Origin of the sequence: Streptomyces sp. NPDC001604 (assembly GCF_042893475.1) — a bacterium.
Lineage (GTDB): Bacteria > Actinomycetota > Actinomycetes > Streptomycetales > Streptomycetaceae > Streptomyces.
This window is the reverse complement of sequence record NZ_JBIAUY010000016.1, coordinates 111333-167144: the sequence shown is the minus strand read 5'-3', so window position 1 is coordinate 167144 and position 55812 is coordinate 111333. Positions and strand designations below refer to the sequence as shown.

At 70.0% G+C, this 55812-nt stretch carries 55 protein-coding genes (2 of these 55 running past the window's edge); 31 read left to right on the top strand and 24 right to left on the bottom strand.

What is annotated here, in order from left to right; all coding sequences use genetic code 11:
* The 5 genes in view from pgl to tkt are tightly spaced (at most 33 nt apart) and all read right to left on the bottom strand, a layout consistent with a single transcriptional unit that may run on beyond the window.
* On the bottom strand, window positions 1-561 hold the 5' portion of the coding sequence (pgl, locus tag ACFY1E_RS34715) for a 6-phosphogluconolactonase (protein WP_389083169.1). Its footprint begins 222 nt before the window's first position; 561 of the gene's 783 nt are visible here — the first part of the coding sequence; its start codon is at window positions 559-561; its stop codon lies off the left edge, out of view.
* Window positions 558-1631, bottom strand: coding sequence for a glucose-6-phosphate dehydrogenase assembly protein OpcA (gene opcA, locus ACFY1E_RS34710; protein ID WP_389083167.1), 1074 nt, complete (start codon window positions 1629-1631; stop codon window positions 558-560). The genes pgl and opcA overlap by 4 nt, the downstream gene beginning before the upstream one ends.
* Window positions 1628-3166, bottom strand: coding sequence for a glucose-6-phosphate dehydrogenase (gene zwf / locus ACFY1E_RS34705; RefSeq protein ID WP_389083164.1), 1539 nt, complete (start codon window positions 3164-3166; stop codon window positions 1628-1630). The genes opcA and zwf overlap by 4 nt, the downstream gene beginning before the upstream one ends.
* A 4-nt stretch (window positions 3167-3170) precedes the next feature.
* Window positions 3171-4289: a transaldolase gene (tal, locus tag ACFY1E_RS34700; protein WP_389083161.1), complete on the bottom strand. Its 1119-nt coding sequence runs from the start codon at window positions 4287-4289 to the stop codon at window positions 3171-3173.
* 33 nt (window positions 4290-4322) lie between these two features.
* Complete coding sequence (tkt, locus tag ACFY1E_RS34695) at window positions 4323-6410, bottom strand: transketolase (RefSeq protein ID WP_389083159.1); 2088 nt, start codon at window positions 6408-6410, stop codon at window positions 4323-4325.
* Between the two features lie 356 nt (window positions 6411-6766).
* Between tkt and ACFY1E_RS34690 the strand changes: the two genes are divergently transcribed.
* The 3 genes from ACFY1E_RS34690 (at window position 6767) to ACFY1E_RS34680 (ending at window position 9321) form a co-directional block, all read left to right on the top strand.
* The gene (locus ACFY1E_RS34690; protein ID WP_389083156.1) at window positions 6767-7720 is read left to right on the top strand and encodes a heme o synthase; all 954 of its coding nucleotides are present in this window, start codon (window positions 6767-6769) and stop codon (window positions 7718-7720) included.
* Between the two features lie 104 nt (window positions 7721-7824).
* The gene (locus ACFY1E_RS34685) at window positions 7825-8157 is read left to right on the top strand and encodes a hypothetical protein (RefSeq protein WP_181922503.1); all 333 of its coding nucleotides are present in this window, start codon (window positions 7825-7827) and stop codon (window positions 8155-8157) included.
* 57 nt (window positions 8158-8214) lie between these two features.
* Complete coding sequence (locus ACFY1E_RS34680; RefSeq protein ID WP_389083153.1) at window positions 8215-9321, top strand: amidohydrolase family protein; 1107 nt, start codon at window positions 8215-8217, stop codon at window positions 9319-9321.
* Window positions 9322-9355: 34 nt separating this feature from the next.
* Here the strand turns inward: ACFY1E_RS34680 and ACFY1E_RS34675 are convergent, their stop codons facing one another.
* The 4 genes from ACFY1E_RS34675 to ACFY1E_RS34660 form a co-directional block, all read right to left on the bottom strand.
* Complete coding sequence (locus ACFY1E_RS34675; protein ID WP_389083348.1) at window positions 9356-10348, bottom strand: heme A synthase; 993 nt, start codon at window positions 10346-10348, stop codon at window positions 9356-9358.
* Window positions 10349-10434: 86 nt separating this feature from the next.
* Window positions 10435-11151: an ABC transporter permease gene (locus ACFY1E_RS34670; protein WP_389083346.1), complete on the bottom strand. Its 717-nt coding sequence runs from the start codon at window positions 11149-11151 to the stop codon at window positions 10435-10437.
* A gap of 50 nt (window positions 11152-11201) precedes the next feature.
* The gene (locus tag ACFY1E_RS34665; protein WP_389083151.1) at window positions 11202-12125 is read right to left on the bottom strand and encodes an ABC transporter ATP-binding protein; all 924 of its coding nucleotides are present in this window, start codon (window positions 12123-12125) and stop codon (window positions 11202-11204) included.
* Between the two features lie 10 nt (window positions 12126-12135).
* Complete coding sequence (locus tag ACFY1E_RS34660) at window positions 12136-12996, bottom strand: aminoglycoside N(3)-acetyltransferase (RefSeq protein WP_389083149.1); 861 nt, start codon at window positions 12994-12996, stop codon at window positions 12136-12138.
* Window positions 12997-13168: 172 nt separating this feature from the next.
* Here ACFY1E_RS34660 and ACFY1E_RS34655 point away from each other — a divergent pair, with 172 nt between their 5' ends.
* The 8 genes from ACFY1E_RS34655 to ACFY1E_RS34620 are packed head-to-tail and all read left to right on the top strand — an operon-like array spanning window position 13169 to window position 19735.
* Window positions 13169-13921 carry a helix-turn-helix transcriptional regulator gene (locus ACFY1E_RS34655; RefSeq protein WP_389083147.1) on the top strand — a complete coding sequence of 251 codons (753 nt, stop codon included), beginning with the start codon at window positions 13169-13171 and terminating at the stop codon, window positions 13919-13921.
* Entirely contained in the window at window positions 13918-15339 is a 1422-nt protein-coding gene (gene sufB / locus ACFY1E_RS34650) for a Fe-S cluster assembly protein SufB (RefSeq protein ID WP_344403868.1), read from the top strand. Before ACFY1E_RS34655 ends, sufB begins: the two co-directional genes overlap by 4 nt.
* 56 nt (window positions 15340-15395) lie before the next feature.
* Window positions 15396-16577: a Fe-S cluster assembly protein SufD gene (gene sufD, locus ACFY1E_RS34645; protein ID WP_389083144.1), complete on the top strand. Its 1182-nt coding sequence runs from the start codon at window positions 15396-15398 to the stop codon at window positions 16575-16577.
* The gene (locus ACFY1E_RS34640) at window positions 16577-16894 is read left to right on the top strand and encodes a bifunctional 3-phenylpropionate/cinnamic acid dioxygenase ferredoxin subunit (RefSeq protein ID WP_099927980.1); all 318 of its coding nucleotides are present in this window, start codon (window positions 16577-16579) and stop codon (window positions 16892-16894) included. Before sufD ends, ACFY1E_RS34640 begins: the two co-directional genes overlap by 1 nt.
* A gap of 8 nt (window positions 16895-16902) precedes the next feature.
* Window positions 16903-17667 carry a Fe-S cluster assembly ATPase SufC gene (sufC, locus tag ACFY1E_RS34635; protein WP_115908853.1) on the top strand — a complete coding sequence of 255 codons (765 nt, stop codon included), beginning with the start codon at window positions 16903-16905 and terminating at the stop codon, window positions 17665-17667.
* A complete protein-coding gene (locus ACFY1E_RS34630) occupies window positions 17664-18920 on the top strand; it encodes a cysteine desulfurase (protein ID WP_389083141.1) in 1257 nt (418 codons plus the stop codon). The genes sufC and ACFY1E_RS34630 overlap by 4 nt, the downstream gene beginning before the upstream one ends.
* 18 nt (window positions 18921-18938) lie before the next feature.
* Entirely contained in the window at window positions 18939-19406 is a 468-nt protein-coding gene (sufU, locus tag ACFY1E_RS34625; RefSeq protein ID WP_115908855.1) for a Fe-S cluster assembly sulfur transfer protein SufU, read from the top strand.
* On the top strand, window positions 19403-19735 hold the full coding sequence (locus tag ACFY1E_RS34620; protein WP_030403776.1) for a metal-sulfur cluster assembly factor: 333 nt from the start codon (window positions 19403-19405) through the stop codon (window positions 19733-19735). The genes sufU and ACFY1E_RS34620 overlap by 4 nt, the downstream gene beginning before the upstream one ends.
* Before the next feature lie 61 nt (window positions 19736-19796).
* Here the strand turns inward: ACFY1E_RS34620 and ACFY1E_RS34615 are convergent, their stop codons facing one another.
* Window positions 19797-20627, bottom strand: coding sequence for an AbfB domain-containing protein (locus ACFY1E_RS34615; protein ID WP_389083137.1), 831 nt, complete (start codon window positions 20625-20627; stop codon window positions 19797-19799).
* A 224-nt stretch (window positions 20628-20851) separates the two neighbouring features.
* Between ACFY1E_RS34615 and ACFY1E_RS34610 the strand changes: the two genes are divergently transcribed.
* Both ACFY1E_RS34610 and ACFY1E_RS34605 read left to right on the top strand, forming a co-directional pair.
* Window positions 20852-21172 carry a DMT family transporter gene (locus ACFY1E_RS34610; protein WP_389083135.1) on the top strand — a complete coding sequence of 107 codons (321 nt, stop codon included), beginning with the start codon at window positions 20852-20854 and terminating at the stop codon, window positions 21170-21172.
* Window positions 21172-21717, top strand: coding sequence for a TetR/AcrR family transcriptional regulator (locus ACFY1E_RS34605; RefSeq protein WP_389083132.1), 546 nt, complete (start codon window positions 21172-21174; stop codon window positions 21715-21717). The genes ACFY1E_RS34610 and ACFY1E_RS34605 overlap by 1 nt, the downstream gene beginning before the upstream one ends.
* Window positions 21718-21995: 278 nt before the next feature.
* Here ACFY1E_RS34605 and ACFY1E_RS34600 read toward each other — a convergent pair whose 3' ends face one another.
* Window positions 21996-22883, bottom strand: a complete 888-nt coding sequence (locus ACFY1E_RS34600) for a winged helix-turn-helix transcriptional regulator (RefSeq protein ID WP_389083130.1) — start codon at window positions 22881-22883, stop codon at window positions 21996-21998.
* 101 nt (window positions 22884-22984) lie between these two features.
* Between ACFY1E_RS34600 and ACFY1E_RS34595 the strand changes: the two genes are divergently transcribed.
* The 3 genes from ACFY1E_RS34595 (at window position 22985) to ACFY1E_RS34585 (ending at window position 26557) form a co-directional block, all read left to right on the top strand.
* On the top strand, window positions 22985-24262 hold the full coding sequence (locus ACFY1E_RS34595; RefSeq protein WP_389083343.1) for an MFS transporter: 1278 nt from the start codon (window positions 22985-22987) through the stop codon (window positions 24260-24262).
* Between the two features lie 212 nt (window positions 24263-24474).
* Complete coding sequence (locus tag ACFY1E_RS34590) at window positions 24475-25614, top strand: C45 family autoproteolytic acyltransferase/hydolase (RefSeq protein WP_389083128.1); 1140 nt, start codon at window positions 24475-24477, stop codon at window positions 25612-25614.
* Between the two features lie 43 nt (window positions 25615-25657).
* On the top strand, window positions 25658-26557 hold the full coding sequence (locus ACFY1E_RS34585; RefSeq protein ID WP_389083126.1) for a MurR/RpiR family transcriptional regulator: 900 nt from the start codon (window positions 25658-25660) through the stop codon (window positions 26555-26557).
* A gap of 57 nt (window positions 26558-26614) precedes the next feature.
* Here ACFY1E_RS34585 and ACFY1E_RS34580 read toward each other — a convergent pair whose 3' ends face one another.
* The gene (locus tag ACFY1E_RS34580; RefSeq protein WP_389083341.1) at window positions 26615-27859 is read right to left on the bottom strand and encodes a pyridoxal phosphate-dependent aminotransferase; all 1245 of its coding nucleotides are present in this window, start codon (window positions 27857-27859) and stop codon (window positions 26615-26617) included.
* A 257-nt stretch (window positions 27860-28116) separates the two neighbouring features.
* Between ACFY1E_RS34580 and dapD the strand changes: the two genes are divergently transcribed.
* Window positions 28117-29106 (top strand): 2,3,4,5-tetrahydropyridine-2,6-dicarboxylate N-succinyltransferase, encoded by a 990-nt coding sequence (gene dapD / locus ACFY1E_RS34575; protein ID WP_389083123.1) that lies wholly within the window; start codon window positions 28117-28119, stop codon window positions 29104-29106.
* A 54-nt stretch (window positions 29107-29160) separates the two neighbouring features.
* Here dapD and ACFY1E_RS34570 read toward each other — a convergent pair whose 3' ends face one another.
* Window positions 29161-29664, bottom strand: coding sequence for a hypothetical protein (locus ACFY1E_RS34570; protein ID WP_389083121.1), 504 nt, complete (start codon window positions 29662-29664; stop codon window positions 29161-29163).
* A gap of 87 nt (window positions 29665-29751) precedes the next feature.
* A complete protein-coding gene (gene dapA, locus ACFY1E_RS34565) occupies window positions 29752-30642 on the bottom strand; it encodes a 4-hydroxy-tetrahydrodipicolinate synthase (RefSeq protein ID WP_389083119.1) in 891 nt (296 codons plus the stop codon).
* Between the two features lie 159 nt (window positions 30643-30801).
* Between dapA and ACFY1E_RS34560 the strand changes: the two genes are divergently transcribed.
* The 6 genes from ACFY1E_RS34560 to ACFY1E_RS34535 all read left to right on the top strand — a co-directional run bounded on the left by ACFY1E_RS34560 (window position 30802) and on the right by ACFY1E_RS34535 (window position 34073).
* Complete coding sequence (locus ACFY1E_RS34560; RefSeq protein ID WP_389083116.1) at window positions 30802-30936, top strand: hypothetical protein; 135 nt, start codon at window positions 30802-30804, stop codon at window positions 30934-30936.
* Window positions 30933-31625, top strand: coding sequence for a hypothetical protein (locus tag ACFY1E_RS34555; protein ID WP_389083113.1), 693 nt, complete (start codon window positions 30933-30935; stop codon window positions 31623-31625). The genes ACFY1E_RS34560 and ACFY1E_RS34555 overlap by 4 nt, the downstream gene beginning before the upstream one ends.
* Before the next feature lie 72 nt (window positions 31626-31697).
* Complete coding sequence (locus ACFY1E_RS34550) at window positions 31698-32117, top strand: phage holin family protein (protein WP_389083111.1); 420 nt, start codon at window positions 31698-31700, stop codon at window positions 32115-32117.
* Complete coding sequence (locus tag ACFY1E_RS34545; RefSeq protein ID WP_389083108.1) at window positions 32114-32638, top strand: DUF3618 domain-containing protein; 525 nt, start codon at window positions 32114-32116, stop codon at window positions 32636-32638. The genes ACFY1E_RS34550 and ACFY1E_RS34545 overlap by 4 nt, the downstream gene beginning before the upstream one ends.
* Window positions 32639-32727: 89 nt before the next feature.
* Window positions 32728-33324: an ArsR/SmtB family transcription factor gene (locus tag ACFY1E_RS34540; protein ID WP_389083105.1), complete on the top strand. Its 597-nt coding sequence runs from the start codon at window positions 32728-32730 to the stop codon at window positions 33322-33324.
* A 14-nt stretch (window positions 33325-33338) separates the two neighbouring features.
* Window positions 33339-34073: an SRPBCC domain-containing protein gene (locus ACFY1E_RS34535; RefSeq protein ID WP_389083102.1), complete on the top strand. Its 735-nt coding sequence runs from the start codon at window positions 33339-33341 to the stop codon at window positions 34071-34073.
* 14 nt (window positions 34074-34087) lie between these two features.
* On the opposite strand, the gene ACFY1E_RS34530 is transcribed toward ACFY1E_RS34535, so the two are convergent.
* Complete coding sequence (locus ACFY1E_RS34530) at window positions 34088-35914, bottom strand: endonuclease/exonuclease/phosphatase family protein (RefSeq protein WP_389083100.1); 1827 nt, start codon at window positions 35912-35914, stop codon at window positions 34088-34090.
* 277 nt (window positions 35915-36191) lie between these two features.
* Here ACFY1E_RS34530 and ACFY1E_RS34525 point away from each other — a divergent pair, with 277 nt between their 5' ends.
* From ACFY1E_RS34525 to ACFY1E_RS34515, 3 genes are all read left to right on the top strand, one after another.
* Window positions 36192-37640 carry a hypothetical protein gene (locus ACFY1E_RS34525; protein ID WP_389083098.1) on the top strand — a complete coding sequence of 483 codons (1449 nt, stop codon included), beginning with the start codon at window positions 36192-36194 and terminating at the stop codon, window positions 37638-37640.
* A gap of 461 nt (window positions 37641-38101) precedes the next feature.
* The gene (locus tag ACFY1E_RS34520; protein ID WP_389083096.1) at window positions 38102-39544 is read left to right on the top strand and encodes an alkaline phosphatase PhoX; all 1443 of its coding nucleotides are present in this window, start codon (window positions 38102-38104) and stop codon (window positions 39542-39544) included.
* 344 nt (window positions 39545-39888) lie between these two features.
* Entirely contained in the window at window positions 39889-40875 is a 987-nt protein-coding gene (locus ACFY1E_RS34515; RefSeq protein WP_389083094.1) for an LAGLIDADG family homing endonuclease, read from the top strand.
* A 25-nt stretch (window positions 40876-40900) separates the two neighbouring features.
* On the opposite strand, the gene ACFY1E_RS34510 is transcribed toward ACFY1E_RS34515, so the two are convergent.
* Window positions 40901-42106, bottom strand: a complete 1206-nt coding sequence (locus ACFY1E_RS34510; RefSeq protein ID WP_389083092.1) for a hypothetical protein — start codon at window positions 42104-42106, stop codon at window positions 40901-40903.
* 182 nt (window positions 42107-42288) lie between these two features.
* On the opposite strand from ACFY1E_RS34510, the gene ACFY1E_RS34505 reads away from it, so the two are divergent.
* Both ACFY1E_RS34505 and ACFY1E_RS34500 read left to right on the top strand, forming a co-directional pair.
* Window positions 42289-42936 carry a GntR family transcriptional regulator gene (locus ACFY1E_RS34505; RefSeq protein ID WP_389083089.1) on the top strand — a complete coding sequence of 216 codons (648 nt, stop codon included), beginning with the start codon at window positions 42289-42291 and terminating at the stop codon, window positions 42934-42936.
* A 20-nt stretch (window positions 42937-42956) separates the two neighbouring features.
* Complete coding sequence (locus ACFY1E_RS34500; protein WP_389083087.1) at window positions 42957-43973, top strand: 1-aminocyclopropane-1-carboxylate deaminase; 1017 nt, start codon at window positions 42957-42959, stop codon at window positions 43971-43973.
* Here the strand turns inward: ACFY1E_RS34500 and ACFY1E_RS34495 are convergent.
* Window positions 43970-45418, bottom strand: coding sequence for an MFS transporter (locus ACFY1E_RS34495; protein ID WP_389083084.1), 1449 nt, complete (start codon window positions 45416-45418; stop codon window positions 43970-43972). The genes ACFY1E_RS34500 and ACFY1E_RS34495 overlap by 4 nt on opposite strands.
* 159 nt (window positions 45419-45577) lie before the next feature.
* Between ACFY1E_RS34495 and ACFY1E_RS34490 the strand changes: the two genes are divergently transcribed.
* Window positions 45578-46156, top strand: coding sequence for a TetR/AcrR family transcriptional regulator (locus ACFY1E_RS34490; protein WP_389083082.1), 579 nt, complete (start codon window positions 45578-45580; stop codon window positions 46154-46156).
* A 49-nt stretch (window positions 46157-46205) separates the two neighbouring features.
* Here ACFY1E_RS34490 and ACFY1E_RS34485 read toward each other — a convergent pair whose 3' ends face one another.
* The 7 genes from ACFY1E_RS34485 to ACFY1E_RS34455 form a co-directional block, all read right to left on the bottom strand.
* Window positions 46206-47405 carry a TerD family protein gene (locus ACFY1E_RS34485; protein WP_389083080.1) on the bottom strand — a complete coding sequence of 400 codons (1200 nt, stop codon included), beginning with the start codon at window positions 47403-47405 and terminating at the stop codon, window positions 46206-46208.
* 263 nt (window positions 47406-47668) lie between these two features.
* Window positions 47669-48658, bottom strand: a complete 990-nt coding sequence (locus ACFY1E_RS34480) for a zinc-dependent alcohol dehydrogenase family protein (protein WP_389083077.1) — start codon at window positions 48656-48658, stop codon at window positions 47669-47671.
* Entirely contained in the window at window positions 48655-49503 is an 849-nt protein-coding gene (locus tag ACFY1E_RS34475; protein WP_389083075.1) for a carbohydrate ABC transporter permease, read from the bottom strand. The genes ACFY1E_RS34480 and ACFY1E_RS34475 overlap by 4 nt, the downstream gene beginning before the upstream one ends.
* Window positions 49500-50438, bottom strand: a complete 939-nt coding sequence (locus ACFY1E_RS34470; RefSeq protein WP_389083072.1) for a carbohydrate ABC transporter permease — start codon at window positions 50436-50438, stop codon at window positions 49500-49502. Before ACFY1E_RS34470 ends, ACFY1E_RS34475 begins: the two co-directional genes overlap by 4 nt.
* On the bottom strand, window positions 50435-51808 hold the full coding sequence (locus tag ACFY1E_RS34465; protein WP_389083070.1) for an ABC transporter substrate-binding protein: 1374 nt from the start codon (window positions 51806-51808) through the stop codon (window positions 50435-50437). The genes ACFY1E_RS34470 and ACFY1E_RS34465 overlap by 4 nt, the downstream gene beginning before the upstream one ends.
* Before the next feature lie 111 nt (window positions 51809-51919).
* Window positions 51920-52699: a DeoR/GlpR family DNA-binding transcription regulator gene (locus ACFY1E_RS34460; RefSeq protein WP_389083067.1), complete on the bottom strand. Its 780-nt coding sequence runs from the start codon at window positions 52697-52699 to the stop codon at window positions 51920-51922.
* Window positions 52700-52983: 284 nt separating this feature from the next.
* Entirely contained in the window at window positions 52984-53808 is an 825-nt protein-coding gene (locus ACFY1E_RS34455; protein ID WP_389083065.1) for an NAD-dependent epimerase/dehydratase family protein, read from the bottom strand.
* A gap of 233 nt (window positions 53809-54041) precedes the next feature.
* On the opposite strand from ACFY1E_RS34455, the gene ACFY1E_RS34450 reads away from it, so the two are divergent.
* Together ACFY1E_RS34450 and ACFY1E_RS34445 are read left to right on the top strand one after the other, a co-directional pair.
* Window positions 54042-54983 (top strand): 5-dehydro-4-deoxyglucarate dehydratase, encoded by a 942-nt coding sequence (locus tag ACFY1E_RS34450; RefSeq protein ID WP_389083063.1) that lies wholly within the window; start codon window positions 54042-54044, stop codon window positions 54981-54983.
* Window positions 54984-55013: 30 nt separating this feature from the next.
* Window positions 55014-55812, top strand: the 5' portion of a protein-coding gene (locus ACFY1E_RS34445) for a hypothetical protein (protein WP_389083060.1). 365 nt of this gene lie beyond the right edge of the window; 799 of the gene's 1164 nt are visible here — the first part of the coding sequence; the start codon lies at window positions 55014-55016; the stop codon falls past the right edge of the window.

The following is a 55812-nucleotide window of genomic DNA, read 5'->3' as shown; positions in this document are numbered from 1 at the left end:
CGTCGGCGGCGGCTTCGGCGCGCCATGGACGCCCACCACCGTCCGCTCCGTCTCCCGCACCGCGGGCAGCTCCGGGAACAGCGACGCCACATGCGTGTCCGGGCCCACGCCCAGCATCAGGACGTCGAAGGTCGGTACGGCACCGTGGTTCTCGGGGCCGGCCGCCCGGGCCAGCTCCTGCGCGTAGCCCTCCGCCGCCGCCTCGACATCGGTCCCGTACGGACCGTCCGAGGCCGGCATGGCGTGCACCCGCTTCGGATCCAGCGGGACGGAGTCCAGCAGGGCCTCGCGGGCCTGGGTGACATTGCGGTCCGGATCGCCTTCCGGCAGGAACCGCTCGTCGCCCCACCACAGGTCCAGCCGGCCCCAGTCGATCGCGTCCCGGGCCGGCGCGGCGGCGAGGGCGGCCAGCAGGCCGTTGCCGTTGCGGCCGCCGGTGAGGACCACGGACGCATAGCCCCGGGAGGCCTGTGCGTCCACGATCTTCGTGATGAGGCGGGCCGCGGCGGCCTGCGCCATCAGCTCCTTGTCGTGGTGCACGACCAGCTGCGGAGTACTCACTTCGCCGCCGCCTTCTTCGGCTCGTCCTTCACCGGTGCCTCCGCCGCCGCGTCCTGCGCGGGAGCTTTCGCAGCCTCTTCGACAGGGGTTTCGACGGGGGCTTCGGCCGCGATCGGTTCTCCTTTGGCCGGCGGTTCCGGTACCGAAGGGTTCAGCCGGTCCACCCCGAACCGCAGCGCCGACGCATAGGTGTCGTCCGGATCCAGCCGCCGCAGCTCCTCCGCGATCAGCTCCGCCGTCTCACGCCGCTTCAGCGCCACCGCACGGTCCGGCTGGCCCTGGATGGACAGGGTCGCCAGCGAGCCGTCCGCCCGGTCCAGGACTATCTGGCCGGTGTCGGTCGCCATGCGGACCGCCGTCAGACCGGGCCCGTTCGACAGCGACCGCTTCACCGGCACGTCCAGCCGGTCCGCCAGCCACATCGCCAGCAGCTCGCAGCTCGGGTTGAACTCCTCGCCCTCCACCTCGACGGCCTCCACCTCGCAGGTGACCTGGTCGAGCGCGGCGGCCAGCATCGAGCGCCAGGGCGTGATGCGGGTCCAGGACAGGTCGGTGTCGCCGGGGGTGTACGTGTCGGCGCGGGCCGTCAGCTCCCGTACCGGCTGCTCCGCGGCGTACGTGTCCGTCACCCGGCGCTGGGCCAGCGCGCCCAGCGGGTCGTTCGCCGGGTCGAGGGGCGCGTTCACCGGCCACCAGACCACCACCGGGGCGTCCGGCAGCAGCAGGGGCAGGACGACGGACTGGGCGTGGTCCGCGACCTCGCCGTAGAGGCGGAGCACGACCGTCTCACCCGTCCCCGCGTCCGCGCCCACCCGCACCTCGGCGTCCAGCCGGGACTGCGTACGGTCGCGGGGCGAGCGCGAGACGCGCTTGATGACCACGAGGGTGCGCGAGGGGTGCTCGTGCGAGGCGTCGTTCGCGGCCTTCAGCGCGTCGTACGCGTTCTCCTCGTCCGTCACGATGACCAGCGTGAGCACCATGCCGACGGCCGGTGTGCCGATGGCACGGCGGCCCTGCACCAGCGCCTTGTTGATCTTGCTGGCCGTGGTGTCCGTGAGGTCTATCTTCATGGCCGGCGCCAGCTCCGTCCGTCTCGCTCGAGCATTTCGTCCGCCTCGACGGGCCCCCAGGTGCCGGACGGGTACTGGGCGGGCCTGCCGTTCTGGTCCCAGTACTGCTCGATCGGGTCGAGGATCTTCCAGGACAGCTCGACCTCCTCGGTGCGCGGGAAGAGGTTCGAGTCGCCGAGCAGGACGTCCAGGATCAGACGCTCGTACGCCTCCGGGGAGGACTCGGTGAAGGACTCGCCGTAGGCGAAGTCCATTGACACGTCCCGGATCTCCATGGAGGTGCCCGGCACCTTGGAGCCGAAGCGGACCGTCACGCCCTCGTCCGGCTGGACGCGGATGACGATCGCGTTCTTGCCGAGTTCCTCCGTCGCCGTGTGGTCGAAGGGGGAGTGCGGGGCCCGCTGGAAGACGACCGCGATCTCGGTGACCCGGCGGCCCAGCCGCTTGCCGGTGCGCAGGTAGAACGGCACGCCCGCCCAACGGCGGTTGTCCACCTCCAGCTTGATGGCCGCGTACGTGTCCGTCTTCGACTTGGCGTCGATGCCCTCCTCCTGGAGGTACCCGACCGCCTTCTCGCCGCCCTGCCAGCCCGCCGCGTACTGACCGCGCACGGTGTCCCGGCCCAGGTCCTTCGGCAGCCGTACCGCGCCGAGCACCTTGGTCTTCTCGGCGGCCAGCGCGTCCGCGTCGAAGGAGGCGGGCTCCTCCATGGCCGTGAGCGCCATGAGCTGGAGGAGGTGGTTCTGGATGACGTCACGGGCGGCGCCGATGCCGTCGTAGTAGCCGGCGCGGCCGCCGATGCCGATGTCCTCGGCCATCGTGATCTGCACATGGTCCACGAAGGACCGGTTCCAGATCGGCTCGAACATCGTGTTGGCGAAGCGCAGCGCCAGGATGTTCTGGACGGTCTCCTTGCCCAGGTAGTGGTCGATGCGGAAGACCTGGTCCGGGGCGAAGACCTCGTGGACGACCTTGTTGAGCTCCTCGGCCGACTTCAGGTCGTGGCCGAAGGGCTTCTCGATGACCGCGCGGCGCCAGGAGCCGCCGGTCTGGTCGGCCAGGCCGTGCTTCTTCAGCTGCTGGATCACGACCGGGAAGGAGCGCGGCGGCACCGACAGATAGAAGGCGAAGTTGCCGCCCGTGCCCTGAGCCTTGTCCAGCTCCTCGATGGTGCCGCGCAGCCGCTCGAACGCGTCGTCGTCGTCGAAGGTGCCCTGGACGAAGCGCATCCCCTGGATGAGCTGCTGCCAGACCTCCTCACGGAACGGCGTACGGGCGTGCTCCTTGACGGCGTCGTGCACCTCGGCCGCGAAGTCCTCGTGCTGCCACTCGCGGCGCGCGAAGCCGACGAGGGAGAAGCCCGGCGGCAGCAGACCCCTGTTGGCGAGGTCGTACACGGCGGGCATGAGCTTCTTCCGTGACAGATCGCCCGTGACGCCGAAGATGACCAGGCCCGACGGCCCCGCGATACGCGGGAGCCGTCGGTCGGCGGGGTCACGGAGCGGGTTCGCTCCGGAACCGGAAAGAGGAGCCAAGGTTTCAGCCCTCCGCGGGGGCGAGGCGCTCCAGCTCCGCCTCGGTCGACTTGAGCAGGTCGTTCCAGGACGCCTCGAACTTCTCGACGCCCTCGTCCTCGAGGAGCTGCACCACGTCGTCGTACGAGATCCCGAGCTTCTCGACGGCGTCGATGTCGGCGCGGGCCTGCTCGTACGTACCGGCGACGGTGTTGCCGGTGATCGAGCCGCTCTCCTCCGTGGCGTGCAGGGTGGCCTCAGGCATGGTGTTGACCGTGTTCGGCGCCACCAGGTCGTCGACGTAGAGGGTCGGCTTGTACGCCGGGTCCTTCACACCGGTGGAGGCCCACAGCGGACGCTGCTTGCGGGCGCCGGCGTTCTCCAGCTTGCTCCACCGGTCCGAGGAGAAGACCTCCTCGTACGCCTGGTAGGCGAGCCGCGCGTTGGCGACGGCGGCCTTGCCGCGCAGCGCCTTGGCCTCGTCGGTGCCCAGCTCGTCGAGCCGCTTGTCGATCTCGGTGTCCACACGGGACACGAAGAAGGACGCCACGGAACGGATCTGCGAGAGGTCCAGGCCGCGCTCCTTGGCCTTCTCCAGGCCCAAGAGGTAGGCGTCCATGACCTCGCGGTAGCGCTCCAGCGAGAAGATCAGCGTCACGTTGACGCTGATGCCGAGGCCGATGACCTCGGTGATCGCCGGCAGACCCGCCTTGGTGGCCGGGATCTTGATGAGCGTGTTCGGGCGGTCGACGAGCCACGCCAGCTGCTTGGCCTCGGCGACCGTCGCCCTGGTGTTGTGCGCCAGACGCGGGTCGACCTCGATCGACACGCGGCCGTCCTGGCCGTCGGTGGCGTCGAAGACCGGGCGCAGGATGTCGGCGGCGTCCCGGACGTCCGCCGTGGTGATCATGCGGACGGCCTCTTCGACGGTGACCTTGCGGGCGGCGAGGTCCGCGAGCTGCTGCTCGTAACCGTCGCCCGACGAGATCGCCTTCTGGAAGATCGTCGGGTTGGTGGTGACGCCCACGACGTGCTGCTGGTCGACCAGTTCGGCGAGGTTGCCGGACGTGATCCGCTTGCGCGACAGGTCGTCCAGCCAGATCGCGACGCCTTCTTCGGAGAGGCGCTTGAGTGCGTCTGTCATGGAATTACATCTCCTACGTGTCGTATATGGGCGTCAGCGCTGAGCGGCGGTGAGGGATTCCCGGGCCTTGGCGGCCACGTTCTCGGCAGTGAAGCCGAACTCCTGGAAGAGCACCTTGCCGTCGGCGGAAGCACCGAAGTGCTCCAGGGAAACGATGCGACCGGCGTCCCCGACGTACTTGTGCCAGGTGAGACCGATGCCCGCCTCGACCGCGACCCGCGCCTTCACCTGCGGCGGCAGGACGCTGTCCCGGTACCCCTGGTCCTGCTCCTCGAACCACTCCACGGACGGCATGGACACGACCCGCGTCGGCACGCCGTCGGCCTGCAGCTGCTCGCGCGCCTCGACGGCGATGTGCACCTCGGAACCGGTGGCGATCAGGATGACCTGTGCGTCGCCGCCCTCGGCCTCGAACAGGACGTAACCGCCCTTGGCCGCGTCCTCGTTGGGCTCGTACGTCGGCACGCCCTGACGGGTCAGCGCCAGGCCGTGCGGGGCGCCCTTGCCGAACTCCTTGGTGTACCGCTTGAGGATCTCGCGCCAGGCGATGGCGGTCTCGTTGGCGTCGGCCGGGCGGACCACGTTCAGGCCCGGGATGGCCCGCAGGGACGCGAGGTGCTCGATCGGCTGGTGCGTCGGGCCGTCCTCACCGAGACCGATGGAGTCGTGCGTCCACACGTACGTCACCGGCAGGTGCATCAGCGCCGACAGACGCACCGCGTTGCGCATGTAGTCGGAGAAGACCAGGAACGTACCGCCGTAGATACGGGTGTGGCCGTGCAGCGCGATGCCGTTCATCTCCGCGGCCATGGAGTGCTCGCGGATGCCGTAGTGGATCGTGCGGCCGTACGGGTTCGCCTCCGGCAGCGGGTTGTCCGCCGGCAGGAACGAACTGTTCTTGTCGATGGTCGTGTTGTTCGACCCGGCGAGGTCGGCGGAGCCGCCCCACAGCTCGGGGATGACCGCACCCAGTGCCTGCAGCACCTTGCCGGAGGCGGCACGCGTGGCGACACCCTTGCCCGGCTCGAAGACGGGGAGCTTGTCCTCCCAGCCGGCGGGCAGCTCACCCGCGTTGATGCGGTCGAACTCGGCGGCGCGCTCGGGGTTGTTCTGCCGCCACAGCTGGAAGGACTTCTCCCACTCGGCCTTCGCCTCGCGGCCCCGCTCCAGCGCCTGGCGGGTGTGCTTGATGACGTCGTCGGAGACCTCGAAGGACTGCTCCGGGTCGAAGCCGAGGACGCGCTTGGTGGCGGCCACCTCGTCGTCGCCGAGCGCCGAGCCGTGCGCGGCCTCGGTGTTCTGTGCGTTGGGGGCGGGCCAGGCGATGATCGAGCGCATCGCGATGAAGGACGGCTTGTCCGTCACCTGCTTCGCGGCCTCGATCGCGTTGTAGATGGCGTGCGGGTCCAGGTCGCCGTCGGGCTTCGGGGCGATGCGCTGGACGTGCCAGCCGTAGGCCTCGTACCGCTTGACGGTGTCCTCGGAGACGGCCGTCTCGGTGTCGCCCTCGATCGAGATGTGGTTGTCGTCCCACAGCAGGATCAGATTGCCGAGCTTCTGGTGGCCGGCCAGCGAGGACGCCTCGGCGGAGATGCCCTCCTGGAGGCAGCCGTCACCGGCGATCGCGAAGACGAAGTGGTCGAAGGGGGACTCGCCCTGCGGGGCGTCCGGGTCGAACAGACCGCGCTCGTAGCGGGCGGCCATCGCCATGCCCACGGCGTTGGCGACACCCTGGCCCAGCGGGCCGGTCGTCGTCTCGACACCCTTGGTGTGGCCGTACTCGGGGTGGCCCGGGGTCTTCGAGCCCCAGGTGCGGAAGGCCTTGAGGTCGTCCAGCTCCAGGCCGAAGCCGGCCAGGTAGAGCTGCGTGTAGAGGGTCAGGGACGAGTGGCCGGCGGACAGCACGAAGCGGTCGCGGGCAACCCAGTCCGGGTCGGCCGGGTCGTGCCGCATCACCTTCTGGAAGAGGGTGTAGGCGGCGGGCGCCAGGCTCATCGCCGTACCCGGATGGCCGTTGCCGACCTTCTGTACGGCGTCGGCGGCCAGGACGCGGGCGGTGTCCACGGCCCGCTGGTCCAACTCGGTCCACTCGAGGTCTGTGGTGGTCGGCTTGGTGCTCACCCTGAGTCAGGGCTCCTCTCCACATGTCACGCATGTCGAATGCCGGCGCACTGGACGCCCACCGGCCGCTGTCGAGCCTACCCCTGTAAGTACGTGCAATTTTTCGAGTCATTCCAGACTGCCGGGCCTACAGGGGATCCGCCTCCCGACTGGGCAGATCGCATTCGGCAACTGAATACGGAGCGGCTCATCCGAGTGCTCAATCGAGCTCTCGATCGAGCTTGTGTACGGCCCCTCCCAACACGACCCCACCCCCGCGAAGGTCGGGGTATGGGCAACGTCTACAGTGGCGTGGTACGCGCGAGCCTTTACCGGGACTTCACAGGGGTGAGGCTTGCTGGGATGTCTCTGTAGGGGTGTGCGTGACGGCCGTCGAATCCCGTCCAGCGGGTGCGCTGGGGGAGAGCAGGAGCTCGAGTCACCGGCCGTTCGGGGCCCGTGTCAAGGCGTTCGTGGCGCTCACCAAGCCGCGGATCATCGAGCTGCTGCTCATCACCACCGTTCCGGTGATGTTCCTCGCCCAGCAGGGCGTGCCGGACCTGACGCTGGTGCTGCTCACCTGCGTAGGCGGCTACCTGTCGGCGGGCGGCGCCAACGCGCTGAACATGTACATCGACCGCGACATCGACGCCCTCATGGACCGCACCTCGCAGCGCCCGCTGGTCACCGGCATGGTCAGCCCGCGCGAGTGCCTCGCCTTCGGCATCACCCTCGCGGTCGTGTCGACGCTCCTGTTCGGCCTCACCGTCAACTGGCTGAGCGCCTGGCTCTCCCTCGGCGCACTCCTCTTCTACGTCGTCGTCTACACGATGATCCTCAAGCGCCGTACCTCGCAGAACATCGTGTGGGGCGGCATCGCGGGCTGCCTGCCGGTGCTCATCGGCTGGTCGTCCGTCACGAACTCCATGTCGTGGGCGCCGATCATCCTCTTCCTCGTCATGTTCTTCTGGACACCGCCGCACTACTGGCCGCTGTCCATGAAGGTCAAGGAGGACTACGCGCGCGTGGGCGTGCCGATGCTGCCGGTCGTCGCCTCCAACAAGGTGGTCGCCAAGCAGATCGTGATCTACAGCTGGGTGATGGTCGCGGTCTCGCTCCTGCTCACCCCGCTCGGCTACACGGGCTGGTTCTACACGCTCGTGGCGCTGCTGGCCGGCGGCTTCTGGCTCTGGGAGGCGCACGGCCTGCAGAACCGGGCCAAGGCCGAGGTGACGGGCGCGAAGCTGAAGGAGATGCGCCTGTTCCACTGGTCCATCACCTATGTGTCGATCCTCTTCGTGGCGGTCGCGGTGGACCCCTTCCTCCGTTAGTCCTTCTCAGTCTTTCTTTGTACGTCGCTTCGGGCGGGGTGCGTGGTCAAGGCCACGCACCCCGCCCGTCGCCGTTTGATCTACCCGTCGGTAGCATCCTGACCATGGCAGAGACTCAGCAGGTTGACCCGAAGGCCGAGCGCAAGGTGGCGCGGCTCGCCAAGCAGATCAGCGCCTTCTCCAAGGCGCACGGCGGGGCCGAGGGCCAGGTGGCCTACATCGGGGAGCGTGGCGCGCGCATCGTCCTGGTCGGCGAGGACGGCGGCTGGGGCGACCTGGTGGCGCCCTCGTACGAGCTGGCCGAGAAGGCGGTGGAGAAGGCCGGCATCACCGTCCACGAGGACTTCGACGGCGAGTTCGCGGCCAAGGTGAAGACGGGCCGGTACGAGTGGACGCGCATGGCGGGGATCCAGGTGGGCGGTCCCAGCAACACCTAGTGCCGGGTTCACCCGTTAGGCCCTGCGACAGCAGGGGCCAGCACACGGGGAGTCCGGATGATCGAAACGCCGTCCCTCGTGGACCAGTACTGCCACGGCGTACTGAGGACGGAGCTGGGCCTCGGCACCTTCGAGGCCCAGCTGTCCCGCACCGAGGGCCCGCCCGCGCCCGGCACCACCCTCTTCGACACACAGACGGGGTTCGCCGTACGACGCTGGTGCCCTCCGCTGCTCGGCCTGGAACCGCACTGTCCGCCCGCCCGCTATCTCGCCCGCCGTCGTGAACTGGGCGTACTGGAAACGGGCCGCAGGCTGCTGCGCGGCAGCGGCATCACGACGTATCTGGTCGACACGGGCCTGCCCGGCGATCTGACCGGCCCCTCCGAGCTGGCGTCCGCCGGGGCCGCCGAGGCCCGCGAGATCGTCCGCCTCGAGTTACTGGCCGAACAGGTCGCCGACACCTCCGGCACCGTGGAGTCCTTCCTCGCCAACCTCGCCGAGTCGGTGCACGCCGCGGCCGCGACCGCCGTGGCCTTCACGTCGGTCGCGGGCGTAAGGCACGGTCTGGCGCTCGCGCCCGAGCCGCCGGGGCCGGGGGAGGTGCGGGGCGCCGCCGGCCGGTGGCTGGCCGGGCGCAGGGTCGGCGGCGAGCTGACCGATGCCGTGCTCCTGCGGCATCTGCTGTGGATCGCGATCGCCTCGGGCCTCCCGCTCCAGCTCCACGCGGGCCTCGGTGAACCGGGCCAGCGCATCGACCGCACCGACCCGGTGCTGCTCACGGACTTCGTCCGCGCGACGGCGGGTCTGGGCACCGACCTGGTCCTGCTGCACGGCTACCCCTACCATCGCCACGCCGCCCACCTGGCGGGCGTCTTCCCGCACGTCTACGCCGACTCGGGCGCCGCCCTGGTCCGCACCGGCGCCCGCGCCGCAACCGTCCTCGCCGAGATCCTGGAACTGGCCCCCTTCGGCAAGATCCTCTTCTCCAGCGGCGCCCACGGCCTGCCCGAACTGCACGTCGTGGGGGCGCGACTGTTCCGGGAGGCCCTGGGGCGCGTGCTGGGCGGCTGGGTCGCCGAGGGGGCGTGGTCGCTGGCGGACGCGCAGCGCGTGGCGGGCATGGTGGCGGCGGGGAATGCGCGCAGGGTGTACGGACTGGAGTGAGGCGTACTGGAGTGAGGCGTACCGGACCAGAGCCTCAGGCCCGAGTGCCCACCGTCACCTCGGTCGCCGGCCCGGGCAGGTCGGCAACCGCCTCCGGCCGCTCCCGCAGGGCCAGCAGCACCCGCAGCGCCCAGATCCAGATCAGGCAGGAGCCGAACATGTGCAGCCCGACGAGGACCTCGGGCAGGTGCGTGAAGTACTGGACGTAGCCGATGACGCCCTGCGCGAGCAGTACCAGGAACAGCTCCCGGGTGCGCGCCAGCGGGTCCTTGGGGGCGTCGACCGCCTTCAGGACGAACCACAGGGCGAAGGCCAGCGTCACCACGATCCATGCGAGCACCGCGTGCAGCTTGGCGACCGTCTCCCAGTCGATCGGGATGCGCTCGACCTCCTTGGAGTCACCCGCGTGCGGGCCCGCGCCGGTGACCACCGTGCCCACCACGATCAGCAGCACGGTGGCGAGGACCAGGAACCACACCATCTGCTGCACCGGCTTGCCGACCAGCGCGCGGGGCGCCCCGTCGCCCTCGCGGGTGCGCTGCCACATCACGACGGCTACCGCGATCAGCGCGGAGGCGAGCAGGAAGTGGGCGGCGACCGTGTACGGGTTGAGGCCGACCAGGACCACGATGCCGCCGAGCACCGCATTGCTCATGACCAGCCAGAACTGGGCCCAGCCCAGACGGGTCAGGCTGCGCCGGTACGGCTTCTCCGAGCGCGCGGCGACGATCGCCCAGCCGATGGCGGCGCACAGCACATACGTCAGCATGCGGTTGCCGAACTCGATGGCGCTGTGGAAGTTCATCTCGCCCGTCGGCGCGAGCGAGTTCGCGGTGCACTTGGGCCAGGTCGGGCAGCCGAGCCCGGAGCCGGTCAGTCGCACCGCACCGCCGGTGACCACGATGACCACCGACATGACGAGCGCGGAGAGAGCCGACCGCTGGACCGTCCGGGGCTCGGGGGTCCAGCGTCCGGCGATGAAGGAGAGCGGGTTGCGCAGGGCCGCCACGGCGTCGGCGCGGGTCACGTTTGGCACGGGCCCATCGTAGGCGGGCCGCTTGTGCACGCGTTCACGAGGGTCCCGCGAAGCCCCTGTCCCCGTACTGCTGCGGGCTACTCCCAGCGGAAGAACCTGCCGGCCGCCGCGAGCCCCACGACCGCCCAGACGGCCAGAATCCCCAGGTCACCCCACGGCATCCCGGCCCCGTGCTGCAGCACGTCCCGCAACCCGTCGGAGAGGGCGGAGATCGGCAGGAGTCCCAGCACGTCCTGGGCGCCCTGCGGGAACTTGTCCATCGGCACGATCACGCCGCCGCCCACGAGCAGCAGCAGGAAGACCAGGTTGGCGGCGGCCAGGGTCGCCTCCGCCTTCAGCGTGCCCGCCATGAGGAGACCGAGGCCGGAGAAAGCCGCCGTACCGAGGATCAGCAACAGCAGGACGGCGGCCGGGTTGCCGTGCGGCGACCAGCCCAGCGCGAAGGCGATCACGGTCAGGAGGATCACCTGAAGGATCTCCGTGACCAGCACCGACGCCGTCTTCGCGGTCATCAGGCCCCAGCGGGGGAGCGGCGAGGAGGCCAGGCGCTTCAGGACGCCGTAGCGGCGCTCGAAACCCGTGGCGATCGCCTGGCCGGTGAACGCCGTCGACATCACGGCAAGCGCCAGGATGCCGGGAGCGAGGAAGTCGACGGACTTGCCCGCGCCCGTGTCGACGATGTCCACCGAGCTGAACAGGACCAGCAGGAGGGTCGGGATCACGACCGTCAGCAGGAGCTGCTCGCCGTTGCGCAGCAGCATCTTCGTCTCGAGCGCGGCCTGGGCCGCGATCATGCGGGGGAGGGGGGCCGCGCCCGGCTTCGGGGTGTAGAGGCCGGTGGTCGTCACGAACGCAGCTCCTTGCCGGTGAGCTCCAGAAACACGTCTTCGAGGGTGTGCCGCTCGACCGAGATCCTGTCCGGCATCACGCCGTGCTGCGCGCACCAGGACGCCACCGTCGCCAGCAGCTGCGGGTCGACCTTGCCGACGACCCGGTAGGAGCCCGGGGTCAGCTCCGCGGCCGAGCAGTCGGCAGGGAGTGCCTTGAGGAGGGAGCCCACGTCCAGGCCGGGGCGGCCGGTGAAGCGGAGCGTGTTCTCGGCGCCGCCGCGGCACAGCTCCTCCGGGGAGCCCTGAGCGATGACCCGGCCGGCGTCGATGATCGCGACGTCGTCGGCGAGCTGTTCGGCCTCGTCCATGTAGTGCGTGGTGAGGATCACGGAGACGCCGTCGGCGCGCAGGTCGCGGACCAGGTCCCAGGTGGCGTGCCGGGCCTGCGGATCGAGGCCCGCGGTCGGTTCGTCCAGGAACACCAGCTCCGGGCGGCCCACGACGGCCATCGCGAGCGCGAGGCGCTGCTGCTGGCCGCCGGAGAGGCGGCGGTATGTCGTACGGCCGCAGGAACCGAGGCCGAGCCGTTCTATCAGGGCGTCCACGTCCAGCGGGTCGGCGTGCAGCCTGGCCACGTGCCGCAGCATCTCGTCCGCCCGTGCGCCCGAGTAGACGCCGCCGGACTGCAGCATCACGCCGATGCGCGGATGCAGTTGACGTGCCTGCCGCACCGGGTCGAGCCCGAGGACGCGCACCGTGCCCGAGTCCGGTCTGCGGTATCCCTCGCAGGTCTCGACGGTCGTGGTCTTGCCCGCGCCGTTCGGGCCGAGTACGGCGGTCACGCCCGCCTGGGCCACCAGGTCGAGGCCGTCCACAGCGGTTTTGGTGCCGTACCGCTTCACCAAGGCCTGAACCTGGACCACGGGCTCACTTCGCATGGGCCAGAGTCTAGGTACGGGTCCCACGGCCCGGACGGGCGGGTGCAGGATCTCCACTCCCAGGGGGTGCGGGGACCTCGTCCTCACGGGACCGGTGCACCGCCAGCCACCGCTCCGCGTACGCCACCGCACCCGCCACGGTGAACAGCCGGACGTCGGCGGCGCCCACCCTCCCGCGGACGACGGCACGGTCCCGCTCGAAGTCGTACCCCAACTCGTCGAACCGCTCGGAGGTGATCGAGACCTCCGTCACCGTCTCCCAGCCGCCCCCGGGCGCGGGGCGCCCTACCGCGACGAGCGGCGACGGTATCCGGTACTCGGCGAGATGGAAGCAGGTGCACGAGCCGTATCCCGCGCCGAGCAGCAGCACCCGGGCGCCCAGCCGCTCCAGCCGCGCCAGCGGGCTGCGCTCGCCCAGCCGGCAGTCGGTCGCATGGTCGTCGACGATCTCCGCCGCGCGCGGGCCGAGTGCCGCGAAGGACGTCTGCGGATGCGCGCTGCGGAGGGCGCCCGGCCAGGTGCGCACGGTCTCCGGGATCACCCCGACCCCGCGCGAGGGTGTGACCAGCGGGTCGTAGGCGGGCATGGTGGCCCGGATCCGCTCCCACCACTCCTCGGGCACCGGAGGGTTCGCCCACAGCGCCGGGTCCGAGAGGTCGCCGGTCTGGGTCGGGACGACGATCGTGCCCGCACGGCCGACAGCGTCGAGAAGACCTTGCACGACCGCGACGGCACCTCCACACACCCAGCCGAGGCTGCTGAGGGAGGAGTGCACCAGGAGGGTCTCGCCGGTCTCCACGCCCAGCAGGCGCAGCTCTGTGGCGACGGTGTCGCGGGTGACAAGAGGGCCGGTGGGAGGGGGTGTCGGCATGGTTGGGGAGTGTTCCCGAAGGGGCCCCGGGGCGCCACCGAATTGGCCCGGATCTGATCGATCAAAGATCGTTTCCGCAGGTCAGGTTAGGGGTGCCTAAGTGACGCAGGGCACCGTCCAGCGGCCGGGACGTGGCTTGCCCGGTCCTGAGGAATTACGCAACAATGGCGTTGTGAAAAACGTCGGCGAGGCTCTGGAGACCCCCACGGGGTCGCACCAGGAAGAGTACGCGACCGGTGAGCGCTCCACGCGCAACCGCGTCGCGCGGTCGATCCTGGACCACGGGCCGTCGACCGTCACCGAGCTGGCCGGGCGCCTCGGGCTCACCCCCGCGGCCGTACGACGGCATCTGGACGCGCTGGTCGCGGACGACGTCGTGGAGCCGAGGGAGCAGCGGGTGTACGGCGCGCGCACGCGCGGCCGTCCCGCCAAGGTGTTCGCGCTGACCGACTGCGGCCGTGACGCCTTCGACCAGTCCTACGACAAGCTGGCCGCGGACGCCCTGCGCTGGATCGCGGAGCGCTTCGGCGGGGACGAGGCGGTGGTCGCCTTCGCACGCGCGAGGATCGCGGAGCAGGCCGCCGCCTACCGCAAGGCGATCGAGGCCGCCGCCCCCGAACAGCGCACCGAAGCCCTGGCCAAGGCCCTGAGCGCGGACGGGTACGCTGCTACGGCGCGCAGCGCCCCCCTCCCGCAAAAAGGTGAGCAGCTCTGCCAGCACCACTGCCCGGTGGCCCATGTCGCGGAGAAGTTCCCGCAGCTGTGCGAGGCGGAGACCGAGATCTTCTCCCAGCTGCTCGGCACGCACGTCCAGCGGCTGGCGACCATCGCGCACGGCGACGGCGTCTGCACGACGTTCATCCCAAAGATTTCCAAGACCACAGACAACGCAACTGCAAGCACGGCCGGGAGGAACCCCGCATGACTCTCCCCACGGAGACTGCCCACCCTGAGCTCGAGGGTCTGGGCAAGTACGAATACGGCTGGGCCGACTCCGACGAGGCCGGTGCCTCTGCCAAGCGCGGTCTCAGCGAGGACGTCGTCCGGGACATCTCCGCCAAGAAGAACGAGCCGGAGTGGATGACCAAGCTCCGTCTCAAGGGTCTGCGCCTGTTCGAGAAGAAGCCCATGCCGAACTGGGGCTCCGACCTCTCGGGCATCGACTTCGACAACATCAAGTACTTCGTGCGCTCCACGGAGAAGCAGGCGGAGTCCTGGGAGGACCTGCCCGAGGACATCAAGAACACGTACGACAAGCTCGGCATCCCGGAGGCGGAGAAGCAGCGCCTCGTCGCCGGTGTCGCGGCCCAGTACGAGTCCGAGGTCGTCTACCACCAGATCCGTGAGGACCTGGAGGAGCAGGGCGTCATCTTCCTGGACACCGACACCGCCCTGAAGGAGCACCCCGAGCTCTTCAAGGAGTACTTCGGCACGGTCATCCCGGTCGGCGACAACAAGTTCGCGTCGCTGAACACCGCGGTGTGGTCCGGCGGCTCCTTCATCTACGTGCCGAAGGGCGTGCACGTGGAGATCCCGCTCCAGGCCTACTTCCGTATCAACACGGAGAACATGGGCCAGTTCGAGCGGACGCTGATCATCGTCGACGAGGACGCCTACGTCCACTACGTCGAGGGCTGTACGGCGCCGATCTACAAGTCGGACTCCCTGCACTCCGCGGTCGTCGAGATCATCGTCAAGAAGGGCGCCCGCTGCCGCTACACGACCATCCAGAACTGGTCGAACAACGTCTACAACCTGGTCACCAAGCGCGCCGTGGCGTACGAGGGCGCGACCATGGAGTGGATCGACGGCAACATCGGCTCCAAGGTCACCATGAAGTACCCGGCCGTCTACCTGATGGGCGAGCACGCCAAGGGCGAGACCCTGTCCATCGCCTTCGCGGGCGAGGGCCAGCACCAGGACGCCGGCTCCAAGATGGTCCACATGGCGCCGAACACCTCCTCCAACATCGTCTCGAAGTCCGTGGCGCGTGGTGGTGGCCGTACCTCCTACCGCGGTCTGGTCGAGATCGGTGAGGGCGCCGCCGGATCCAAGTCGAACGTGCTGTGCGACGCGCTGCTCGTCGACACCATCTCCCGCTCCGACACGTACCCCTACGTGGACGTCCGCGAGGACGACGTGTCCATGGGCCACGAGGCCACCGTCTCCAAGGTCTCCGAGGATCAGCTCTTCTACCTGATGAGCCGCGGTCTCTCCGAGTTCGAGGCGATGGCGATGATCGTGCGCGGCTTCGTCGAGCCCATCGCGAAGGAGCTGCCCATGGAGTACGCGCTGGAACTCAACCGGCTGATCGAGCTCCAGATGGAAGGCGCGGTCGGCTGACGCCAACTGCCGCCCCATCAAGCCACTTACGTAAGAAAGCGAGCAGACCGACAGCCATGGCTGAGGCTCAGAACATCCCCGTGGGCTCCACCACCGCGGGCCAGATCGCGGTGGCCGCCGAGTCGACCGTCGCCACACGCATGAGCGCGCCCCCGTCCTTCGACGTCGCGGACTTCCCGGTCCCGCACGGCCGCGAGGAGGAGTGGCGGTTCACCCCGCTGGAGCGCCTGCGCGGGCTGCACGACGGCACCGCCGTCGCGACCGGCGAGGGCGTGAAGGTCGAGGTCGAGGCCCCCGAGGGCGTCACCGTCGAGATCGTCGACCGTGACGACGCCCGGATCGGCAAGGCGGGCACCCCGGTGGACCGCATCGCCGCCCAGGCGTACTCGGCGTTCGAGAAGGCCGGCGTGGTCACCGTCCCCAAGGAGACGGTGCTCACCGAGCCGATCCGCATCGCCGTGCACGGCGAGGGCGGGGTCGCCTACGGCCACCAGGTCGTGGAGCTCGGAGCCTTCGCCGAGGCCGTCGTCGTCATCGACCACACCGGTGACGCGGTGCTCGCCGCCAACGTCGACTACATCCTGGGCGACGGTGCCAAGCTGACCGTCGTCTCCGTCCAGGACTGGGACGACAAGGCCGTGCACGTGGCCCAGCACAACGCCCTCATCGGGCGCGACGCCTCGTTCAAGTCGGTCGTGGTGACCTTCGGCGGCGACGTCGTACGGCTGCACCCGCGCGTCTCCTACGCGGGCACCGGCGGCGAGGCCGAGCTGTTCGGGCTGTACTTCACGGACGCCGGCCAGCACCAGGAGCACCGCCTCCTGGTCGACCACAACGTCCCGCACTGCAAGTCCAACGTCGTCTACAAGGGCGCGCTGCAGGGCGAGGGCGCCCACGCGGTGTGGATCGGCGACGTCCTCATCGAGGCCAAGGCCGAGGGCACGGACACGTACGAGATGAACCGGAACCTCGTCCTCACGGACGGCGCCCGGGTCGACTCCGTGCCCAACCTCGAGATCGAGACCGGCGAGATCGTCGGCGCGGGGCACGCGAGCGCCACCGGCCGCTTCGACGACGAGCAGCTCTTCTACCTGATGGCCCGCGGCATCCCGGCCGACGAGGCCCGTCGCCTGGTGGTCCGCGGCTTCTTCGCCGAGCTGGTCCAGCAGATCGGCGTCGACGACATCCAAGAGCGCCTTCTCGTGAAGATCGACGAGGAGCTGGAGGCCACAGTCTGATGGCCTTCGTACGCGCCTGTGCGCTGAGCGAGCTGGAGGAGGACACCCCGAAGCGGGTGGAACTCGACGGCACGCCCATCTCGGTCGTGCAGACCGAGGGCGAAGTGTTCGCGATCCACGACATCTGCTCGCACGCGAACGTCTCGCTCTCCGAGGGCGAGGTGGAGGACTGCCAGATCGAGTGCTGGCTGCACGGCTCCAGCTTCGACCTGCGTACCGGCAAGCCGTCCGGCCTGCCCGCGACGCGCCCCGTCCCCGTATACCCCGTAAAGATCGAAGGGGACGACGTGCTCGTCTCCCTCAACCAGGAGTCCTGAGGCAATCCATGGCAACGCTTGAAATCCGAGACCTGCGCGTCACCGTCGAGGCCGACAACGCCACGAAGGAGATCCTCAAGGGCGTCGACCTGACCGTGAAGCAGGGCGAGACGCACGCCATCATGGGCCCCAACGGCTCCGGCAAGTCGACCCTCGCCTACTCCCTCGCGGGCCACCCCAAGTACACGATCACCGGCGGCACCGTCACCCTCGACGGCGAGGACGTCCTGGAGATGTCCGTCGACGAGCGCGCCCGCGCCGGCCTGTTCCTCGCGATGCAGTACCCGGTCGAGGTTCCCGGCGTCTCCGTGTCGAACTTCCTCCGTACGTCCGCCACGGCCATCCGCGGCGAGGCCCCCAAGCTGCGCACCTGGGTGAAGGAGGTCAAGGAGGCCATGGAGCGCCTCAACATGGACCCCTCCTTCGCCGAGCGCAACGTCAACGAGGGCTTCTCCGGCGGTGAGAAGAAGCGCCACGAGATCCTGCAGCTCGAACTGCTCAAGCCGAAGATCGCGATTCTCGACGAGACCGACTCCGGCCTCGACGTCGACGCGCTCCGGGTCGTCTCCGAGGGCGTCAACCGCGTCCGTGAGACCGGCGAGGTCGGCACCCTGCTGATCACGCACTACACGCGCATCCTGCGCTACATCAAGCCCGACCACGTCCATGTGTTCGCCGGCGGCAAGATCGTCGAGTCCGGCGGTGCCGAGCTCGCCGACAAGCTGGAGAACGAGGGCTACGAGGCATACACGAAGGGTGGCGCATCCGAGTGACCCAGCTGCCGGGCCTCCTCGACACTGAGGCGATCCGCAAGGACTTCCCCATCCTGGACCGTCAGGTCCACGACGGGCAGAAGCTCGTGTACCTGGACAACGCGGCGACCTCGCAGAAGCCGCGCCAGGTGCTGGACGCCCTGAACGAGTACTACGAGCGCTACAACGCCAACGTCCATCGCGGTGTGCATGTGCTCGCCGAGGAGGCCACGGCGCTGTACGAGGGCGCGCGGGACAAGGTCGCGTCGTTCATCAACGCGCCCAGCCGCGACGAGGTGATCTTCACCAAGAACGCCTCCGAGTCGCTCAACCTCGTGGCGAACATGCTGGGCTGGGCCGACGAGCCCTACCGCGTGGACCACGAGACCGAGATCGTCATCACGGAGATGGAGCACCACTCCAACATCGTGCCGTGGCAGCTGCTGTCGCAGCGCACGGGCGCGAAGCTGAAGTGGTTCGGCCTGACCGACGACGGCCGCCTCGACCTGTCCAACATCGACGAGGTCATCACCGAGAAGACGAAGATCGTCTCCTTTGTGCTGGTGTCGAACATCCTCGGCACGGTCAACCCGGTCGAGGCGATAGTCCGCCGCGCCCAGGAGGTCGGTGCGCTGGTCTGCATCGACGCCTCGCAGGCCGCCCCGCACATGCCGCTGGACGTCCAGTCGCTGCAGGCCGACTTCGTGGCCTTCACCGGCCACAAGATGTGCGGCCCGACCGGCATCGGCGTCCTGTGGGGCCGGCAGGAGCTCCTGGAGGACCTGCCGCCGTTCCTCGGCGGCGGCGAGATGATCGAGACCGTGTCCATGCACTCGTCGACGTACGCTCCCGCCCCGCACAAGTTCGAGGCGGGCACCCCGCCGATCGCGCAGGCGGTGGGTCTCGGAGCGGCGATCGACTATCTGCAGTCGATCGGCATGGACAAGATCCTGGCCCACGAGCACGCCCTCACCGAGTACGCGGTGAAGAAGCTGGGCGAGGTCCCGGACCTGCGGATCATCGGCCCGACCACGGCCGAGGACCGCGGCGCGGCGATCTCCTTCACACTCGGCGACATCCACCCGCACGACGTGGGCCAGGTCCTCGACGAGCAGGGCATCGCGGTCCGCGTCGGCCACCACTGCGCACGGCCCGTGTGCCTCCGCTACGGAATTCCTGCGACCACGCGAGCGTCGTTCTATCTGTACTCCACGCCGGCCGAGATCGATGCACTGGTCGAGGGGCTGGAGCACGTACGGAACTTCTTCGGCTGAGGGACGTGAGCTGAGACAGTGAAGCTGGACTCGATGTACCAGGAAGTCATCCTGGACCACTACAAGAACCCGCACGGGCGTGGTCTTCGGGATGGCGACGCCGAGGTGCACCACGTGAACCCGACGTGCGGCGACGAGATCACCCTGCGCGTGAAGTACGACGGCACGAAGATCGAGGACGTCTCCTACGAGGGCCAGGGCTGCTCGATCAGCCAGGCCTCGGCCTCCGTCCTGAACGAACTGCTGGTCGGCAAGGACCTGACGGACGCCCAGAAGATCCAGGAGACCTTCCTGGAGCTGATGCAGTCCAAGGGCCGGATCGAGCCGGACGACGCGATGGAGGAGGTGCTGGAGGACGCGGTCGCGTTCGCCGGTGTCTCCAAGTACCCGGCCCGGGTCAAGTGCGCCCTCCTCAGCTGGATGGCGTGGAAGGACGCGACGGCCCAGGCCCTGGGCGGAGCCGACGCCGAAAGGAAGACCGCATGAGCGAGACCGTGGAGATGAAGCCGGCCTCGGAGGAGGAGCTCCGCGAGGCCCTGATGGACGTCGTCGACCCCGAGCTGGGCATCGACGTCGTCAACCTCGGCCTGATCTACGGCATCCACGTCGACGACGCGAACATCGCGACCGTCGACATGACCCTGACCTCGGCGGCCTGCCCGCTGACGGACGTCATCGAGGACCAGGCCAAGTCCGCCACGGACGGCCTCGTCAGCGAGCTGCGCATCAACTGGGTGTGGATGCCGCCGTGGGGCCCCGACAAGATCACGGACGACGGCCGCGAGCAGCTGCGGGCGCTCGGGTTCAACGTCTGAGGTACCCCCGCTGCTTGAAGGACAACGGCGACGCCCTGAGGGCGTCGCCGTTCTCGTGTCCTCAGGCCAGCCCGGCAACGAACCGGAACGCCGAGTCCGCCCGGTAGACGTCGTCGTACTGGTAGGGATCCAGCTTCAGCTGGAAGTTCTGGTGCCGCAGGAACCGGCCCGGATAGTTCACCGACTCCAGCATGACCGCGCCCGAGTATGCGGAGGCCCGGGGGCAGAACGTGGCGTCCTGCTTGAAGAGGTGGGAGCCGTCGTTCGGTTCGTCGCGGAGCAGGAAGTTGCGGTGGCGCAGGTACTTGCCGTCGTGCGTGGCGAATGAGTAACAGGAGCTGTCCGCCAGGCCCTTGACCACCTTGAAGGTGGAGTCCTGGCGGGACTCCGAGCCGGCCGGCGGGTCGAGCTTCACGTAGTCGCCGCTCACATGCCAGTAGCGGCCGGGGTAGTTCACCGACTGCACGGACCGGTAGGTGGCCGACGGTTTCGAGTGGCTCGGCGAACTCGTATGAGAGGTGGGCGGCTTGGACGGCTTGCTGCCGCCCGCCGCCGAGTCGTGCGGACTGGGCGAGGGGGACGTGCTGGTCCGCGCGGGCGACGGGCCGCTCTTGCCGGCGGGCGTCGTGACGCCGTCCGTGGACGGGGTGGCGAAGGAGATCAGACCCGGGGGCGTTTCGGCGACGGCCGACGACGGGATCCCGGACGCCTGCGTCGGGCGGTCGGAGTCCCTGTCCATCACGGCTATCGCCGTGGCGCAGGCGACGATCGTCGACAGGGCCAGTGCGCCGGCCAGCCAGAGTCTTCGGGTTCCCGGGGCTCGGGAGGTGTCAGGGGTCCAGCCGTTCTCCCAGGGCTGGTTCCGGGGTGGCTGGGGGGTGGTTTCTGGCATGCGCTGTTCCTCCAGCGGCGCCCGAGGCGGCGGCCGGGGATGAGGTGAGGGTGTGGTGAGTGAGCGGTGAAACCTTAGTGGAGTGAAGGGATCGCGGGGAGTCGTTTAAGCGAGCGATTTCCATGAAAGTTGAACCTCCTCATCCGGAATGCAGGGCTACGCATTTCCCGGCGTCGGCATGGCGTTGTGTACGGACGTACGCATCATTGTGTACACTCGTACATATGGCACTCCTGATGCTCCTCGCGGCCATCGCCGCCGAGGTGGGCGGCACCACCGCCATGAAGTTCAGCCACGGCTTCAGCCGGCTGTGGCCCTCCGTGCTGACGCTGGCCGGATACGGCGCCTCCTTCTGGCTGCTCGCCCAGACGCTGAAGACCATCTCGGTCGGCACGGCCTACGCGATCTGGGCCGGCCTCGGCACCGCGGCCATCGTGGCCATCGGCATCCTCTTCCTCGGCGAGGGCATGACCGTCCAGAAGGCCGTGGGGATCGCGCTGATCATCGTGGGGGTCGTGGTGCTCAATCTGGGAGGCGCGCACTGATGGCCCGCCGCTACGACCCCGACCGGAGGCAGCGGATCATCGACGCGGCGATCCGGGTGGTGGGCGAGAAGGGCCTGGCAGGGCTGAGTCACCGCTCCGTCGCCGCCGAGGCCGACGTGCCGCTCGGCTCGACGACGTACCACTTCAAGACCCTCGACGAGCTGATGGTCGCCGCCCTGCGGCAGGCGAGCGAGGGCTTCGCCAAGGTGGTCGCCTCGCGCGGCGGCCTGGAGGATCCGCGGCCCGACCTCGCCGCCGAACTCGCGGGCTGCCTGGGCGAGTGGCTCGCGAGCGACCGTACCGGTGTCGAGCTGGAGTACGAGCTGTATCTCGCCGCCCTGCGCCGCCCCGCCCTGCGCCCGGTGGCCGCCGAATGGGCCGAGGACGTCGCCCGGCAGATCGCCCGGCACACCGACCCGGTGACGGCCCGGGCGCTGGTCGCGCTGATGGACGGCATCTGTCTGCAGGTGCTGCTGACGGGGGTGCCCTACGACGAGGAGTACGCGCGCGAGGTGCTGGCGCGGATGATCCCCCGGGCCCATTGACGGGCGCCGCCTGTGCTCGTCTGCCGGCGCCGGCCTTCCTGGGGACCGTGAACCCTCCGGCGCCCCAGGAACCGGCATCGCTCCACCGGTGCCCTCGCGCTCCCGCCGGGCGGGGAACTCGCCGGCCTCCGGTCGAGACCGCCGCCGGGCGCTCCCGCCCGTCTTGTCCTCGCCGGGCGGGTCATTGCCAGGCGATCACCCAGGCGGCCGGTCGAGGGTGACAAGGTCCTGGTCGGCGGCTTGTTCCGCCTCACGAGGCGAGCGCGGGGCCGCCCGCGTCATTCCTCCGAGGCGAGACGCCGGACCGTGGCCAGTGCGGCCGCCACGCTCCCGGCGATGTCCGTCACCGGATACTGCACCTCTCGTACGACCCGCTCCCGGTCCACGACCAGCGTGAGTCGCTTCAGCCTGCTGGCCCCCGCCGCGCGGAACGTGGGCAGCCGCAGCGCGGCGATGAGGGACAGGCCGGCGTCCGACAGCAGCGGGAAGCGCAGCCCCTCCTTCTCCGCGAACGCCCGCTGCTCGTCCGGGCGTTGGGTGGAGACGCCGTGCACGGCGGCGCCCGCGGCGGTGAACTCGGCCAGCCGGTCGCGGTAGGTGCAGGACTCCAGGGTGCAGCCCGGCGTGCCGGGGATGTCCGTCCAGCCCGGAGGATAGGAGTCGCCGCGGGCGTAGGCGCCGGGGAAGCAGTACAGGACGGTGTACGGGCTGTCGGCGGCGACCGGGTCCAGCAACTCACCGGTGTGGCCCGGGAGTTGGAGCTCGGGGATCCGCTCGCCGACCAGTTCGTGCACCCGCTGGGCCTCCGCGGAGGCCTCCGCCGCCGTGGCCGTCGTGCTTCCGTCGCCCAGCACCCAGGTGTCGCCCCAGTCCTGGAGGGCGATCAGGACGGGGAGCAGGGCACGGCCGCGCGGGGTGAGGCGGTACTCGTGGCGCACGGGGCGCTCCTGGTACGGCACCCGGGACAGCACGTCCGCCTCGACGAGAAGGCGCAACCGCTCGGTCAACACCTTTCTGGACACGCCGAGTTCGGCCTGCAGCGCGTCGAAGCGGTGCACCCCGCGTGCCGCGTCCCGGACGATCAGCAGCGTCCACCAGTCGCCCACCACGTCCAGTGCCTGGGCGATGGCGCAGGTGGCGTCCTCCAGGCTCGTCCTGCGGGCCATGGCTTGCCGTCCCTTCGTGCACAGGTCGTGGTTGACCTGAGGTTGTCATGCCTCCATAGTAAGTTCCTAAAAGGAACTCACTGGGGGGACGAGTGCGAGGTCTGCGAGAAGTGCCGCGGACGGTCTGGCTGCTGGCCTGCGGGACCTTCGTGAACATGGTCGTGAGCGTGAGCTTCGCCTATACGTTCCTGTACCTGACCGGGCCACGGGGGCTCGGGTCGGGCCAGGCGGGCCTGCTCAGCGGTGTCGCGGGGGTCGGGCTGGTCGCGGGGAACTTCACCGGCGGCTGGTACGGGGACCGGTTCGGGCACCGGCGGGTGCTGCTCGCGGGCGCGGCGGTGTCCGGGCTGGTCCTGGCCGCCGTACCGCTGCTGCCGACCTCGCTGCTGTTCGCTGCGCTGCCGCTGTCCCAGTACGCGTCCGGGGTGCAGCGCGCGGCCAACTCCGCGCTCGTCGCGGTCATCGTGCCCGAAGGGGCACGGCGGCAGGCGTTCGCGGTGGTGCGGGCCGCGGCGAACGGGGGGTTCACCTTGGGCCCGCTGCTCGGGGCGCTGGTCGCCACACGCTTCTCGTACGGCTGGCTGTACGTCGCCGAGGGGCTCGGGAGCCTGGGGCTGGCGTGCTGGACGGCGCGGGTGGTGCCGGCGCGGGGGGCTGCCGTGCGGGGGCGGGCGGTGCGGGTGGAGCGGGGCGGGGTGTGGGCGGCGCTTCGGGCTCGGCCCGCGGTGCTGGTGCTGTTGCCGGCGATTTTGGTCATCGACGTCGTCTATCGGCAGCAGTACTCCACGTTTCCGCTCTTTCTCGCGGACCACGGGATGGATGCACGGGTGTACGGGGCGCTGCTCGCGATCAACGGGGGAGTGCTGCTGTGTCTGGAGCTGCCGGTGGCGGTGGTGCTGCGGCGGCGGTCGCCGTTGCGGATCGTGGGGTGTGGGCTGTTGTTGGTCGGTGGGGGATACGGGGTGCTGTTGGTGGGGGCCGGGGTGGGGGCGGCCGTGGTGATGATGGGGCTGTTGACGGTGGGGGAGGTGTTGTACAAGACGACCGCTACGGCTTATGTCGCCGATCAGGCACCGGAGCATGTGCTCGGGCGGTTTCAGTCGCTGTATGCCGGGGTGTCGATCAGCGGGGTGGTGTTGGCTGCGCCGTTGGGTGGGGTGGTGTATGCGGCTGCGCCGGGGGTGTTGTGGCCGGTGTGTGCGGGGTTGGGGGTACTGGCCGGGGGTGCGGTCCTGCTGGCCGGGGGCCGGACTGCCGGCCGCCCCGTGGCCGTCGCCGCAGAAGTTCCTCACCCCCGCCGCCCCCACCCGTCCCGTCCCAGGGGCGCAGCCCCTTCGGCCCCGCTGGGGGCTGCGCCCCCAGACCCCCCTTCGGCCTGAACGGCCTCGTCCTCAAACTCCCCGACCCCCACGACGGGCTGAGCGGGGCGCGCCCGGCTGCCAGGGCCTGACCTTGGGGAAAGGGGCGGGAACCAAGATGTGCAAGTAGAATTGCAAAGTGTACTATCTCTGCAATTGAATTTACGCCACGGGTTGCGGCGAGCGCGTCCCCGGAAGCGGTCGGCGCGGCCCAACCGGCAGGAGGTCGGAAGATGGCGGCAGGCATCCGTGAGCACGAACTCGCCGGGCTGCGGTGGCTGGTCGTCTCCGGGGAGCGGACCGAGGTGTTCCGTGCCCTGGGCCAAGCCGCCCGCGCCGAGGTCCACGCCGTGCAGGACGCCCTGCCCGAACGCTCCGCGCTGCGCCGTTGGGCGGCGACCGAACGGGGGCGGATCCGGGTCGGCCGACTGCTCGACGCCACGCACGCGGCGTGCGGCACGCAACTGGCCGAGCTGCGCGCCCTCGCCGCAGGCGCCGGCGCGGACTTCCACGACCTGTTGCTGGCCAACCTCCGCGGCGACCTCGGGGTCGACGACGGCACCGGCTGCACGGACCTCGGCTGGCGCCGGACGCGTTCGTACGTCGCGCACAACGAGGACGGGGCGCCCGCCCTCGGCGGCCGGCTGATGCTGCTCACCCTGCTCGTCGACGGGGATGCGCCGGTGACGGTCCAGTGGTATCCGGGCTTCCTTCCCGCCAATACCTTCACGGCCACGGGCAACGGTCTGGTCTGGGGCATCAACCACGTCCAGGCCGCGCGTCCGGCCGACGCCCCGGGACGGCACTTCGTCGCCCGCGCCCTGCAGCAGGCCCCGACCCTGGACGCCGCCGTCGACCACCTGCGCACCCGCCCCAGTGCCGGCGGCTTCGCCTACACGATCGGCGACCGTGCCGAGGGCCGAGTCGTCGTCGTGGAGAGCGTCGCCGGACGGACCGCCGTGGTGGAGGCCGACCCGGTCCACCATCCCCTGCACTGGCACACCAACCACCTGCGCCACCTGCCCGACCCGGCGGACGCGCCCAGCGCCGCCGCGACCGCGAACGACGGCGCGCAGGCGGCCCGCAGCCTGGGCCAGTTCGAGGAGAGCGTCGCACGCGGCAAGGTCCTGAGCGCTCTGCCGGTCCCCGCCGACGACCTCGGCGCGCAGTGGTTCCTGGACATCCTCACCTCGGCGCCGCTGCCCCAGGGGGTGCACCGCACGGCCGCGGGCACCGACCCGCTGATGACCCTGTGCTCGGTGGTGGCTGACCTGACCGACGACCGGATCACGGTGCGCGGACCGGCCGGGAAGACCGCCGAGATGGCGCTGTCGGACTTCGCACACGGGCGTGCCGGCGCCGCCACCGGGTGACCCCGCGGCCGCGACACGGCCGCTCCGGGGGAGAATTCCTCGTATGGCCACAGCATCGCGGCGACCTCCGCAGACCTACGACGCGCTCGTCGCCACCCTCCACAACCCGGCGACGCCGCTGACCCGCTCCCAGCGGCTCCTGGCCGACCGCGTCATGGCCGACCCGGAAGGCGTGGCCTTCATGACCATCTCGGAGCTGGCCTCCGCCGTCGGCGTCAACGAGGCCACTGTGGTGCGCTTCGCCACCAGCCTCGGCCTCGAGGGCTACCCCGGGCTGACCAGGCTGTGCCGGGAGCACCTGCGCGAACAGGTGCACCTGCTGCGCCGCTACGACAACCTGGAGCAGCTGGCGGCCGACGGCGGAAACCTGCTCGAACAGGCGGCCGCGGCGGAAGGGGCCAACATCGCCCGCACCTTCGCCCGGATCGACCCCGAAACCTGGGAGGCCGCCGTCAAGGCGCTGGCCGAGGCTCCCCGCGTCCACGTCATGGGCCTGCGCAAGTGCCACGCCCCCGCCTATCTGCTCGGCTACCTGCTGCGGATGCTGCGCGGGGACGTCGAAACCGTCACGCTGGGCACGGGCACGCTCACCGACGACCTGCGCCGGGTCCGCGAGGGCGACTGCTTCGTGACCATCGCGATCCGCCGCTACAGCGCGGAGACGGTGCGGGCCGCGGCCTGGGCCCGATCGCGCGGAGCCCGCTGCGTGGCGCTGACCGACAACCCCTCCTCACCCCTGGCGTCCTCGGCCGAGCAGGTCTTCTTCGTCGATGCCTCCAGTCCGTCGGTGCTGCGCTCGCTGACCGCGTTCACCGCGCTGGTCCAGGCGCTCGCCGCCGGGGTCGCCCAACTGCGCGGGCACCAGGCGCGTTCGACATTGCTGCAGGAAGAGGAACTGCTGACGGAGTTCGGCGCCTACGCCCCGGACACACCTCTGCCGTAGCCCGCCGTCCGCCGGCGCCGCACCACACCCGTGCGGTCCGCCCGGCGGACGCACACCTCAGCCCCGCGCCGTCAGCGCGGCGAGCGCTCCGCGCAGGTGCTCCAGGGAGGCCGCGATCCACGGGAGCCGCAGCGGGTCGTCGCTGCGCAACGCCTCCCAGCGCTCCGCCTCGGACTCCCCGTACAGCAGGCTGGTGGCCACCCGGGCGCGCAGTCCGCCGACCGCGTCCCCGAACGCCTCACCGGCGAGCACACCGACCCCGTGCTCCTCCAGCAGGGCCGCGGCCAGCCCCGCGCCGGTGTCGATGCCCCGGGCGGCGAGGACCGGCCGCACCGGCTCGAAGTCCGGGTAGAGGTAGAAGCCCGCCTCGGGACGGCGGCAGACCGCACCGGCCGCCGTGAACTGCTCGTACACCGCTGCCGCGACCGTCGCATGCAGTCCGCGAGCGGCATCGATGTGGGCCGTCACCTCGGGCGGATCCTGCAGGATGTACGTGGCGGCGGCCTGCATCGGCGCGGCCAGGCTCGACCACACCTCACTGGCCACCCCGACCAGCTCGCCCATCAGCCGCTCGCCCCAGGGACCCGACGGCACCCGGGCGAACCCGATGCGCCAACCGCCCAGAGCCATCGACTTGCTCAACCCGCTGGTGACAACGGTGCGTTCGGGCAGATAGGCGAGGGCGCTCGGTGCCTTGCCGGAGTGGCACACCTCGGCGTAGATCTCGTCGCAGACCACTGCCAGACCATGCCGCTCGGCGATCTCGCAGACCGCACGCAGGTGCTCCTCGCGAGCGATCGTCCCCGTGGGATTGTCCGGCACCGTCACCACCAGGACACCAGGGTTCGCCCCGGCCGCGCGCGCGTCGGCCAGCGCCTGCTCCAGCAGCTCCGGATCCGGAACGCCACCCGCCTCCGCCGGCACCGGCACGCTGATGGTCCTCTTGCCCACCAGCGCCGTCTGGGCCGCGTAGCTGACCCACGCCGGGCACGGCAGCACCACGTCCCCCGGCAGCGCGGCGAGCAGCGCGAACAGCAGCGCCTTGCTGCCGGGTGCGAACAGCACCTGCTCGGCTTCCGTCTCCACTCCACGCCTGCTGAACCACCCGGCAGCGGCCTCGCGGGCCTCCAGCGACCCCACGACGGCCCCATATCCGTTGCGCCCGGCCGCCGCCGACAACACCTGCGCGACCGAATCCGGCACCGGGAGCCCCGCCTCGCCGAACCCCAGGTGCAACACCTTCTCCCCCGCCGCCCGGCGGGCCCGCAGCGTCTCGTTGATGGCCAAGGTCGCCGAATGCATGGTCACGGCGCCCCACTCTCCTCACAGGGATCGGCACGGCAGCGCAATCGCGACTGCACTGATAAGAGTATATGCAAATACGTTTGCATTCGTGGGTCGGGGAAGCCTCGGGGTCCGTCTTCCGGGACCGAGCGCACGGCAGCACCGCCGCGCTCCTGACCCACCACGGCAGGTCGGCCAGAAGGGGGCCGCCCGTTACCTGAGACGGGTGGGTTGTCGGTTGGCCTGGGCAGGGCCCGGGCGGTTAGGTTGCCCTCATGACCGACACGACTGCTCCTCGTACCACCGGCGCCGTGGCCGCGGGCCTCGCCACGATCGCCGCCGACGGCACTGTTCTCGACACCTGGTTCCCCGCGCCCGCGCTGAGCGAAGAGCCCGGTCCGGCCGGCACCGAGCGGCTGTCCGCCGAGAAGGCCGTGGAGCTGCTCGGCGAGGGCGCGGCGAAGGCGATCGGTCCGGACGCGCGCCGGGGCGTCGAGGTGGTCGCGGTCCGCACGGTCATCTCCTCGCTCGACGAGAAGCCGATCGACACGCACGACGCCTACCTGCGGCTGCACCTGCTCTCGCACCGCCTGGTCCAGCCGCACGGCCAGAGCCTCGACGGCATCTTCGGCCTGCTGCCCAACGTCGCCTGGACCTCGCTCGGCCCGGTCGCCGTCGACGAGATCGAGAAGGTGCGGCTCAACGCACGCGCCGAGGGCCTGCACCTCCAGGTGACCTCCGTCGACAAGTTCCCGCGCATGACGGACTACGTCGCCCCCAAGGGCGTCCGCATCGCCGACGCCGACCGGGTGCGGCTCGGTGCCCACCTCGCCGCGGGCACCACCGTCATGCACGAGGGCTTCGTCAACTTCAACGCCGGCACGCTCGGCACGTCGATGGTCGAGGGCCGTATCTCCGCGGGTGTCGTGATCGGCGACGGCTCGGACATCGGCGGCGGCGCCTCCACCATGGGCACGCTCTCCGGCGGCGGCAACGTCCGCATCACCATCGGCGAGCGCTGCCTGATCGGCGCCGAGGCGGGCGTCGGCATCGCGCTCGGCGACGAGTGCGTCGTCGAGGCCGGGCTGTACGTCACCGCGGGCACCCGCGTCACCATGCCCGACGGGCAGATCGTCAAGGCCCGTGAACTCTCCGGCGCCTCCAACATCCTCTTCCGCCGCAACTCGGTCACCGGCACGGTCGAGGCCCGCCCGAACAACGCGGTCTGGGGCGGTCTGAACGAGATCCTGCACAGCCACAACTGACGCCGCCCGGCGTCCCGGTGAGCGCTCTTCCGCCCCGCGCGGGAGGGCGCTCGCTCATGTTCCGGGCCGCGCCGCGAACTCCGCCAGCGCCGCGAAGTCGTCCTCCCGCAGGCCGAGCCGCGGGTTGACGTGGTGCAGGAGCGCGCGGCCGGGGTGGTGGGCTCGCACGTACTCCTCGTCCGCCTGGCTCTGCTCGTCGTCGACCCAGGCGAAGGGTCGGCCCTCGGCGTACGCCACGATCGCCTCCGTCTTCCAGTGCACCCCGTCGGGCCGGAGCGCGAACAGGCCCGCGCCGAAGTCGACGTACGGCAGCTCGGGCAGGCCGACGACCGGGGCGATCCAGCGGTTGGCGGCGTCCATCCACGTCGTGGCCCAGCAGAGGTCATAGTCGAGGGAGAGCAGTGCCGGGCCGTGGGACGGGTTCAGCCAGACCCGCAGCGCCCGGCCCGGGTGCAGGGCCACCTGGATCGTCGTATAGCCCTCCGGGCGGCGTTCGGGCTGTGCGGCCCACGGGTTGAGCGGGCCGTCGACGTCGAGGAACAGCAGGGGGCGGCTCACGGCAACAACGTACGGCACGAGGGCTGTACGGCTGCCGGAAAGCCTCTCGGCGGGACGGACACCCGGTATTCGCCCGGCCCTGACCGGTCACTCGGCCGTGAGCTCCTCGTAGGCCGCCAGCAGCCCGGCGACCGTCTCGCGGCCGGCGGGCCGCAGCGGGGCACGGACGGTTCCCGCCGGCAGACCGAGCTCGTTGAGGAGCGCCTTCGCGGTGACGGTGCCGGGCAGACCGGCCGACATCATCAACTCGATGAGTGGCGTGGCGCGTTGCTGGAGGCGGGTGGACATGGCGGTGTCGCCCGCCTCGAACGCGTCCAGCACGGCGCGGAGTTCGGACGGTACGACGTTCGCGACGGTGCTGATGTATCCGGCGCCGCCCACCGCGTACAGCGCGAGATTGTGTTCGTCGCAGCCCGCGTAGTACGCCAACTCCGTACGGGAGAGCACCTTCTGGGCCGCGAGGAAGTCGTAGGAGCAGTCCTTGACCGCCACGATCCGGGGGTGCTCGGCGAGCCGGATCATCGTGTCTGACTGGATACGGGTGCCGGTGCGGCCCGGGATGTCGTACAGCACGACCGGCAGTCCGGAGGCGTCCGCGACCGTCCGGAAGTGCTCCTCCAGCGCGTCCTGCGGCGGCCTGCTGTAGTACGGGCTGACCACCAGCACGCCGTCCGCGCCCGCCTTCTCGGCCTCCCGGGTGAGTTCTACGGTGTGCCGGGTGTCGAAGGTGCCTACGCCCGCCACGACCGACGCCCGGCCGCCCACCGCCTCCCGCACCGCCTCGACCAGTGCCGCCTTCTCGGCATCCGTGGTGGTCGGCGACTCGCCCGTCGTACCGGAGAGCACCAGACCGTCGCACCCCCGCGAGACCAGGTGGTCGGCGAGCCGCTGCGCCCCGTCGAGATCGAGCGCGCCCTCCTCGGTGAAGGGGGTGATCATCGCGCAGAGGGCACGGCCGAAGGGGGCGGTAGTCGTCATGCCCTCAGTCTCGGCGGGCCGACAGTGAAGCTCCACTTAATTCTTCTACGAGATATTGATAAGCGTTGCTGTGGTGCGGCCGGTCAGGCCCTATGTCCATTTCGCCCGCCATGGGTCAGCATGGTCGTGACGGTCATCGGCTCGGCCCATGGAGGCGTCATGAAGCTCGGCAAGGCACTGGCCACCGGAGTCGCGGAGGAACAGCCGCAGACCCGTGAGGAAGAGCTCGAACTGCCCGAGGAGACCCAGGACGTCGAGGCGTCCGCGCGCGAAGAGGTTCCGGCGGCCCGATGAGACTGCGGCTTCCGGAGGAACGCCCGACGGAGCCGCCGACCGGATACAAGATCGCCCACCCGGTGCTGTCCCAGGACGGCACCCGGGCCGGGTTCACCGGTGTGTCGCTGGGCGGCGCGCTGCCGTACGGGGTCCTGGCCGACGCGTCCTGTGTCTACGGGCTGCGCCACCGGGCACCGCACCGCCGCTGCGACTGCGGCTTCCACTGCGTGCACGACCGCACGGCGGCCGAGGCGCTGCTGTGCACGGCCGAGCACCGGGCGGCCGTCCTGCTGGAGGTCCTGGTCCTCGGCCGCTACATCCGCTTCGAGCGGGGCTTCCGCTACGCCCGCCAGCGGGTGCGGACCGCCACGGTCGGCCCCTGCGTGTGCGGCGCGGTCGCCACCGCCCTGGCCGACGCCGGCTGGGGCCGGCCGGGCTGGTGCGCGCTGACCCCCTCCTGTGCGGGCTGCGTCCGCGGCCGCAGGTCCGTCTCGCTCGCCTCCTTCGCGCGGCTGGCGGGGGAGGGGCTGCGGGTGGTGGCGGGCAGCGGCGCCGCGCTGCCGACGGCGGACCTCGCGGTGCCCGAGGGGCTCGGAGTGCCCGAACTCGTCGCCGAGGCCGCCCTGTTGCAGGCCCGCCTCGACTGGTTCCAGACCCAGCTCGGCCGGCTCGGCGAGCGCGGGCCGGGCGGTGGCCGGCAGGGATAGCGGAGGTCGGCGGGGGTACCCGGAGTTTTCCGAACGGAGGAAGCCGAGAGGCACGCGAGAGGAGGCGACCCCGTGACCGGGACCATGCACCCCCAGCCGGTGCGCGACGGGCACCGCTCGGTGGGCGAGCTCGTCGGACAGGCCACCGAACAGCTATCCCGGCTCGTACGACAGGAAGTGGCCCTCGCCAAGGAGGAGCTGTCCGCGAAGGGCCGGCGCGCCGGGCGCGGCGGCGGTCTGCTCGGCGCCGCGGGCGCGTTCGCCTACGCCGGTCTGCTCGCCCTGGCCGGCACGGGCGTGGCCGCCCTCTCGCTGGTGCTGTCGGTCTGGGCTGCGGCGCTCATCGTGACCGCCGTGCTCTTCGTGATCGCGGCCGTGCTGGCCGTGACCGGCCGCGCCCAGCTGCGCCGCGCCGTACCGCCGACGCCCGAGGAGACCCTCGTGAGCGTCCGGGCCGATGTCGAAGAGATCAGGGAAAGGGCGCACCGATGACGGACAGGGCAGGGCCTTCCGGTGCCAAGGGGCCCGAAGAGCTGAGGCGGCAGATCGAGCAGACGCGCAGCCAACTGGGCGAAACAGTGGAGGAGTTGGCGGAGAAGATGGATGTGAAGGGACGTGCCAGGGCCCGGGCGGCCGACCTCAAGGACAAGGCGAGCGCCATGACCGTGCAACTGCGCAGCACGGCCGCGCACGCCGGCCATGCGGTCCAGGACCGGGCCACGCAGACCGGCCACAAGGTGCACGACCGGGCCACGCAGGCGGGCCACCAGGTGCAGGACAGGGCGACGAGGGCCGGTCACCAGGTGCACGACCGAGCCCTGACGGCGGGCCACGCCGCCCAGGACAGGGCCACCCGGACGGGACACACGCTGCAGCACAAGGCGGAGCACGACGTCCCCTGGCCCGCCGGTCCCGTCGTCAGGGCGGCGGTACGGCATCCGGGGCCCGCGCTGGCCATCGGGGCGGCGCTGGCCTTCGTCGTGGTGGTGGGCTGGAGGTACCCCAAGCGGTAGCAGCTCGCTCCTGCCTCAGGACCTGACACCGTCCCACCGAAAATCTCAGTCTTCTGGACAAAAAAAGTTTTCGGTGGGACGGTGGACGCATGCTGGACGTCACCGTCATCGAGGACCCCGAGGCCGCCGCCGTCTCCCTGGACCCCGTCAGGGCCAGGCTGCTCGCCGAGCTGGCGGCCGGACCCGCGTCGGCGGCGATGCTGGCCGGCCGGGTCGGCCTGCCGCGGCAGAAGGTGAACTACCACCTCAAGGCGCTGGAGCGGCACGGCCTGGTCGAGCTGGCCGGGGAGCGCCGCAAGGGCAATGTCACCGAGCGGCTGATGCAGGCCACCGCGGCCTCGTACGTCATCTCGCCGCTCGCGCTCGCCGCCGTGCAGCCGGACCCGGACCGTTTCCGGGACCAGCTGTCCGCGCGGTGGCTGCTGGCGCTCGGCGCCCGGCTCGTGCGGGACGTCGGCTCGCTGATCACCGGTGCCGCAAAAGCCCGCAAACGGCTGGCCACGTATGCGCTCGACGGCGAGGTGCGCTTCGCCTCGGCCGCCGAACGGGCCGCGTTCGTCCAGGAGTTGACGGCCGGTGTCACCGCGCTGATCCGCAAGTACGACGCGCCCGACGCCGAGGGTGGGCGCGACCACCGGATCGTCGTGGCCGTCCATCCCACCCTCAAGGCAACCGAGCAGGACTAGGCAGGAGCCCCACCATGTCCAAGGAATTCGAGATCGCCCGCGAGTTCGAGGTCGACGCCACTCCCGAGGAGGTGTGGGAGGCGATCACCACCGGGACCGGCGGGTACCTGTGGCCGATGGAGCCGCCCGAGCCCCGGGTCGGCGGCAAGGGACCCTTCGGGTCCGAGGTCACCGCCTGGGACCCGCCGCACCACTACACCAACCGCGTCGGGGACGTCGAGGGCATCGCCGAGCAGACCCTCAACCAGCTCGACTACACGATCGAGCCGCGCGACGAGGGCCGTCGGGCCTGGGTGCGGTACGTGCACAGCGGCATCTTCGTCGACGACTGGGACAACCAGTACGACGGCGCCGCCAAGCACACCGACTTCTATCTGCACACCCTGCGCGAGTACCTGGTCCACTTCGCGCCCCGGCCGGCCGCCTTCGCCACCTTCGACGGGCCCGAGGCCTCGAAGGCCGCCGACGCCCTCGCCGTCGTAGGGCGGGCGCTCGGTGTCGGCGAGGACGTGGCCGCCGGCACCCGGGTGACGGTCCATGGGCCCGAGGAGTTCGACGCCGTGGTCGACTTCCGCAACCCGTACTTCATCGGGCTGCGCACGGACCGGGGCCTCACCCGCTTCTTCGGGCGCAACCACTGGGGCCACCCGGTCGGCATCTCCCTGCACGACTTCGCCCCGGACGCCGACATCAAGGAGTGCGAGGCCGCGTGGCAGGACTGGCTGAACGGCGTGTTCAGCCAGTCCTGAGCAGAGCCGGTCCGCTACGGGCGGAAGCGCAGCACCTGCGGGTCGTGGTCGCTGATCTGGTCGTTGAACTCCGAGTTGACGTGCACGCTGTCGTACTCGAAGCCGCAGGACTTCCGGATCGAGGGGCTGATCAGGATCTGGTCGAGGACCTGCTGGTTGCCCTGGTAGTCGTAGGTGTAACGCTCGCTCTTCGGCAGCGACTTGATCGCCGACCAGAGCTCGCCGTCACCCTCCAGGATCTTGGCGGTGCCGGAGAACTCGAAGTCGTTCATGTCGCCGAGCGCGATGACGTCCGCGTTCTTCTGGACGTCCAGGATGCTCTTGACGAAGGCGTTGACCAGCGTCGCCTGCGCGTGGCGCTGGGTCTCCGAGCTGCGCGTCGGGGGCTGGTACTGCGAGGTCAGCCCCTGGTCGCCGCCCTTGGAGTTGAGGTGGTTGGCGATCACGAAGACCGTGCGGCCACGGAAGACGAACTCGCCGGCCAGCGGCTTGCGGCTGGACTTCCAGGCGTCGTTCGCCGGGTCGATGCGGCCGGGGGAGACCGTCAGCTGCGCCCTGCCGTGCACCTTGGTGACGCCGACCGCGGTGGTGGAGTCGCCGCCCGCGCGGTCCACGAAGGACACCCGCTCCGGGTTGAACAGGAACACCTGGCGGATGTTGCCGCCGGGCTCGCCGCCGTCCTGGTCGTTGACCGGGTTGATCGAGCGCCAGTCGTACTTCGGGCCGCCCGCCGTGACGATCGCGTCGATCAGCTTGTTCACCGTCTGGCTCGCGTCGACGACGCCGTCGTCCGTCGCGCCGTCGTTGTCCTGGATCTCCTCCAGGGACACGATGTCGGGCGACTGCAGGTTGTTCACGATCGCGGCGGCGTGCGCGTCGAAGGTCTTGTCGGACGGGTCGAGGTTCTCGACGTTGTACGTCGCGACCGCCAGCTCGCCGCGCGACTGCTTCTGCGTCGTCTCGCGCTGCAGACCGCCGCTCTTCAGCGTGCCCAGCTGACCTGCGACCAGGGTGTAGCCGCCGAACTGGTTGAAGTCCAGCGGTCCTGTCGTGGTGCCGGTCAGCGTGTCGCCGACGTTCGCCTTCGGGAAGTCGGCCGTCGCACCCAGCGACTGGATCTGCAGGCGGCCGGTGTTCTGCGACTCGTAGGAGCCGTAGAGCGTGCCGCCCCTGGGCGTCCGGTGCTCGTGCGGCTTCACCGTGACCCACAGCTCGGAGTACGGGTCGGTGGCCGTGACCACGCGGGCGTCGGCGACCTGGACGTTCATTCCCTCCAGGGACTCGTAGTAGTCCAGGGCGTACGTCGACGGCTGCAGCGTCAGACCGTTGATCGAGCCGTTCGCGGCGGTGTCGCCCGCCGGGGTGTAGAGCGCGGGCACCGACTTCGCGTCGATCACCGTCGGGGCCGGCACCGTGTTGCCGGTGGAGACGGTGGTGATCGTCGGCTTGGTGATCTCGGTGACCGACTGGTTGCCGGACGAGGCGCCGCCCGGGACGTACTCGGAGACCGTGCCGGTGACCGTGACGGAGTCACCGACGGCGGCCTTCGGGGTGGAGCTGGTGAAGACGAATATGCCCTCGCTGGTGGCCGGGTTGTCGTCCGGGTTCGGATCCTGGATCCAGAAGCCCTTGGAGGAGCCGTAGGTGCGCACGCCGGTGACAATTCCGGCCACGTCGGTGACCTTCTGGCCGGCGTACGGAGAAATGCGCGTAGTGCCCTGGATGTCATGGATGCGCACGGAGTCGGCGTGCGCCGGTGAGGTCAGGGCTACGGCGGACGCCGCGGAACAGACGGCGGCGACGGTGAGCGCGGCGAGACGCGCGGAAGACTTGCTCGGCAACGGGATCCCTCCGGGGACGTGCGTGGGCGCCGGGACGAGGGTGGTGCGTGGAACGGTCCGAGGCCGCGACCGGTGGGGCGGTGGCGACGCGCGTAGAAAATACAGTGAACATGTGTCCGCTTCTTTCTACGCGCGTCAATCTCCTGTGTACGCACGCCAGTTGTCAAGGTTTCGGCCATGTACGGACGAGGTCCGGGAGATGAACCGGGCGGCATGGGTGGAAATCCGTCTAGGCTGAGCGGTTGAGTGGTACGACACGCCCTAGGAGAACCAGCCGATGTCAGACAGCTCCCCCCTGCCGCCGGTGCGACTGCATCCCGAAGCGGAGCTGGCGCGGGCCGCGTTGGCCACACCGCTGCTCTCCCGGGCCGCCCGGCTCGCCCGCTGGGCGGGGCCGGACACCCGGATCGACGCCGGGGGCGGGCTCGTCGAGGAACAGCTTCCGGCCGCCGCCGAGCTGCTCGGGCTGAGCGGGGACGACGCCGTGGCCTTCGCGAGCGAGGCCTGGCGGGTCGCCGTGGACACCGGGCTCGTCGAGATCGTCGACTCCGAGGACTCCGAGGACGAGGGCACCGTCACCGCCGGGCAGGACCTGGCACTGCTCACCCAGGGCTCGCCGCACGAGGTGCTGGGCGTGTGGCAGGAGGCCCTGGAGACGGTGCTCGCCGACGCCAGCGTCCCCGACCTGGACGACCTGGAAGGCGCCCTCGACGAGAGCGGCGAGATCGACTTCTCCCGGCTGGAGTGGGACCCGGAGGCGGAGGCCGAGTTCCTCGACGGCGTCCTCGGCAACCTGTACCTGCTCACCGTCAGCGAGGACGGCCCCGGTGACGGACCCGTCCCGCTCCCTGCCCTCGCCGCGTCGATGATCGTGCCCAGCGACATGGGGGAACCCACCAACGACGTCCTGGAGCAGGTCTCCGACGCGATGATGCGGCTCGACGACCAGTTCCGGCTGCTGGAGCCGGTGGGACTCGTCGAGTACCAGCCGGTCGACGAGGCGCTGATGGCGGAGCCCGAGGACGCTGCCGCGGAACCCGCCGGCCGGGCCGACGACACCGACGTCTCGCGCTACGGCATGGTGCGGCTGACCCCGCTCGGCCTGTACGGGCTGCGCGCGCGGCTGCTGGAGGCCGGGCTCACGGCGCCCGCGGTCGGCGACCTCGTGGACAAGGGCGCCGACGCGCTGCTCGACGGCACCGCCACCTTCCCCCAGGCGGCGGCACAGGCCGAGACCGAACAGTGGCTGGCCCGCCGCGAACCCCTCACCGCCGCACGGGAGTTGCTGGCCGCGGCCCGCGGCGCGGACACCGGGGCACCCCTGCGCCGGCTGCGCTGCCAGCAGGCCCTGTCCCTGGTCGGCACCGAGGCCGAACCCGCACTGCGCGAGGTCCTCGACGACCCGGAGCTGGGCGGCCTCGCCCGGGTCTGGCTGACCGAGCACGGAGCCCCGGACGTGCCGGCCCCGTCCGAGACGATGATCTTCTGGCTCACCATCGACACCATTGCCGCGCAGCTGGCTGCGGAGGGGAACTCCGAGGAACTGCGGGCGCTGGTCCAGGGCTTGGCCGCGCAGCACGGCGGGTTCTTCGCCGCGGCCTGGCGGGTCGAGCACCCCGCCACGGCGGACGTGCTGGAGGCGATGGGGCGACTGCATCCGGACAAGCGGATCGCGAAGGAAGCACGGAAGGCGGCATTCAAGGCGCGGTCGCAGCACGGGGGTTGAGCCTCACGCTCAGAACTGGCCGGTGCTCGTCTGCGGGCTCGTTGTGGCTGGCGGCGCCCGCCGGCGGAGCCGCAAATCGACACAGCCCCGCGCCCCTGAAGGGGCGCGGGGAACCGTAGCGCCCAGCAGCGACAGACCGGCGTGTGCTTGAACGACGACGTCGCCCCGTTCAAGCCGCACGTCCCCCGGTGCGCCGACGGGTTCTGGTACCCGCCCACCGCCCGCGGTGTTCCACGGCGGGCCTTCCGGTCGACGGTGCCGCGTTCCTTGCGGAGATTCGTTCGGCCGATTACCCGGGCACAAGGGTCTTTTGACTCCCGTGGTCTTGCACATACGGATTCATGGAAGAGAGCCCGTAGGTGTCGGCCGGTGTTCAACTCCCGTTCAGGCGCGGGCGAAACCGTGGCGCCGACCCGAGGTCCGCCACCCTCCACGGCACACCCACCGTCACAGGAGACACCATGTCGCTCACCCGCAGGGACTTCGCCAGAAAATCCGCGATCACCGGTGCCGGTGTCGCACTGGCGGGCAGCGTCGGCGCCCTGGCCACCGCCCCGAACGCCCTGGCGTCCACGGACACCGACGAGGCGGGCGAGGAGTCGGCCGGCGCACACGGCGGCGTCGGCTACGGACCGCTGATCCCCGACCCGGACGGCATCCTCGCCCTCCCCGCCGGCTTCAAGTACCGCATCATCACCTACAGCGGCAGGACCAAGCTGGAGTCCGGTGAGTTCACCCCCTCCAACCACGACGGCACCTCCACCTTCGCGGGCCCCCGCGGCGCCACCCTCCTCGTCAACAACCACGAGCTGAAGGGCCCGCGCGCCAACTGGCCGCACCCCGTCCCGCTCACCGAGGGCCTGGTCTACGACCCCGCCGCATCCGGCGGCTGCACCGTCGTAGAGGTCCGCCGCGACCATGTCGCCGAGTGGGTCGGCATCGCCGGCACCTCCACCAACTGCGCGGGCGGCAACACCCCCTGGGGAACCTGGCTCACCTGCGAGGAGACCGAGGACAAGGCCGGCCAGAACGGCATGACCAAGGACCACGGCTACGTCTTCGAGGTCGACCCCTCCGACCGCCGCGCCAACCGCGACCCGGGGCCCATCAAGGCGCTGGGCCGCTACGCCCACGAGGCGGTCGTCGTCGACCCGAAGCGCGGTCACCTCTACCTCACCGAGGACGCGGCGAACCCCAACGGCCTCCTCTACCGCTGGACGCCGCCGGAGGGCTTCTGCCACGGCCGCGGCAAGCTCGGCACCCTGGCCGACGACGCCGGTGTCCTCCAGGCCTTCAAGTGCTTCGACTCCGGCGGCAAGTTCGTCGACGACCTCTCCCGCGCCACGAAGATCGGCACCGTGTACGGCGTCGACTGGGTGGACGTCCCCGACCGCGACGCGCGGACGACCTCCGTCCGCAAGCAGTTCACCACCGGCCAGGTCACCCGCGCCCGCAAGCTGGAGGGCATGTGGTGGGGCGACGGCGGCGCCTACATCGTCTCCTCCTACGCCCGTGCCGAGAGCCCCGTGCAGCACGACGGCGCCGTCTGGTTCTACGACCCCAAGCGCCGCACCCTCACCCTGAAGGTCCTGCTCGGCGTCAACCCGGACCCGTCCGCCGAAGGCAACTTCGACGGCCCGGACAACATCACCGTCTCCCCGTACGGCGGCCTCGTCATCGCCGAGGACGGCGAGGGCCTGCAGCACCTGTTCGGCGCGACCGACAGCGGCCGCACGTACCCGATCGCCCGCAACGAACTCAACATCGGCACCGAAGAGGAGCCCGAGTACAGCGAGTTCACCGGCGTCACCTTCTCACCCGACGGCAGCACGCTCTTCGCCAACATTCAGGAGCCGGGGATCATGCTCGCGATCACCGGGCCCTGGAAGCGCCAGAAGAGGTAACACTTCGAGTCCCTCGAACGAGTGACCTTTGCTCGGATCGCTGAACTAATCCCCGCAACGGAATAGTTTTTGTGTCTCGCACTGGTTGTCGGTCGAGGTGGGGATCCGTTGTGAGCACGGAATCACAGGGAGGAATCGCTGAGGGCTCTCGTGTTTGGCTACCCGATGGCTCGGTATGCGCGATCGAGGAGGTGGTTGCGCGCCGCCTCCCTGTGCTTTCCTTCAGTAAGGAATGGGACGCCAGGCCGGTTCGGTATGGTGCGAACCAAGGCCCGCGTGACCATTCAGTCGGTGAGCTTGTCCCGGCGGTTCCGAACGATTGGTTTGATGGCATTCCACGAGAGGTGAAGAGCATCAGGTTCGTTTCCGGTCGTACCATCGAGGCCGCCCTTGATCAGCAATGGATTACGCAACGGCGGACCGGGCGGCAGGCATGGGAGTGGAAGCGAACAAGGGATCTGGTTCCAGGTGATCGCGTACCGTTTCCGCTAAGTGCTGCTTACTTTGGGACTGAGGGCAAGGCGCGCGAGGGGTATTTCGTCGGTGCCATGCTCGGGGATGGAGGGATGACCTCCTGCACTCCAGAGTTCCATGGTGACCCGCTGGATGGCGCCGTGGACTTCATGCGTGAGTTTGCCGCGGAACATGGGTGCGGGGTACGTGAGATCCCACAAGGATCCATCGTGCGTCTGCGGTTCCCCTTCAAGGCCGGACACCGCAATCCAATCACAAACTGTCTCCGGCGCTTTGGTGTGTGGGGTCAGAGGTGCGACGAGAAGCGGCTTCCCGACCTGGAGTTGAGCCGTGACTTCTGGGTGGGATGTCTTTCGGGCCTTATCGATACCGATGGTTGTGTCCGTGAGCGAGTCAACTCCCGTGGCACGGTGCACGGTTCCGTGGAGTTCGCTACGGTATCTCCTTTGTTGGCCGTTCAAGTTTCCGATGCTCTCTTGCGTATTGGGGTCGCTAATAGAGTTCGGCTGGACCAAAGGCAGCACAGGCAGGGGCATTCAATCAATGGCTACGCCGTCGTGAGTCGACGACCGATCCAGATCGTGGAGATTTCACGAGCCACATCGCTTGTCCGGCTCGCCGGGCTTCTGGACCTCCGTATCGGCCACAAGGCACGCACTCTGGAGCGGCTGGTGGCTGCGGTCGGGCACGTGGCTCCGGCGCGCAGTGAGATGCACGGCTATGACGATTCCGTGGCCCTTGATCGTGTGAAGAATATTTCGCCTCTGGGGGTCCAGCGCGTATGCCGGGTAACGGCTAGTCCCTCGGGGCTGTTCGTTGTCAATGGCCTTGTGACGGGTGCTGGTTCCCGCCGATAATGTAAGGGGTCGGATTGAGAGCGACTCAAGAGCGGTGAGGGGGTCGTGCTCGGCGACGCGGCCTTCGCCTTGGCGGCCGTTGGTTCTTCCATGCGAAGGCTTGGAACGGGGTGAACCCGTCGGTCTCTCGGAGGTGGTTGACTTCGGCAGGTAGATCACTACTGCAGCGGAGACCATCCAGAATCTCCTGTCGCTGTCGACGGATTATCCGGGACCATTCCTGTCTGGGGTTGGCGGGGATCGGATTTTCGAATCCGTTGATTTCGGTGAGCCTGGATTCTCGCATGAGCGTCCGCAGTTCAGCCCAGATGCGGGTATATTTATTTCGCTTTCCATAAGGGGGGTGTCCGATCGCGATGATCAGTCCGCCAGGAGTCAGGCTGGATGTTAGTTGGCGGAGTTCGCTGTCGAATTTCTGGATGCTGTCCTCCGTCGTGAGGAAGTTGCTCATGACCACGAGGTCGTAGGCGCTTGGCTTATCTACCCCGTCCTCCTCTGCGAACCGCCGGGCGGTGCTGCGCATGATGGGCTCCTCGGCACGGTCGAAATCTGCAGAGACGAGGGTTGCAGCGTGGTCAAGCGCTTTTATATGTTCATGGACGGGTGAGAAACCAAGTAGGTTCTGGTAGTCGATACGGAACGGCAGTGAGCCAGGGGAGCTGGGCATCCCTGACCTCAGGGACAGCAGGCATTCTGATAGGCAGTGCAGGAGCCATGCCCATGCCTCGCCCCTGTCCAGCGCGTGCATGTGGGTTACGGGCGCGAACTCGATCTGCTGTCCAGTGGTCTCGGCCCACAGAGCTAAATCGGCGTAGAAGTCGCGCGTAGCGTACAAGCCGGGGCCTGGTCCGGCTCCCACTTCGAGTACTGACATCTTCCTGCGGCGAAGTGGCAGATGGCCTGCCGCGAACAGTCGCTCCAGAACCTGTGTCACCCTGCCGTACCTGTCAGTGAGGTGCTGCACTGTGTACGCGGCAGCTTCGTCGTGGTCCTGAAAGACTAGGTCGTCGCAGCACATGCGGGTCGGTGGCAACTTGGCGCCCAATGCATGCGGACTGCTGGATAGTTGCTTCGCGGTCTCGTTCACAGCTCGGCACAGCGTGATGAGATGCGGCGCCGCGAGACTGGCGTCGGATCTGCGCCACTTCTCCAGGCGCCGGGCATGCTCCCGCTGCCATTGACCAGCAACCCAACGGGGCTGTGCCTGTGCGGACTCCTCTGTGGTTTTCATGGCCTCCCCACCTTTGAGGGGCACAGCCCCCGCCGAGCACACTAGTCAGCTCACGCAGAGTCGTACGAGCTTCGAGTCCATGGACCGGCATGTCTTCGCACCGCCGTGTGAAACAACGGGGGCTGGCCACACCCTTGCCTGCCCCTTGTCCACAGAGAAATTGGTATCTAACATTTCAGTTCGTGGAGGCCCTACGACCCGTCGAGCGCACCCTCCTCAGGGACCGCGCCTACGCATCCATCCGGGACGCCATCGTGGCCGGGGAGCTCGAACCCGGCGCCGTGGTGCGGGACGCCGAGCTCGCCGAGCGGCTCGGACTGTCCCGGGCACCGGTTCGGCAGGCCTTCTCCCGGCTGGTCGACGAGGGGCTGCTGGAGAGCAAGCCGCAGAGCTACACGCGGGTCACCCCGGTCGTCACGGCCGAGGTGCGGGACGCCGCCGCCGTCGTCGGCGCCATGCACGAGCTGGCGACGCGCGTCGCCGTGCCCCGGCTGTTCGCCGCCGACGTCCAGGCGATGCGTGCGGCCAACGAGCGGTTCGCCGCCGCCGTCGGCTCGGGCGACGTCGACGGTGCCCTGCGCGCCGACGACGAACTCCACGACGTGCTGGTCCGCGTCGCCGGGAACCAGGCGGCCGCCGCCACCATCGCCCGCTACACCCCCCTCATCCGCCGGCTGGAGCGCCGCCGCTTCGGCGAGAGCACCTGCCGTTCGGCCGGCCTGCACGAGCAGCTGATCGACGCCTGCGCGGAGGGCGGTGTGGACGAGGCGGTCCGCGTCACCGCGGAGATCTGGCGCACCCTCGCCGACGATCTCGCCGACGGCGACTGATCCCGACCCCGGGAGGACCCGTGTCCCTTTCCTCGTACGAGCGCTACCCCCTCCTCTTCGGCCCCTCCCCGGTGCACCCCCTGGAGCGCCTGACCGCCCACCTCGGCGGCGCCTCGCTCTGGGCCAAGCGCGAGGACTGCAACTCCGGTGTCGCCTACGGCGGCAACAAGACCCGCAAGCTGGAGTACCTGGTCGCCGACGCCCTCGCCAAGGGCTGCGACACGCTCGTGTCCATCGGCGGAGTCCAGTCCAACCACACCCGCCAGGTCGCCGCCTGCGCGGCCCGCGCCGGGCTCAAGTGCGTGCTGATCCAGGAGAGCTGGGTGGACTGGCCGGACTCCGTCTACGACAAGGTCGGCAACATCCTGATCAGCCGGCTCGCGGGGGCGGACGTACGGCTGGTGCGGGCCGGCTTCGGTATCGGGTTCAAGGAGAGCTGGGAGCAGGCGCTCAGGGAGGTAGAGGAGTCGGGCGGCAAGCCGTACGCCATTCCGGCCGGGGCCTCCGACCACCCGCTCGGCGGCCTGGGCTTCGCCGGATGGGCCTACGAAGTCGCCGAACAGGAACGGGAGTTGGGGGTCTTCTTCGACACGGTGGTGGTGTGTTCCGTCACCGGTTCGACCCAGGCCGGCATGGTCGCCGGGTTCGCCGCGCTGGAGGAGGCGGGCGGACGGCCGCGTCGCGTGCTCGGCATCGACGCCTCCGCCAAGCCCGCCGCCACCCGGGAGCAGATCGCCCGGATCGCCCGCAACACCGGCCAACTCATCGGGGTCAAGCGGGAGTTGACCGAGGCGGACGTCGAGCTGGACGAGCGGTACCACGCGGGGATCTACGGCATCCCCGACGAGACCACCCTGGCCGCAATGCGCCTCGCGGCCCGCACCGAGGGGATGGTCACCGATCCGGTGTACGAGGGGAAGTCGATGGCCGGGATGGTGGACCTGGTCGAGCGCGGGGAGATCGCCCGGGACTCGACCGTGCTCTACGCCCACCTGGGCGGCCAGCCCGCGCTCAACGCCTACAGCGCGCTGTTCTAGGCGGCTTCAGAACGAGTTGCTCCCCGCTTCCGTCCGCTGATCACGAACGCCGACACCAGCAGGGCGGCGAGCGCGATCAGCGCGCCGACGCCGAACGCGCGCGCTGACCCCTCGGTGAGGATCTCGGCGGGGGTGCCCGACGCGTGCCGGGTCGCCGTGCCGAACACCGTGACCAGGACGGACAGTCCGAGGGTGCCGCCCAGCCACTGCAGGGTCTGCAGCAGCCCGGAGGCGGCGCCCGCCTCCCGCGGTTCGACACGGGCGAGGATCGTCACGTTGAGCGGCATGAAGCTCAGGCCGACACCGACGCCCATCAGCAGCAGCGGGCCGAGCAGTCCGGCCGGGTAGCCCTCGCCGGGTTCGAGCCGCCACAGCCAGGCGGCCGCGGCGACGAGCAGGCCCATACCGGTGAGCAGGACCGGCTTGGCGCCGAACCGGGCCAGCAGTCGCGGCGCGAAGCGGACAGTGGTGAACATCGCCAGGGTCATCGGCAGGAAGGCGAACCCGGCGCGCAACGGGCTGTACTCCAGGACCTGTTGGCTGATCAGCGTCAGGAAGTAGAAGGCGCCGAACATGCCGGCCGGCAGCAACAGCACGCCCACGTAACCGCCCGCGCGGTTGCGGTCCGAGAAGAGCCCGAGCGGCATGATCGGCTGGGTGGCCCGGGACTCGACGATCGTGAACCCGGCGAGCAGGGCGGCGGCCGTGGTGAATCCGAGCAGCGCCTGGGTGTCGCTCCAGCCCGCCTCGGAGACCCGGATGAAGGCGTACACGAGTGAGGTCATGCCCGCCGTGCCGGTCAGGGCGCCGCCCGCGTCGAACCGGCCCGCGTGGCGCGGGGTTTCGCCGACGAAGCGGGGCAGGGCCAGGGCCACCCCGATGCCTATCGGGACGTTGATCAGCAGGGCCCAGCGCCAGGACGCCCAGGAGGTGAGCATGCCGCCCAGGACCAGGCCGATGGAGGCGCCGATGCCCGCCATGGAGGAGTAGATGCCGAGGGCGTGGTGCCGGCGGGGGCCCTCCGGGAAGTTGGTGGTGATCAGGGCGAGGGTGCTGGGGGCGGTGAGCGCGGCGCCCGCGCCCTGCAGTGCGCGGGCCGCGAGCAGCCAGGCGCTGTCGCCGGCGAGCCCGCCGAGCAGGGAGGAACCGGCGAAGAGCAGGACGCCGGTGGCCAGGGTGCGGCGGCGGCCGACGATGTCCCCGACGCGTCCGCCGAGCAGCAGCAGACCGCCGAAGGCGAGCGTGTAGGCGTTGAGGACCCAGGACAGTCCGGTGCGGCTGAAGCCGAGGTCCTGCTGGATGTCGGGCAGGGCGACATTGACGACGGTGGAGTCGACGCCGACCATCAGGTAGGCGGTGACGATGACGAAGAGGACGGTGCCGAGCCTGGCGGGGTGTTGTGGTGCGGTGAGCGGTGCTTCGGTGGTGCTGGACGGGCCGGCCATGGAGTTCTCCCGTTCGATGTCCCCCGGGTGGGATGTGCGCGGGCAGCACTGAGCAACGGAATGTGGGCAGGTGAGGGCCCGCGGAGATAACCGGGGACTGTCTCCGTTTAGCTTTCGCTAAGATACGGAGAGTGTCCCCGGTTCGCAAGGAGTATCTGAATGGCGCAGGTCAAGCCCATGCGAGCGGACGCCCGGCGCAACTATGAACGGCTGCTGAAGGTGGCGGCGGAGGCCTTCGCCGAGCACGGGGAGAACGCGTCCCTGGACGACATCGCCAAGCGAGCGGGCGTCGGCTCCGGCACGCTCTACCGGCATTTCCCGACACGGCAGGCGCTGCTCGAGGCGGTGTACGTCGATGCCATCGAGGCCATCGCGGCACGCGCCGACGACTTCGCGCGGGAACTGCCGCCGGGCGAGGCGCTGGTGGAGTGGCTGAACGAACTCAGCGCCGGGATGATCCAGGTCAGGGGGCTCAAGTCGCTGCTCGGCTCGGCCGTCACGGACGGCAGCAGTGCCGTGGTCACGGCCTGCGGCAACTCGGTGAAGGACGCGGCAGAACGGCTGGTCGGGGCGGCGAAGCAGGACGGGGCCCTGCGCGAGGACGTCGAGCCGATCGAGATCCTGCGGCTGGCGCACGGTGTGGCCACGGCCTCCGAGCTGGCGGACGGCGAGGGCACACACATCCGCCGCTATCTGTCGCTGCTGACGGACGGTCTGCGTCCCGCAGCCGAGGCGTGAACGCCGGGCGCCCCCTGGCCGGGGGCGCCCATGGTCGTCGTACGACGAACTACAGCGCCTGCGCCGCCGGCTTCACCATGTTGCGGACCGTGCGGGCCTTCACGAACTCGCCCATTGCTGTCATCTCCCACTCGCCGGAGAACTGGCGGATCAGTTTCGCCATCATCACGCCCGTCTCGGGTTCGGCGTTGGTGAGGTCGAAGCGGACGAGTTCCTCGTCGGTGGTCGCGTCCAGGAGGCGGCAGTAGGCCTTGGCGACCTCGGTGAACTTCTGGCCGGAGAAGGAGTTGACCGTGAAGACCAGGCCGGTGGCCTCCTGCGGGATGCGGCCGAGGTCGACCACGATGACCTCGTCGTCGCCTCCGCCCTCACCCGTGAGGTTGTCGCCGGAGTGCTTGATCGCGCCGTTCAGGATGGACAGCTTGCCGAAGTAGCAGCTGTCGATGTGGTTGCGCTGCGGGCCGTACGCGATGACCGACGCGTCCAGGTCGATGTCCTTGCCGCCGTATGCGGGCTCCCAGCCGAGGCCCATCTTGACCTGGGAGAGCAGCGGGCGGCCGCCCTTGACGAGGGACACCGTCTGGTTCTTCTGGAGGCTGACCCGGCCCTTGTCGAGGTTGATCTTTCCGGTGCCCGGGGCGGGCGTGGCCGGGGGAGCCGGCGGGGTGGTGGACAGGGGCGGGGCCGGCGGGGTCACCGGGGGCTGCATCGTGGGCGTGGGCGGAGCGACCGGCTGGGGCGGGGCGGCCGCGGCCGGTTCCTCGACCGTGACGCCGAAGTCGGTGGCGATGCCCGCCAGGCCGTTGGCGTAGCCCTGACCGACCGCGCGGGCCTTCCACTGGCCGCCCCGCAGATAGATCTCGACGACCACCAGTGCCGTCTCGGTGCCGAGCTGCGGGGGTGTGAACGTGGCCAGGACGGTGTTGTCGTCCGCGTTGCGGATCGTGGCCGTCGGTTCGATGCCCTGGAAGGTCTGGCCCTGGGCGTCCGGGCTGGCCGTGACCACGATCTTCTCGATGCCCGGGGGGACGGCGGCGGTGTCGACGGTGATCGCGTCGGGTGCCGTGCCTCCGCCCGAGCGGTAGGTCACGCCCGGGCCGGCCGGCTGGTTGTAGAAGATGAAGTCGTCGTCGGAGCGCACCTTGCCGTCGGCGGTGAGCAGCAGGCCCGATACGTCGAGCCGCACCGGGGCGGTGACGTCCACCGTCACGCGGGCGGTGGCGAGAGGGATGTTCGAGCCAGGGGTCATAGCTGTCATGCCGGGTGAACGAGCGAGACCGCTTTACCGTTCCCTTACCCTCCCCCCAATCGGCCGCCTTTTGTCTCGCCCCCGCCGCCCCTTCCCGTCCCGACCCGGGGACCGGCCCCCGGACCCCCGCTCCTCAAACGCCGGAGGGGCTGAGTTTTTCAGCCCGTCCGGCGTTTGAGGACGAGGCCGTTCAGGCCGAAGCGGGGGTATGGGGGCGGCAGCCCCCAGGTACGGGACGGGTAGGGGCGGCGGGGGCGAGAAACCTACGGCACCACCACGATCTTCCGGCCCACCCCGGCCGCGAACTGCCCCAGCGCCTCCGGATACCGCTCCAGCGGAATCCGGTCGCTGATGAAGACCTCCGGATCCAGCACCCCGTTCGCAAACAACTCCGCCGCCCGCTCGAAGCTGTGCAGAACCGCCATCGAACCAGTGATCGTGATCTCCTGGTTGTAGATCCGGTACGGATCGATCATCACCCGTGTCGCATAGTCAGCGACCCCGAACTGCAGAAACGTCCCCGCCTTCGCCACCCGCCCCAGCCCGTCCTGGATCGCGGCCGCGTTCCCGGTGGCGTCGACCACGACGTCCCAGCCCTGCGGCCGGTCCAGCTCGTCCGCGTTCGAAGCCGACGCCGACACGCCCAGCCGTACCGCCGTCTCCAGCCGCGCCGGGTTGAGGTCGACGACGTCCACGCTCGCCGCCCCCGTGCGCTTGGCGAGCTCCAGCATCATCAGGCCCATCGTCCCCGAGCCGTAGATCAGGACGTGCGCGCCCAGGCGTGACTGCAGCACGTCGTAGCCGCGGACGGCACAGGAAAGGGGCTCCACCAGGGCCGCGTCCTCGGTGCGTACGTGCTCGGGCAGTTTCACGCAGTTCGCCACGGGTGCCACCGCGAACTGCGCGGCGCCCCCGGCCGTCGTGACACCGATCGCGGCCCAGCGTTCACAGAGGTTGTTGTGGCCGGTCCGGCAGTAGCGGCACTCGTAGCAGTAGAGGGACGGGTCGACCGCCACCCGGTCGTCGACCGCCACGTCCGTGACCTGGGCGCCGACCCCTACGACCCGGCCCGCGAACTCGTGTCCGGGCACGATCGGCAGCTTGGGCGCGAACTCGCCCTGGAGGATGTGCAGGTCCGTGCCGCACAGGCCGCAGGCGGCGACCTCCACGACGACCTCGCGCGGGCCGGGTGTCGGGTCGGGGACCTCGGTGACGACGGCGCGGCCCACGGACTCGATGACGGCGGCCTTCATTTGACGGCTCCCAGTGACAGGCCCTGGACCAGCTTGTCCTGGGCGGCGAACCCCGCGGCGAGCACCGGCAGGGAGATGACGAGCGACGCGGCGCACACCTTCGCCAGGAACAGGCCCTGGCTGGTGATGAAGCCGGTCAGGAAGACGGGGGCCGTCTCGGCCACCACGCCGGTCAGCACTCGGGCGAAGAGAAGTTCGTTCCAGCTGAAGATGAAGCAGATCAGGGCCGTCGCGGCGATGCCGGGCAGGGCGATGGGGGTCACCACGCGGGCGAGGATCGTCGGCAGCCGGGCGCCGTCGATCTGCGCCGCCTCGATCACCGCCACCGGCACCTCGGCGAGGAAGGACTGCATCATCCACACCGCGATCGGCAGGTTCATGGAGGTGTAGAGGATGACCAGCAGCCAGATGTTGTCCAGCATCTCGGTGTTCTTGGCGAACAGATAGACCGGGAGCAGGCCCGCCACGATCGGCAGCATCTTCGTGGACAGGAAGAAGAACAGGACGTCCGTCCATTTCTTCACCGGGCGGATGGAGAGGGCGTAGGCGGCCGGGAGGGCCAGCAGCAGGACCAGGACGGTCGAACCCACCGAAGCCACCGCGGAGTTGACCAGCGCCGGCCAGGGGCTCGCGCCGCCGCCCGTGCCGAAGAACTCGCGGTAGCCGTCGAGGGTGAGGGCGGCGCCGAAGGACGGCGGGTTGGTGGCCGCGTCCGACTCCGAGTGGAAGGACGTCAGCGCCATCCAGGCGATGGGCAGGAAGAAGACGACGCCGAGCAGCCAGGCCACCAGGCCCAGACCGACTCCCTTGCGGCGGGGGCTCGTTCGTACGGCGACCGTGCTCATGCGCGGGACACCTCCTCGCGGAACAGGGACGACACGACGCGCAGGGCGAAGGTCGCGATGATGATCGAGCCGATGACCACCAGGACGCCCGCGGCCGAGGCGAGGCCGTTCTCGTGGGCCTGGTAGAAGCTCTGGTAGACGGTGTACGGCAGATTCGCCGTGCCCAGGCCGCCGGATGTGATCGTGAAGACCGCGTCGAAGTTCTGGACGATGTAGATCGAGCCGAGCAGGGCGCCCAGTTCCAGGTATCGGCGCAGGTGCGGGAGCGTCAGATGGCGGAAGATCTGCCAGTCGTTCGCGCCGTCCACGCGTGCGGCTTCGAGCTGCTGGCTGTCGCGGCTCTGCAGGCCCGCCAGCAGGATCAGCATCATGAACGGCGTCCACTGCCAGATCAGCGAGGCCTCGACCGCGAGCAGCGGGGTGTTGGATATCCAGTCCGGCTGCGGGCCGCCCACGTAGTGCAACAGGCCGTTGAGCAGGCCGTATTCGGGGTTGTAGAGGACGTGCTTCCACAGCAGGGCCGCGGCCACCGGGACCACCAGGAAGGGGGCGATCAGCAGGGTGCGGACCACTCCCCGGCCCCGGAACCTCCGGTCGAGGAGCAGGGCGAGCACCAGGCCCAGGACCAGGCTGACCAGGACCACCGTCACCGTCAGCAGGACCGTCGTCCACACCGAGTGCCGCAGGTCGGCGTCGGAAAGGACCTGCTGGTAGTTGTCGAAGCCGGTGAAGCGGCGGGCCTTGGGATACAGGGCGTTCCAGTCGAAGAACGAGATCACCAGGGTGGCCACGAACGGCAGCTGCGTCACCACGATCATGAAGACCAGGGCGGGCAGCAGCGGGGCCCGGGTGGACCAGGCTTTCAGCCGGGCGGAGGGCCGGCGTGTGCTGCGTACGGGAGTTGCGGCCAGGGGAGCCGTTGTCGTGGCGGTCATCGTCCCTCGTACTCCTTCGAGATCTTCTCGGCGAGCTGCTGGGACTTGCGCAGCGCCGACTCGACGGACTGGCGTCCGGCGATCGCCGCGCTGATCTCCTGGGAGACCTTGGTGCCGAGATCGGTGAACTCGGGGATGCCGACGAACTGGATGCCGGGCGCGGGGCGCGGCTGCACCCCCGGGTTGTTGGGCCTGGCGCCCTCGATGGCCTCCCTGGTCATCTCCTGGAAGGCGCCTGCCTCCTTGCGGTAGTCGGCATTGGTGTACGTCGACGCGCGCTTGCCTGCGGGGACGTTGGACCAGCCGCTGGTGTCGCCGACCAGTTGCTCGTACTGCTTGCTGGAGGCCCAGGACACGAACTTCCAGGCCTTGTCGGGGTTGCGGGAGGCCTTCTGGATGCCCCAGGCCCAGGTGTAGAGCCAGCCGGAGGAGTCCGTCTTCTCGACGGGGGCGGGGGCATAGCCGAGCTTGCCCTTGACGGGGGAGCCCTTGGCCTCCAGCGATCCGGCCGCGGAGGTGGCGTCGTACCACATGGCGACCTTGCCCTGGGTCATGTTGTTGAGGCACTCCGCGAAGCCCGACTGGGCGGCCCCCGACTCGCCGTGCCCCCGCACCAGGTCGACGTAGAACTTCGTCGCCTTCTCGAAGGCGGGGGAGTCGAGTCGGGCCTTCCAGTTCTTGTCGAACCAGGTGCCGCCGAAGGTGTTCACGACGGTGGTGAGCGGTGCCATCAGTTCGCCCCAGCCGGGCAGGCCGCGCAGACAGATGCCGCGCATCCCGGACTTCGCCCCGTCGACCTCGGCGGCGAGCTTGGCCACCTGGTCCCAGGTGGGGTGGGCAGGCATCGTCAGGCCCTTCTCGGCGAAGATGTCCTTGCGGTACATCAGGAAGGACGACTCGCCGTAGAAGGGCTGGCCGTAGAGCTTTCCGTCGTCGGCGGTCAGCGACTGGCGCATCGGCTTCAGGACGTCCTGCTCGTCGTAGCCGGGGTCCTTGGCGACGTACGAGTTCATCTCGTGCAGCCAGCTGTTCTTGGCGTAGATCGGGATCTCGTAGTTGCTGAGCGTCGCCACGTCGTACTGGCCGGCCTGGTTGGCGAAGTCCTGGCTGATCTTGTCGCGGACGTCGTTCTCCGGCAGGACGGTGAAGTTCACCTTGATGCCGGTCTCCTTGGTGAAGTGCGCCTTGGTGAGTTTCTGCAGCTCCACCATCTGCGGGTTGTTGACCATCAGGACGTTGATGGAGTCGCCGCCGGAACCGGACCCGCCCGCCCCGACCCAACAGCCGGAGAGCAGCGGGGCGAGCAGCGTCCCTGCGGCGGCCATGGCGAGCGTTGCTCGCGGTGGCCGTCGTCGGCTCGGGGTGCGCATGTATCGCTCCTGAACATATGGGGAGATAAGGGGCGGTTGCGGGCACGGAAGTGCCCTGGGGAAGGTGAGTTGGAATTTCAGACGCGCAAAGTGCCGGCGCGGACGGGTTCTCTAGACGCGGATGACCTGCGGGCCCAGCAGTGAGTAGCGGTGAGCCTCGGACGAGGGGAGCAGGGTGCTCGTGACGATGGTCTCCAGTGCGCCGATCTCCGCGAACCGGCAGAAGCTGACCGCCCCGAACTTGGTGTGCACACCCGCGAACACCGTGCGGCGCGCGGCCCGGATGGCCTGCGCCTTGACCTCGCTGACCGCGGGGTCGGGGGTGGTCAGGCCGTGCTCGCGGGAGATGCCGTTGGCGCCGATGAAGGCGAGGTCGAGGACGAAGCCGGCCAGCATCTTCGTCGTCCAGTGGTCGACGGTGGCCAGGGTGCCGGAGCGGACCCGGCCGCCGAGCAGCAGGACGGAAACGGAGTCGGACTCGGCGAGGGCGCCCGCGACCGGCAGGGAAGCGGTGACCACGGTCAGTGGACGGTCCCTGGGCAGTGCCTCGGCGATGAGCTGAGGGGTGAAGCCCTCGTCGACGAAGACCGTCTCGGCGTCCCCGAGCAGCTCGGCCGCGGCGGCCGCGATCCGGCGCTTCTCGGGCACATGGCTGGTGGCGCGGAACTCGAGCGTCGTCTCGAAGCCCGCGCTCTCCACGGGGTAGGCGCCGCCGTGGGTGCGGCGGACCAGGCCGTGGTCCTCCAGGGCGCGCAGATCCCGCCGTACGGTCTCCTTGGCCACGCCCAGTGCGGCGGCGAGCGCGGTGACGTCCACCGAGCCGGTGGCGCGCGCGGTCCGCACGATCTCCCGCTGGCGCTCTTCTGCCGTCTTCGCGGAGTTCGCCGTCATCGCCGTCACCTGCTCCCGTGCCGTGCTGCCCGTTCGGGCCCGGTGGGGCCCTCGCAGGAAGTTCTACCCCTGGCGTGCGGCACTGACCAGGCCTGTTGCAGCGCCGATGCTGCCCGTGTGTGCCCGTTTGCCGAGCGGAGTGCCCGCCTCGGACCTGCGGGGCTGTGGGCCGGGGCGTGAGATCGGGCAGCCGCGATGCCCGAATACGAGGGCGGGCGGGCCCGTTCGGTGCCCGCCCGCCCTCGCGAACGATCGTTTCCCGCCTTTTGCCGGCGCCGGTGACCTCAGTACGGCCAGATCGGCGGGTCGCTCACGAAGTGGCCGCCCAGGTAGGCGTGGGCGATGTTGTCGGGGTCCAGTTCGCCCTGCTCGGCGATCAGCTTCTCCGCGTACGGCTCGGAGTCGTCCTGCGGCTCGTAGCCGAGCGCCCGTGCCGTGGACAGGTCCCACCACAGGCGGGTGTTGGCGGAGGAGCCGTAGACGACGGTGTGGCCGACGTTCTCTGCGGTCAGGGCCGCGTGGAAGAGGCGGGCGCCGTCGGCCGGGCTCAGCCAGATGGACAGCATGCGCACGCTGGTGGGCTCGGGGAAGCAGGAGCCGATGCGCACCGAGACCGTCTCCAGGCCGTGTTTGTCCCAGTAGAGCTGCGCGAGGTCCTCGCCGAAGGACTTGGACAGGCCGTAGAAGGTGTCCGGGCGGCGGGGGGTGTCGATGGGGATCAGCGCGCCGGAATCCAGAGGTGTGTCCCCCTGGGGGCGCGGGGTGAAGCCGACGGCGTGGTTGGAGGAGGCGAAGACGATACGGCCGACGCCCTCCTCGCGCGCCGCTTCGTACAGGTTGTACGTGCCCTCGATGTTCGCCGCGAGGATCTTCTCGAAGGAGGCCTCCAGGGAGATGCCGGCCAGGTGGATGATCGCGTCGACGCCCCGCACCGCCTCGCGCAGGGCCTTCCTGTCGGCGAGATCCGCGGTGACGGCGTCCGGGTCGCCCTCGATCGGGCGTACGTCGAGGAGGCGCAGCTCGTAGCCGAACGCAGGCAGCAGGTTCCGCATCAGGGTGCCGAGCCCGCCGGCGGCGCCGGTGAGCAGAACGGTGCGGGGGGCTGGCATCCTTCGCTTCTCCTTCGGTTGGAGGGGCGCATGCATGCACGTTATTCACATCCGTGGACACGCTAAGGAGCCACGCCGTACCCCGTCAAGTGCTCTGCGAAATGGGGAAATCCGCTGATGTGATGCCGGTGGGCGCGCTTGACCGGCCGTAAAGCGGCACCTTAGCGTGGTGGCGTTCAGAAATGTAGACGCAAATCATGACCGTGGAATCAGCATCGGAATCGGGAGTGCCCGTGACGTCAGTTCCTCTCGCCGCTCGACTCGGCATCCCCCGCGGGCCGCTGTTCTTCCCGGTCACCGCCTACGGCCCCGACGGCTCGGTCGACCTCGACGTGTACCGCGCCCATGTGCGCCGCGGCATCGAGGGCGGGGCCGCCGCGGTCTTCGCGTGCTGCGGCACCGGAGAGTTCCATGCGCTCACGCCCGAGGAGTTCGAGGCGTGCGTGCGGGTGGCGGTGGAGACGGCGGAGGGGCGGGTGCCGGTGGTGGCCGGAGCGGGGTACGGCACCGCGCTCGCCGTCCGGTACGCGCGCGTGGCGGAGTCCGCCGGGGCGGACGGGCTGCTCGCCATGCCGCCGTACCTCGTGCTCGCCGGTCAGGAGGGGCTGCTGCGGCACTACCGGGAGGTGGCCGCGGCGACCGCGCTGCCCGTGATCGTCTACCAGCGTGACAACGCCGTGTTCACCCCGGAGTCCGTCGTCGAACTGGCCCGCACGGACGGGATCATCGGCTTCAAGGACGGCCTCGGCGACCTCGACCTCATGCAGCGCATCGTCAGCGCCGTCCGCAGCGAGGTCCCCGGTGACTTCCTCTACTTCAACGGCCTGCCGACCGCCGAGCAGACCCAGCTCGCCTACCGTGCCATCGGCGTCCCGCTCTACTCCTCCGCCGTGTTCTGCTTCGCCCCGGAGATCGCGCTCGCCTTCCACCGGGCGCTGGAGTCCGGTGACACCGCCACCGCGCACGGGCTCCTCGACGGCTTCTACCGGCCGTTCGTGGAACTGCGCGCACAGGGGCGCGGGTACGCCGTAGCCCTGGTCAAGGCGGGCGTGCGGCTGCGCGGGCTCGACGTCGGGGAGGTACGGCCGCCGCTGCACGAGCCCACCGAGGACCATGTCAAGCAGCTCGCCGAGCTGATCGAGCGCGGGTATGCGCTGTTGGAAGAGAACAAGTGAAGGCGGAGAGCCAGTGAAGGCGGGTAGCCGGTGAAGGCGTCGACTTTCGTCTACCCCTGGGATGTCAACGGGGACCCGGCGGCCGCGGGCCGCATCGCCGAGCTCGGTGTGCAGCAGGTGACGCTGGCCTCCGCGTACCACTCCACGCGTGCGCTGACGCCCCGCCACCCGCGCCACCGCATCGTCACGGCCGAGCACGCGGCCGTGCTGTATCCCACCGACGGCCGCTGGGAAGGGTGTGCGCTGCGCCCCTACCCGGCCGGGGACTGGGCCCCCGGAGACGCCTACGGCGAGGCGGCCGCGGCTCTCGCGGACGCCGGCCTGGAGGTGCACACCTGGGTCGTCCTCGCCCACAACTCCCGCCTGGGCGCCGAGCATCCGGACACCTCCGTCGTCAACGCCTACGGCGACCGCTACCCGTGGGCCCCCTGCATCGCGCAGCCCGCCACGCGCGCGTACCTCGTCGACCTGGCCGTCGAGGCGGCCGTACGACCGGGAGCGCGCGGCACCGAGCTGGAGTCGCTCGGCTGGTACGGCCTCCAGCACCTGCACGCGCACGACAAGACCGGCGGGGTCGGCCTCGGCGACGCCGGGATGTACCTGATGGCGCTCTGCTTCTGCCCGGCCTGCCGGACCGGCTACGGCGAACAGGGCCTGGACGCCGACGAGTTGGCGGCCGCCGTACGCGACGCTCTGGAGCCGTTGTGGCGGGGCGCGCCCGATGACGGCGGGTGGGCCGGGGTGGAGAAGCTGCTCGGCGAGGCGAAGGCGGCCGCCACGCGCGCGTGGCGCGACGAGACCGCCCGCACGCTCCAGGAGACCGCGGTCC

Coding starts and splice junctions, on each gene's coding strand:
- ACFY1E_RS34605 (WP_389083132.1), top strand. CDS start 21,172: ATGGCCCGCCGCTACGACCCCGACCGGAGGCAGCGGATCATCGACGCG.
- ACFY1E_RS34540 (WP_389083105.1), top strand. CDS start 32,728: ATGCTGGACGTCACCGTCATCGAGGACCCCGAGGCCGCCGCCGTCTCC.
- ACFY1E_RS34510 (WP_389083092.1), bottom strand. CDS start 42,106: ATGAAAACCACAGAGGAGTCCGCACAGGCACAGCCCCGTTGGGTTGCT.
- ACFY1E_RS34640 (WP_099927980.1), top strand. CDS start 16,577: ATGGCCTTCGTACGCGCCTGTGCGCTGAGCGAGCTGGAGGAGGACACC.
- ACFY1E_RS34600 (WP_389083130.1), bottom strand. CDS start 22,883: ATGGCCCGCAGGACGAGCCTGGAGGACGCCACCTGCGCCATCGCCCAG.
- ACFY1E_RS34475 (WP_389083075.1), bottom strand. CDS start 49,503: ATGAGCACGGTCGCCGTACGAACGAGCCCCCGCCGCAAGGGAGTCGGT.
- ACFY1E_RS34460 (WP_389083067.1), bottom strand. CDS start 52,699: ATGACGGCGAACTCCGCGAAGACGGCAGAAGAGCGCCAGCGGGAGATC.
- ACFY1E_RS34545 (WP_389083108.1), top strand. CDS start 32,114: ATGACGGACAGGGCAGGGCCTTCCGGTGCCAAGGGGCCCGAAGAGCTG.
- ACFY1E_RS34660 (WP_389083149.1), bottom strand. CDS start 12,996: ATGCCGACACCCCCTCCCACCGGCCCTCTTGTCACCCGCGACACCGTC.
- dapD (WP_389083123.1), top strand. CDS start 28,117: ATGACCGACACGACTGCTCCTCGTACCACCGGCGCCGTGGCCGCGGGC.
- ACFY1E_RS34555 (WP_389083113.1), top strand. CDS start 30,933: ATGAGACTGCGGCTTCCGGAGGAACGCCCGACGGAGCCGCCGACCGGA.
- ACFY1E_RS34495 (WP_389083084.1), bottom strand. CDS start 45,418: ATGGCCGGCCCGTCCAGCACCACCGAAGCACCGCTCACCGCACCACAA.
- ACFY1E_RS34680 (WP_389083153.1), top strand. CDS start 8,215: ATGATCGAAACGCCGTCCCTCGTGGACCAGTACTGCCACGGCGTACTG.
- ACFY1E_RS34535 (WP_389083102.1), top strand. CDS start 33,339: ATGTCCAAGGAATTCGAGATCGCCCGCGAGTTCGAGGTCGACGCCACT.
- sufC (WP_115908853.1), top strand. CDS start 16,903: ATGGCAACGCTTGAAATCCGAGACCTGCGCGTCACCGTCGAGGCCGAC.
- ACFY1E_RS34490 (WP_389083082.1), top strand. CDS start 45,578: ATGGCGCAGGTCAAGCCCATGCGAGCGGACGCCCGGCGCAACTATGAA.
- ACFY1E_RS34610 (WP_389083135.1), top strand. CDS start 20,852: ATGGCACTCCTGATGCTCCTCGCGGCCATCGCCGCCGAGGTGGGCGGC.
- ACFY1E_RS34480 (WP_389083077.1), bottom strand. CDS start 48,658: ATGAAGGCCGCCGTCATCGAGTCCGTGGGCCGCGCCGTCGTCACCGAG.
- ACFY1E_RS34485 (WP_389083080.1), bottom strand. CDS start 47,405: ATGACCCCTGGCTCGAACATCCCTCTCGCCACCGCCCGCGTGACGGTG.
- ACFY1E_RS34665 (WP_389083151.1), bottom strand. CDS start 12,125: ATGCGAAGTGAGCCCGTGGTCCAGGTTCAGGCCTTGGTGAAGCGGTAC.
- opcA (WP_389083167.1), bottom strand. CDS start 1,631: ATGAAGATAGACCTCACGGACACCACGGCCAGCAAGATCAACAAGGCG.
- tal (WP_389083161.1), bottom strand. CDS start 4,289: ATGACAGACGCACTCAAGCGCCTCTCCGAAGAAGGCGTCGCGATCTGG.
- ACFY1E_RS34470 (WP_389083072.1), bottom strand. CDS start 50,438: ATGACCGCCACGACAACGGCTCCCCTGGCCGCAACTCCCGTACGCAGC.
- ACFY1E_RS34560 (WP_389083116.1), top strand. CDS start 30,802: ATGAAGCTCGGCAAGGCACTGGCCACCGGAGTCGCGGAGGAACAGCCG.
- ACFY1E_RS34465 (WP_389083070.1), bottom strand. CDS start 51,808: ATGCGCACCCCGAGCCGACGACGGCCACCGCGAGCAACGCTCGCCATG.
- ACFY1E_RS34685 (WP_181922503.1), top strand. CDS start 7,825: ATGGCAGAGACTCAGCAGGTTGACCCGAAGGCCGAGCGCAAGGTGGCG.
- sufB (WP_344403868.1), top strand. CDS start 13,918: ATGACTCTCCCCACGGAGACTGCCCACCCTGAGCTCGAGGGTCTGGGC.
- ACFY1E_RS34620 (WP_030403776.1), top strand. CDS start 19,403: ATGAGCGAGACCGTGGAGATGAAGCCGGCCTCGGAGGAGGAGCTCCGC.
- ACFY1E_RS34525 (WP_389083098.1), top strand. CDS start 36,192: ATGTCAGACAGCTCCCCCCTGCCGCCGGTGCGACTGCATCCCGAAGCG.
- ACFY1E_RS34615 (WP_389083137.1), bottom strand. CDS start 20,627: ATGCCAGAAACCACCCCCCAGCCACCCCGGAACCAGCCCTGGGAGAAC.
- ACFY1E_RS34585 (WP_389083126.1), top strand. CDS start 25,658: ATGGCCACAGCATCGCGGCGACCTCCGCAGACCTACGACGCGCTCGTC.
- dapA (WP_389083119.1), bottom strand. CDS start 30,642: ATGACGACTACCGCCCCCTTCGGCCGTGCCCTCTGCGCGATGATCACC.
- ACFY1E_RS34520 (WP_389083096.1), top strand. CDS start 38,102: ATGTCGCTCACCCGCAGGGACTTCGCCAGAAAATCCGCGATCACCGGT.
- ACFY1E_RS34590 (WP_389083128.1), top strand. CDS start 24,475: ATGGCGGCAGGCATCCGTGAGCACGAACTCGCCGGGCTGCGGTGGCTG.
- ACFY1E_RS34670 (WP_389083346.1), bottom strand. CDS start 11,151: ATGATCGCGGCCCAGGCCGCGCTCGAGACGAAGATGCTGCTGCGCAAC.
- sufD (WP_389083144.1), top strand. CDS start 15,396: ATGGCTGAGGCTCAGAACATCCCCGTGGGCTCCACCACCGCGGGCCAG.
- ACFY1E_RS34455 (WP_389083065.1), bottom strand. CDS start 53,808: ATGCCAGCCCCCCGCACCGTTCTGCTCACCGGCGCCGCCGGCGGGCTC.
- ACFY1E_RS34580 (WP_389083341.1), bottom strand. CDS start 27,859: ATGCATTCGGCGACCTTGGCCATCAACGAGACGCTGCGGGCCCGCCGG.